General features: G+C 55.8%; 51 protein-coding genes (2 of these 51 running past the window's edge). 27 read left to right on the top strand and 24 right to left on the bottom strand.

Going from position 1 to position 57,671, the window contains the following annotated elements:
- The 7 genes in view from pcaF to AC2FFB_RS08725 are tightly spaced (at most 23 nt apart) and all read left to right on the top strand, a layout consistent with a single transcriptional unit that may run on beyond the window.
- A protein-coding gene (gene pcaF, locus AC2FFB_RS08755; protein WP_282021795.1) for a 3-oxoadipyl-CoA thiolase crosses the window boundary here: on the top strand, positions 1–669 show its 3' portion. The gene continues 534 nt to the left of window position 1, outside the view; the window shows 669 of its 1,203 coding nt (coding positions 535–1,203); the start codon falls outside the window, past its left edge; its stop codon occupies positions 667–669.
- A gap of 15 nt (positions 670–684) precedes the next feature.
- Positions 685–1,662 (top strand): 1,2-phenylacetyl-CoA epoxidase subunit PaaA, encoded by a 978-nt coding sequence (paaA, locus tag AC2FFB_RS08750; protein ID WP_496689215.1) that lies wholly within the window; start codon positions 685–687, stop codon positions 1,660–1,662.
- A 23-nt stretch (positions 1,663–1,685) separates the two neighbouring features.
- On the top strand, positions 1,686–1,970 hold the full coding sequence (gene paaB / locus AC2FFB_RS08745; RefSeq protein ID WP_142639870.1) for a 1,2-phenylacetyl-CoA epoxidase subunit PaaB: 285 nt from the start codon (positions 1,686–1,688) through the stop codon (positions 1,968–1,970).
- Complete coding sequence (gene paaC / locus AC2FFB_RS08740) at positions 1,970–2,728, top strand: 1,2-phenylacetyl-CoA epoxidase subunit PaaC (protein WP_271949058.1); 759 nt, start codon at positions 1,970–1,972, stop codon at positions 2,726–2,728. Before paaB ends, paaC begins: the two co-directional genes overlap by 1 nt.
- A 5-nt stretch (positions 2,729–2,733) precedes the next feature.
- Positions 2,734–3,195, top strand: coding sequence for a 1,2-phenylacetyl-CoA epoxidase subunit PaaD (paaD, locus tag AC2FFB_RS08735; protein WP_142639942.1), 462 nt, complete (start codon positions 2,734–2,736; stop codon positions 3,193–3,195).
- Between the two features lie 13 nt (positions 3,196–3,208).
- Positions 3,209–4,282, top strand: coding sequence for a 2Fe-2S iron-sulfur cluster-binding protein (locus AC2FFB_RS08730; RefSeq protein WP_496693794.1), 1,074 nt, complete (start codon positions 3,209–3,211; stop codon positions 4,280–4,282).
- Positions 4,283–4,295: 13 nt separating this feature from the next.
- Positions 4,296–5,057: a Phenylacetic acid catabolic protein gene (locus AC2FFB_RS08725; protein WP_271949049.1), complete on the top strand. Its 762-nt coding sequence runs from the start codon at positions 4,296–4,298 to the stop codon at positions 5,055–5,057.
- Positions 5,058–5,090: 33 nt separating this feature from the next.
- On the opposite strand, the gene AC2FFB_RS08720 is transcribed toward AC2FFB_RS08725, so the two are convergent.
- The 4 genes from AC2FFB_RS08720 to AC2FFB_RS08705 all read right to left on the bottom strand — a co-directional run bounded on the left by AC2FFB_RS08720 (position 5,091) and on the right by AC2FFB_RS08705 (position 8,724).
- Positions 5,091–5,831, bottom strand: a complete 741-nt coding sequence (locus AC2FFB_RS08720; RefSeq protein WP_142639862.1) for a maleate cis-trans isomerase family protein — start codon at positions 5,829–5,831, stop codon at positions 5,091–5,093.
- Positions 5,832–5,839: 8 nt separating this feature from the next.
- The gene (locus tag AC2FFB_RS08715; protein WP_496689223.1) at positions 5,840–7,003 is read right to left on the bottom strand and encodes a M24 family metallopeptidase; all 1,164 of its coding nucleotides are present in this window, start codon (positions 7,001–7,003) and stop codon (positions 5,840–5,842) included.
- Positions 7,000–8,154 (bottom strand): amidohydrolase, encoded by a 1,155-nt coding sequence (locus AC2FFB_RS08710; protein WP_496713577.1) that lies wholly within the window; start codon positions 8,152–8,154, stop codon positions 7,000–7,002. The genes AC2FFB_RS08715 and AC2FFB_RS08710 overlap by 4 nt, the downstream gene beginning before the upstream one ends.
- Positions 8,155–8,259: 105 nt before the next feature.
- Complete coding sequence (locus AC2FFB_RS08705) at positions 8,260–8,724, bottom strand: Lrp/AsnC family transcriptional regulator (protein ID WP_271949042.1); 465 nt, start codon at positions 8,722–8,724, stop codon at positions 8,260–8,262.
- Between the two features lie 101 nt (positions 8,725–8,825).
- Here AC2FFB_RS08705 and AC2FFB_RS08700 point away from each other — a divergent pair, with 101 nt between their 5' ends.
- The 4 genes from AC2FFB_RS08700 (at position 8,826) to AC2FFB_RS08685 (ending at position 12,949) form a co-directional block, all read left to right on the top strand.
- On the top strand, positions 8,826–9,899 hold the full coding sequence (locus AC2FFB_RS08700) for a pyridoxal-phosphate dependent enzyme (RefSeq protein WP_496874791.1): 1,074 nt from the start codon (positions 8,826–8,828) through the stop codon (positions 9,897–9,899).
- A 23-nt stretch (positions 9,900–9,922) separates the two neighbouring features.
- Positions 9,923–10,975: a TRAP transporter substrate-binding protein gene (locus AC2FFB_RS08695; RefSeq protein WP_496689229.1), complete on the top strand. Its 1,053-nt coding sequence runs from the start codon at positions 9,923–9,925 to the stop codon at positions 10,973–10,975.
- 92 nt (positions 10,976–11,067) lie between these two features.
- Positions 11,068–11,604, top strand: coding sequence for a TRAP transporter small permease (locus tag AC2FFB_RS08690; protein WP_271949035.1), 537 nt, complete (start codon positions 11,068–11,070; stop codon positions 11,602–11,604).
- 61 nt (positions 11,605–11,665) lie between these two features.
- The gene (locus AC2FFB_RS08685) at positions 11,666–12,949 is read left to right on the top strand and encodes a TRAP transporter large permease (RefSeq protein ID WP_496689479.1); all 1,284 of its coding nucleotides are present in this window, start codon (positions 11,666–11,668) and stop codon (positions 12,947–12,949) included.
- A 59-nt stretch (positions 12,950–13,008) separates the two neighbouring features.
- Here the strand turns inward: AC2FFB_RS08685 and AC2FFB_RS08680 are convergent, their stop codons facing one another.
- Entirely contained in the window at positions 13,009–14,313 is a 1,305-nt protein-coding gene (locus AC2FFB_RS08680; RefSeq protein WP_142639848.1) for a UDP-glucose dehydrogenase family protein, read from the bottom strand.
- Between the two features lie 160 nt (positions 14,314–14,473).
- Here AC2FFB_RS08680 and gmd point away from each other — a divergent pair, with 160 nt between their 5' ends.
- The gene (gene gmd / locus AC2FFB_RS08675; protein ID WP_142639846.1) at positions 14,474–15,598 is read left to right on the top strand and encodes a GDP-mannose 4,6-dehydratase; all 1,125 of its coding nucleotides are present in this window, start codon (positions 14,474–14,476) and stop codon (positions 15,596–15,598) included.
- A gap of 10 nt (positions 15,599–15,608) precedes the next feature.
- A complete protein-coding gene (gene fcl / locus AC2FFB_RS08670; RefSeq protein ID WP_496693788.1) occupies positions 15,609–16,586 on the top strand; it encodes a GDP-L-fucose synthase in 978 nt (325 codons plus the stop codon).
- 32 nt (positions 16,587–16,618) lie between these two features.
- On the opposite strand, the gene AC2FFB_RS08665 is transcribed toward fcl, so the two are convergent.
- The 8 genes from AC2FFB_RS08665 to AC2FFB_RS08630 form a co-directional block, all read right to left on the bottom strand.
- On the bottom strand, positions 16,619–17,695 hold the full coding sequence (locus tag AC2FFB_RS08665) for a DUF2793 domain-containing protein (RefSeq protein ID WP_496874790.1): 1,077 nt from the start codon (positions 17,693–17,695) through the stop codon (positions 16,619–16,621).
- Positions 17,696–17,902: 207 nt separating this feature from the next.
- Entirely contained in the window at positions 17,903–19,339 is a 1,437-nt protein-coding gene (locus AC2FFB_RS08660; protein ID WP_496693786.1) for a mannose-1-phosphate guanylyltransferase/mannose-6-phosphate isomerase, read from the bottom strand.
- A 66-nt stretch (positions 19,340–19,405) separates the two neighbouring features.
- On the bottom strand, positions 19,406–20,299 hold the full coding sequence (gene galU, locus AC2FFB_RS08655; RefSeq protein ID WP_496693785.1) for a UTP--glucose-1-phosphate uridylyltransferase GalU: 894 nt from the start codon (positions 20,297–20,299) through the stop codon (positions 19,406–19,408).
- A gap of 311 nt (positions 20,300–20,610) precedes the next feature.
- Positions 20,611–22,416, bottom strand: coding sequence for an ABC transporter ATP-binding protein (locus AC2FFB_RS08650; RefSeq protein ID WP_496693784.1), 1,806 nt, complete (start codon positions 22,414–22,416; stop codon positions 20,611–20,613).
- Between the two features lies 1 nt (position 22,417).
- Positions 22,418–23,347, bottom strand: a complete 930-nt coding sequence (locus tag AC2FFB_RS08645) for an ABC transporter permease subunit (RefSeq protein ID WP_142639834.1) — start codon at positions 23,345–23,347, stop codon at positions 22,418–22,420.
- A 10-nt stretch (positions 23,348–23,357) separates the two neighbouring features.
- Positions 23,358–24,281, bottom strand: coding sequence for an oligopeptide ABC transporter permease OppB (oppB, locus tag AC2FFB_RS08640; RefSeq protein WP_142639832.1), 924 nt, complete (start codon positions 24,279–24,281; stop codon positions 23,358–23,360).
- Between the two features lie 65 nt (positions 24,282–24,346).
- The gene (locus AC2FFB_RS08635) at positions 24,347–25,975 is read right to left on the bottom strand and encodes a peptide ABC transporter substrate-binding protein (RefSeq protein ID WP_142639830.1); all 1,629 of its coding nucleotides are present in this window, start codon (positions 25,973–25,975) and stop codon (positions 24,347–24,349) included.
- A 401-nt stretch (positions 25,976–26,376) separates the two neighbouring features.
- A complete protein-coding gene (locus AC2FFB_RS08630) occupies positions 26,377–27,612 on the bottom strand; it encodes a lytic murein transglycosylase (protein WP_496693782.1) in 1,236 nt (411 codons plus the stop codon).
- A 183-nt stretch (positions 27,613–27,795) separates the two neighbouring features.
- On the opposite strand from AC2FFB_RS08630, the gene AC2FFB_RS08625 reads away from it, so the two are divergent.
- From AC2FFB_RS08625 to AC2FFB_RS08610, 4 genes are read left to right on the top strand one after another with little or no spacing between them, the layout of a single operon-like run.
- Complete coding sequence (locus tag AC2FFB_RS08625; protein ID WP_496693781.1) at positions 27,796–28,758, top strand: cytochrome ubiquinol oxidase subunit II family protein; 963 nt, start codon at positions 27,796–27,798, stop codon at positions 28,756–28,758.
- Positions 28,755–30,845, top strand: a complete 2,091-nt coding sequence (locus tag AC2FFB_RS08620) for a cbb3-type cytochrome c oxidase subunit I (protein WP_281995131.1) — start codon at positions 28,755–28,757, stop codon at positions 30,843–30,845. The genes AC2FFB_RS08625 and AC2FFB_RS08620 overlap by 4 nt, the downstream gene beginning before the upstream one ends.
- On the top strand, positions 30,842–31,474 hold the full coding sequence (locus tag AC2FFB_RS08615) for a cytochrome c oxidase subunit 3 (RefSeq protein ID WP_142639822.1): 633 nt from the start codon (positions 30,842–30,844) through the stop codon (positions 31,472–31,474). Before AC2FFB_RS08620 ends, AC2FFB_RS08615 begins: the two co-directional genes overlap by 4 nt.
- The gene (locus tag AC2FFB_RS08610) at positions 31,467–31,793 is read left to right on the top strand and encodes a cytochrome o ubiquinol oxidase subunit IV (protein ID WP_142639820.1); all 327 of its coding nucleotides are present in this window, start codon (positions 31,467–31,469) and stop codon (positions 31,791–31,793) included. Before AC2FFB_RS08615 ends, AC2FFB_RS08610 begins: the two co-directional genes overlap by 8 nt.
- 16 nt (positions 31,794–31,809) lie before the next feature.
- Here the strand turns inward: AC2FFB_RS08610 and AC2FFB_RS08605 are convergent, their stop codons facing one another.
- Both AC2FFB_RS08605 and AC2FFB_RS08600 read right to left on the bottom strand, forming a co-directional pair.
- Complete coding sequence (locus AC2FFB_RS08605) at positions 31,810–32,172, bottom strand: fluoride efflux transporter FluC (RefSeq protein ID WP_281972876.1); 363 nt, start codon at positions 32,170–32,172, stop codon at positions 31,810–31,812.
- Entirely contained in the window at positions 32,169–32,666 is a 498-nt protein-coding gene (locus tag AC2FFB_RS08600) for a fluoride efflux transporter FluC (protein ID WP_281995129.1), read from the bottom strand. The genes AC2FFB_RS08605 and AC2FFB_RS08600 overlap by 4 nt, the downstream gene beginning before the upstream one ends.
- An 87-nt stretch (positions 32,667–32,753) precedes the next feature.
- Here AC2FFB_RS08600 and AC2FFB_RS08595 point away from each other — a divergent pair, with 87 nt between their 5' ends.
- From AC2FFB_RS08595 to AC2FFB_RS08585, 3 genes are all read left to right on the top strand, one after another.
- The gene (locus AC2FFB_RS08595) at positions 32,754–34,334 is read left to right on the top strand and encodes an FMN-binding glutamate synthase family protein (RefSeq protein WP_142639816.1); all 1,581 of its coding nucleotides are present in this window, start codon (positions 32,754–32,756) and stop codon (positions 34,332–34,334) included.
- Between the two features lie 61 nt (positions 34,335–34,395).
- The gene (locus AC2FFB_RS08590; RefSeq protein WP_142639814.1) at positions 34,396–34,935 is read left to right on the top strand and encodes an RNA polymerase sigma factor; all 540 of its coding nucleotides are present in this window, start codon (positions 34,396–34,398) and stop codon (positions 34,933–34,935) included.
- A complete protein-coding gene (locus AC2FFB_RS08585; RefSeq protein WP_496874789.1) occupies positions 34,932–36,869 on the top strand; it encodes a vWA domain-containing protein in 1,938 nt (645 codons plus the stop codon). Before AC2FFB_RS08590 ends, AC2FFB_RS08585 begins: the two co-directional genes overlap by 4 nt.
- A 19-nt stretch (positions 36,870–36,888) precedes the next feature.
- Here AC2FFB_RS08585 and AC2FFB_RS08580 read toward each other — a convergent pair whose 3' ends face one another.
- From AC2FFB_RS08580 to AC2FFB_RS08565, 4 genes are read right to left on the bottom strand one after another with little or no spacing between them, the layout of a single operon-like run.
- On the bottom strand, positions 36,889–37,539 hold the full coding sequence (locus AC2FFB_RS08580; protein WP_142636431.1) for an ABC-type transport auxiliary lipoprotein family protein: 651 nt from the start codon (positions 37,537–37,539) through the stop codon (positions 36,889–36,891).
- Positions 37,536–38,852, bottom strand: coding sequence for an MlaD family protein (locus AC2FFB_RS08575; protein ID WP_142636429.1), 1,317 nt, complete (start codon positions 38,850–38,852; stop codon positions 37,536–37,538). Before AC2FFB_RS08575 ends, AC2FFB_RS08580 begins: the two co-directional genes overlap by 4 nt.
- A gap of 5 nt (positions 38,853–38,857) precedes the next feature.
- Positions 38,858–39,673: an ABC transporter ATP-binding protein gene (locus AC2FFB_RS08570; protein ID WP_281995126.1), complete on the bottom strand. Its 816-nt coding sequence runs from the start codon at positions 39,671–39,673 to the stop codon at positions 38,858–38,860.
- Position 39,674: 1 nt separating this feature from the next.
- Positions 39,675–40,799, bottom strand: a complete 1,125-nt coding sequence (locus AC2FFB_RS08565; RefSeq protein ID WP_496693778.1) for an ABC transporter permease — start codon at positions 40,797–40,799, stop codon at positions 39,675–39,677.
- Between the two features lie 191 nt (positions 40,800–40,990).
- On the opposite strand from AC2FFB_RS08565, the gene AC2FFB_RS08560 reads away from it, so the two are divergent.
- From AC2FFB_RS08560 to AC2FFB_RS08530, 7 genes are all read left to right on the top strand, one after another.
- Positions 40,991–41,395 carry an SxtJ family membrane protein gene (locus tag AC2FFB_RS08560; protein WP_281972881.1) on the top strand — a complete coding sequence of 135 codons (405 nt, stop codon included), beginning with the start codon at positions 40,991–40,993 and terminating at the stop codon, positions 41,393–41,395.
- Positions 41,396–41,411: 16 nt separating this feature from the next.
- Entirely contained in the window at positions 41,412–41,561 is a 150-nt protein-coding gene (locus AC2FFB_RS08555) for a DUF5989 family protein (RefSeq protein ID WP_142636421.1), read from the top strand.
- 4 nt (positions 41,562–41,565) lie between these two features.
- On the top strand, positions 41,566–43,401 hold the full coding sequence (locus AC2FFB_RS08550) for a carbamoyltransferase family protein (RefSeq protein ID WP_496693777.1): 1,836 nt from the start codon (positions 41,566–41,568) through the stop codon (positions 43,399–43,401).
- Between the two features lie 72 nt (positions 43,402–43,473).
- A complete protein-coding gene (locus AC2FFB_RS08545; protein WP_281995124.1) occupies positions 43,474–45,006 on the top strand; it encodes a sulfatase-like hydrolase/transferase in 1,533 nt (510 codons plus the stop codon).
- Between the two features lie 104 nt (positions 45,007–45,110).
- Positions 45,111–46,976: a PAS-domain containing protein gene (locus tag AC2FFB_RS08540; protein WP_496713599.1), complete on the top strand. Its 1,866-nt coding sequence runs from the start codon at positions 45,111–45,113 to the stop codon at positions 46,974–46,976.
- The gene (locus AC2FFB_RS08535; protein WP_142636417.1) at positions 46,976–47,677 is read left to right on the top strand and encodes a response regulator transcription factor; all 702 of its coding nucleotides are present in this window, start codon (positions 46,976–46,978) and stop codon (positions 47,675–47,677) included. The genes AC2FFB_RS08540 and AC2FFB_RS08535 overlap by 1 nt, the downstream gene beginning before the upstream one ends.
- A 252-nt stretch (positions 47,678–47,929) precedes the next feature.
- Positions 47,930–49,696 (top strand): ABC transporter ATP-binding protein, encoded by a 1,767-nt coding sequence (locus AC2FFB_RS08530; RefSeq protein WP_496713601.1) that lies wholly within the window; start codon positions 47,930–47,932, stop codon positions 49,694–49,696.
- Positions 49,697–49,773: 77 nt separating this feature from the next.
- Here the strand turns inward: AC2FFB_RS08530 and AC2FFB_RS08525 are convergent, their stop codons facing one another.
- The 5 genes from AC2FFB_RS08525 to AC2FFB_RS08505 all read right to left on the bottom strand — a co-directional run.
- Positions 49,774–51,084: an HlyD family type I secretion periplasmic adaptor subunit gene (locus tag AC2FFB_RS08525; RefSeq protein ID WP_496693774.1), complete on the bottom strand. Its 1,311-nt coding sequence runs from the start codon at positions 51,082–51,084 to the stop codon at positions 49,774–49,776.
- Positions 51,068–53,215: a type I secretion system permease/ATPase gene (locus AC2FFB_RS08520; RefSeq protein ID WP_496689260.1), complete on the bottom strand. Its 2,148-nt coding sequence runs from the start codon at positions 53,213–53,215 to the stop codon at positions 51,068–51,070. The genes AC2FFB_RS08525 and AC2FFB_RS08520 overlap by 17 nt, the downstream gene beginning before the upstream one ends.
- Positions 53,212–54,435, bottom strand: coding sequence for a TolC family protein (locus AC2FFB_RS08515; RefSeq protein ID WP_496874788.1), 1,224 nt, complete (start codon positions 54,433–54,435; stop codon positions 53,212–53,214). Before AC2FFB_RS08515 ends, AC2FFB_RS08520 begins: the two co-directional genes overlap by 4 nt.
- Positions 54,436–54,572: 137 nt before the next feature.
- On the bottom strand, positions 54,573–55,367 hold the full coding sequence (locus AC2FFB_RS08510) for a SapC family protein (protein WP_496693773.1): 795 nt from the start codon (positions 55,365–55,367) through the stop codon (positions 54,573–54,575).
- Between the two features lie 60 nt (positions 55,368–55,427).
- Positions 55,428–57,671 carry the 3' portion of an Ig-like domain-containing protein gene (locus AC2FFB_RS08505; protein ID WP_496874787.1) on the bottom strand. It continues 1,587 nt past the right edge of the window, so the window shows 2,244 of its 3,831 coding nt (coding positions 1,588–3,831); the start codon falls outside the window, past its right edge; its stop codon occupies positions 55,428–55,430.

The following is a 57,671-nucleotide window of genomic DNA, read 5'->3' as shown; positions in this document are numbered from 1 at the left end:
GACCAAGATGCTTTTGCGGCGCGCAGTCAGGCCCGATGGGCCGCCGCGCATGAGGCAGGTCTGTTCCGGGATGAAATCACCCCGGTCACGATCCCGCAACGCAAGGGCGATCCGATCATTGTTGATACGGATGAACATCCGCGCCCAGATGTTACCGTGGACAAACTGTCTGGTCTCAAAGGTGTCAACGGGCCGGATAAGACGGTGACCGCTGGCAACGCCTCGGGCGTCAATGACGGCGCTGCGGCCATTTTGATGGCCAATGAGGCGGCAGCGTCAAAGAACGGCCTGACCCCGATGGCCCGAGTCGTGGGCATGTCTGTCGCCGGGGTTGAGCCGCGTGTCATGGGCATTGGCCCGGTTCCGGCTAGCCGCAAAGTTTTGGCCCGCGCCGGGCTGAGCATCGAGCAAATGGACGTGATAGAGTTGAATGAGGCCTTCGCGTCCCAGGGTCTGGCGACACTGCGCGAACTGGGTCTGCCAGACGACGCGCCACAGGTGAACCCGAATGGGGGCGCGATTGCCATTGGCCACCCGTTGGGCATGTCCGGCGCAAGGTTGGTTATGACCGCGGCCTATCAGTTGCGGCGCACGGGCGGGCGATACGCGCTGTGCACCATGTGTGTCGGCGTCGGTCAGGGCGCAGCGCTTATTCTTGAACGCGTATAGGGGAGATGACGGGACATGTATGCTCAGATGGTTAAGTCCGAGGCGACACAGGAAGATCCTGCAAAGCTCGCTGCCTTTCAGTCGCGCATAGACGCTGACGAAAAGATCGAACCCAAGGATTGGATGCCCGAAGGCTATCGCAAGACGCTGATCCGCCAGATCGGCCAGCACGCCCATTCCGAAATCGTTGGACAACTGCCCGAGGCGAACTGGATCACACGGGCACCCACACTGGAACGCAAGGCGATCCTGTTGGCAAAAGTTCAGGACGAGGCCGGGCATGGTCTGTACCTTTACTGCGCCGCCGAAACACTGGGTGTCAGCCGGGATGAGATCACCGAAATGCTGCTGGACGGGCGCATGAAATACTCGTCCATCTTCAACTATCCCACCCTGAACTGGGCTGATGTTGGTGCCGTTGGCTGGCTGGTGGATGGCGCCGCGATCATGAACCAGGTGCCGTTGCAGCGCACGTCTTACGGTCCCTATTCACGCGCCATGATCCGCATCTGCAAAGAAGAGAGCTTTCATCAGCGTCAGGGCTATGACGCCATCCGCAAGATGGCCGAAGGCACGCCGGACCAGAAACGAATGGCGCAGGACGCTTTGAACCGCTTTTGGTACCCATCGCTGATGATGTTTGGACCGTCCGACAAGGACTCGGTGCATTCGACGCAGTCGATGAAATGGAAGATTAAGATGAACACCAATGACGAGCTGCGTCAGAAATTCGTCGATCAGACTGTGCCACAGGCCGAGTATCTGGGCCTGACCATCCCTGACCCAAAGCTGAATTGGAACGACGATCGCGGCCATTATGATTTCTCAGAACCCGACTGGTCTGAGTTCTTCGATGTCATCAGTGGCAATGGCCCCTGCAACACCGACCGGCTGGCCGCCCGAAACCAAGCCTGGGACGACGGCAAATGGGTGCGCGACGGGCTGATGGCCCATGCCGAAAAGAAACGCTCTGGCACAGTGGCTGCCGAATAAGTCGACCCTGAGGAGGAAACCCGATGAAAAACGAATGGCCCTTGTGGGAAGTCTTTATCCGCGGTCAGCATGGTATGAGTCACCGTCACGTCGGCTCGTTGCATGCCCCTGACGCGGAGATGGCCATCAAGAACGCGCGCGATGTCTATACCCGCCGCAACGAAGGTGTGTCGATCTGGGTGGTCGAGGCGAATAATATCTCGGCCTCCTCGCCCAGCGACAAGGGCCCATTATACGAGCCCAGCGAAAGCAAGGTCTATCGTCACCCGACCTTTTTCGACATCCCCGATGAAGTGGGGGCCATGTGATGGACCGGGACACGGCATTTGTACAATTCCTTCTACGGATGGGCGACAACGACCTGGTCCTTGGCCATCGCGTCAGCGAATGGTGCGGCCATGCGCCGGTGCTGGAAGAGGATATCGCACTGGCCAACACGGCCTTGGACCTGATCGGGCAGACTCAGATGTGGTTGGGTCTGGCGGGGGAAATCCAAGGCGGCAAAACTGCTGACGATCTGGCCTTTCTGCGCGATGCCTGGGATTTCCGCAATGTGCTGCTGGTCGAGGTTCCCAATGGGGATTTTGGCCGGACCCTGATGCGCCAGTTCCTGTTCGATGCATGGCATTCCATCATGCTGGGACGCTTGCTCAACTCTACGGATGACCGTGTCGCGGCCATTGCCGCGAAAGCCAGTAAAGAGGTGGCATATCACCTGGAACGCTCGGGCGACACGGTGGTTGGTCTGGGGGACGGAACAGCGGAAAGCCACGCCCGGATGCAGTCGGCTCTGGACTACCTGTGGCCGTATGTAGGCGAGATGTTCACCAGCGACGAAGTTGACGCCGAGATGGTCGCGGCGGGCATTGCGCCGAACCCCGCGGATCTGAGCGCGGAGTTTGACGCTTTGGTGCAGCGGATCCTGTCCGAGGCGACCTTGACGATCCCGGAAGGCGCGTTTGCCCATAAAGGTGGGCGTGACGGGCGGATGCATACGGAACATCTGGGTCATCTGTTGACACAGATGCAGTGGCTGCAACGCGCCTATCCCGAAGCAAGCTGGTAACGCCGATGGATCGGGCATCGACCAAACAAATCTGGGAATGGCTGGATGCTGTTCCTGACCCTGAAATTCCGGTGATTTCGGTGGTCGATCTTGGCATTGTGCGCGATGTGCAGTGGCAGGACGAGACGTTGAAGGTGACGGTCACTCCAACCTATTCCGGCTGTCCGGCAACATCCATTATCAGCCTGGATATCGAAACCGCCTTGCACGATCGCGGGATCAGTGACGTGCAGATCGAAACCAGCATCGCCCCGGCCTGGACCACCGACTGGCTCAGCGAAAAGGGCCGCGCCCGGTTGGAAGACTATGGCATTGCCCCGCCGCAACCGGCAGGCGGCCCGGATCGCTGTCCACGCTGCGGCAGCAAAGCGGTCGAGAAGGTCAGCCAGTTCGGTTCGACGCCTTGCAAGGCGCATTGGCGATGCACCGACTGCCTGGAACCATTTGACTATTTCAAGTGCATCTGAGGAGGACCACCGGATGGCACGTTTCCACGACCTGAAAGTCACAGATATCCACAAAACCACTCGCGATGCGGTGGTGGTGACACTGGAACCTGTGAACGGCGCTGCAGATCAGTTCGATTTCACCGCCGGTCAATATCTGACATTTCGTCGCGAATTTGAGGGCGAAGAACTGCGCCGGTCCTACTCGATCTGCGCGGGCAAGGATGAAGGCGTGCTGCAGGTTGGCATCAAACGCGTTGAAGGCGGCGCCTTTTCCGGATGGGCGAATACTGAACTGAATATCGGCGACATCGTCGAGGCCATGCCGCCGATGGGCAGCTTTCATACTCCGATAGATGCGGGTGCGGAAAAGCAATATCTGGGCTTTGCAGGGGGCTCGGGGATTACGCCGGTGCTGTCGATCCTCAAAACGACCCTCGCACAGGAACCGCAATCACGCTTTACCCTTATCTATGCCAATAAGGGCATCAACACGATCATGTTCCGCGAGGATCTCGAAGACCTCAAGAACCTCTATATGGGTCGCCTCAACGTGATCCACGTTCTTGAGACGGATTCACAAGAGATCGAGCTGTTCACCGGTTTGGTGACCCAGGAAAAATGCGCGCAGCTGTTCAAACATTGGGTCGATATCGACCATGTCGACACCGCATTTATCTGCGGCCCGGAACCGATGATGCTGGGCATTGCCGCCGCATTGCGCGAACACGGACTGGATGACAGCCAGATCAAGTTTGAACTGTTCGCCAGCGCCCAGCCCGGACGGGCCAAGGCTAAGCCCGTTTCGGCAGAAACGGGTACGCAGGGCAATCAAAGCAGCGCGTCGATCACGCTGGATGGATCCACTCAGACCGTGACCATACCCAAGGACCAATCCATCCTTGAGGCGGCCCTTGCAAACGCTATGGATGCCCCGTTTGCCTGCAAGGCGGGTGTCTGTTCGACCTGCCGCTGCAAGGTGCTTGAGGGTGAGGTCGAGATGCTCGCCAATCACGCGCTGGAAGATTACGAAGTGGAAAAAGGCTATGTGCTAAGCTGCCAGGCCTACCCGGTAACAGACCGCGTGGTCGTCGATTACGACCGGTAGAAAGGGGGCAGATATGTCCGATTCAATGACACTCGACAGCTATCTGGCCGCAGGCGGTGTTCTGACCAACCCATCGAACGTGCCGCCTCGCTATCGGGCCGAGCTGATGAAGCTGATGGCGACATTTGTCGACAGCGAACTGGCTGGGGCTGCCGGGTTTGCCGACATCATCAATCAGGGGCCGGGGATCAAGGAACGGATCGCCGCCGCAAAGATCGTGCTGGAAAAGTCAGACCACGCAAATTGTGTTCTCAGCATCATGGGCGAATTTGGCGCAGATACCGAACGCTATGCCAATCACCATCCTTGGACCATGCGCTTGTCGCGGGATGCGGATATAGGGGCCACCCGGTCCGAGCATGACATGCGTCTGGCGGTGTTCAACTATCCGCTGTCCGGCTGGACAGACGCTGTGGTCATGAACCTGCTGATGAGCCGCGCGGTGGCCGAACAACTGGCCGAGTATTCCACCATCTCGTATCAGCCTCTGGCCGAAGCCTTCCGATCCATCGCCCCGGTCGAGGCACATCATGGCGAGCTGGCGTTGGAAGGGGCGGTCAAACTGATCGAGAACGGTGCGGCGGACGACATGCAGAACTCGGTCACTTACTGGTGGCCTCGGGTTGCGGTGTCCTTCGGCGGCGATGACCCGAAACGGTTCGAGCTGTTGAAATCAATGGGCCTGCGTCGCAACACAAACAGCGCATTGCAGGACCGTTGGGGCCAGACAATGGCTGCAACTCTGGCAACGCTTGGCCTCAAATCGCCTGCTTGAACGAAAGCGCCCTAGGCGGACACCCTTCTCGCTCTATCCAAAGAGCCGTCCGAACTGAGGGTTGAGGTCCTCAATGCCGGCCAATCGAAGCATATGCCAGGCAAGCGCCTGATTACTGGAAATGACTGGAATCCCGATCTTTTCTTCTGCCTGAACAATGACGTCAAGGCATCGCAGATTCGTGCAAGAGACAATGACAGCATCGCAGGGCGCTTGAGCCGCGACCTTTTCAATAGCGTCAAGGATCGACCCTTCTGTGATCCGCGCAACAACGCGATCATTTCCTTCCTCGAACGACCCGAAACCTGCGATTTCGAAACCGGCCTGTTCCAGCTTTGTGCGCATCCCAGCGGAAACTTCGGGAATATAGGGGGTGACGAAGCCCAATCGTCGGGCTCCTAAATGCTGACCGGCAGCGATGATTGCCGCCAACGGATCTGTCACACGTGCATCCGGGCAGACCGTCTTTATCACCTTGGCCACATTCTCGGACCCGATCACGGTCGAGGCCGAGGTACAGCCAAATCCGATTGCATCAAAGCTGAGCGATGGTGGCAAAAGCCGTGCCGTCGCAGGCAAGTCCTGTTCCATCCGTGCCAATGTGTCGGGTCGGATTTCGGGCACCATCGGAATCCGGCTGTGATAGAGCGCGACACCAGCTAGGCACATGATCCGAGAGAATTCGTTCTCTAACGTCTCGTCAGTCTCAAGAACAATCACACCCAGATTGGCGCGGGTGCCAATGCCTTCGTCTGTTTCGAAATCAAGCTTCATGATTGGCCTCAGATGATTGGTAGTTCAGGCGCGGCGCGTTTGGTCAAAAGCTCCGCCCCACTTGCACGTATGACGATGTTCTCTTCGTGCACCATGACCCGACCGTCGCCATAGCCAAGCGATGGTTCAAGGGTCAGTACCATATTTTCGGCGATCTCGGTTGTATCCCAACTGGTGTGCGAGGGCCATTCGGTCAGCTGCATGCCAAGCCCATGACCCAGCCTGCCGACGTCACCACCCTGATCGTCGAGCTCCGTGATCACCTTCTGCATCGCTTGAAACAATTCTCGGCAAGTCGCTCCGGGGCGAGCTGCGGCCATCCCGGCCTCAGTCGCGCGCCAAAGAACATCATATGCATGGCGTGAGGCGTCATCGGCGCGGCCAATGGCCCAATTCCGATCGAAGTCGCAAAAATACCCGTCCCAGTTGGAACCGGTGTCGAGCATCAGCACATCGCCGCGCGCCAGTGGTCGGCGGGACGGGGGCGAGATGACGTCGTGATAGCCGCCCGTATCCGCACCGCCGACCAAATACGGAACATCATCGGCACCCTGCGCCAGCCCTTCGCGCCGAAAGGAGCGGAACACATCCTCAAGCGGCTGCCCTTCGCGGGCGATTTCGGGCACCTGCTCAAATGTGCGCGACCCGATGGCGCAGATATAGGTGAGTTTTTCGATCTCGGCCTCGGATTTCACCATTCGCAAGCCCCGGACGATCTCGGTCGCGTCAGTGATCTTTAGCCCATTCAGGCCCACCAACAGCCGCTCATAATCGCCAAGCGGCATCCGTAAATGGGTTTCGTGGCCCTTCATCAGGCCGACAGTCTCGCCGCGGCTGGCAAGCGGCGCCAGCAGATCGGTCAACAGCCCGATACCGTCATCCTTTGGTGCAGGTGCGCCCCAGGTGCGGATATCTGTGACCCAGGTTCGCCGCATAAGGTCTGCGCCGATCTCAGGGATGATTGCGATGGGCTTGCCGGATGCCGGGATGAACAGGAACCATGGGCGGGTCGGGCTTTGCCAAAACAGCGTGTGGAACCCGCTGAAATAGCGCACATCCGGTTCAGTTGTCAGCAATATGCCCGCCATACCGGTTTCGGCCATCTTTGTCTGCGCCGCTGCGGTACGCGTTGCGAATTCTTGTTGGTCAAAACCACGTCGTGGGGCGTTCATGACTTTTGATCCTTTCGCAGGGGCAACCGGTCCTGAACCAATCGGACCCAGAATTCAGCTCCGATCGGCAGCAGTTCATCATTGAAATCATAGTCAGAAGCATGAAGCGGTTGGCCATGTGGCCCGGTCTCGCCATTGCCCAGCAAAAGGAAGCATCCTGGCACGGCGGTCGAAAACTGGGCGAAATCCTCTGAAAAACTCATCGGCTGCCGATCCTTGATCAGGTCACACCCAGCGGCCTCGGCGGCACGATAGACCGCTTGGGCCGGGGCAGCGGCGTTGATGGTCTCGACGAATTGCGTGTCAAAGCTGACCGAGGCCTGAATGCCATGCGCCGCCGCAATCCCCTCGGCGATCTGGCGCATGAACCCTTCGATGGCGCTGCGGTCCTCGGGCGATCTGGCGCGGAAATCTCCTTTGAGAGTGGCGTTGCCCGGTAAGACATTTCGCTGGCCGTCCGTCAGGAATTCGGTCACGGACACTACCGCGCCAGAGGCGGGCGCAAGCTTTCGTGCCACCACGGTCTGCAATGCCACCACAATCTCGGACCCTACGGTAATTGCATCAACGCCGGTTTGTGGCATCGAGGCATGACCGCCCTGGCCTTTAACCGTGATCTCGAACAGGGTTTCACTGTTACAGATAATACCGGTGCGGGTCGAAATCTGACCGGTTGGAGCCCCTGGCAAATTGTGGATTGCATAGATTTCTTCGACCGGAAATTGCTCTAGCACACCGTCGTCGATCATCGCGCGCGCGCCCAGGCCGTGCTCTTCGTTTGGCTGGAATAGAAAAACAACCGTACCGTCAAAGGTAGGTTCTTTCGCCAGACGCTCTGCCGCCCCAAGCAGCATGGTTGTATGTCCATCGTGGCCACAAGCATGCATCACACCGGGTGAGGTAGAGACATAGTCATGGGACGAGGTTTCGGTGATTGGAAGCGCATCCATGTCAGCACGCAGGCCAATGGCTTTGTTGCCACCGCCGGATCGAAGCACACCGAGAACGCCTGCGCCTTCGTGCACTTCGATCCCAAGGGCACGCAGCCGTTCAGCGACAACCGACTTGGTTCGCTTCTCTTGAAAGCCCAGTTCCGGGTGCCTGTGCAAATCCCGCCGAAGCGCGATCATACGGTTTTCTAAATCGCTCATTTCTTCATCCGCGTGTGAGTTGCATCGGTTCTACAGGATAGGGCTGCGTGTTTCGCATCAAATTTCAGGCCCTAAAGCAGAAAAAATTGCACAAAAGCGCCAAGTTCAGATCGGAAGTTCCAGACCAATCTTTGTACGGTCCATCGCGACGGATGTGCGAAATCTGCGGACGTTCGAGTTATCGAAAAACAAGCGATGGGTCAGGTCCTCGAAATCCTCCATGTCCTGCGCGACGCAGATAAGAACAAAGTCGGCATCACCGGTCACATAATAGCATTGCTGAACTTGCGGCTCGTTCCTGGCGCGTTTTCGGAACAGATCGAGTTGCTGAAGCGATTCCCGGTCAAGTTCGACCAGAACAATGAAGGTCATCTTATAGTCAAAGCGCGACGGGTTGAGCACCGCGACCTCTTTCAGGATCAGCCCGGAATCTCGCAACCGCTTGAGCCGCCGCTGCACCGAGGGAACAGAAAGACTGCATTCTTGCGCCAGCTGTTCCAGCCCGATTCGACAATCCCTTTGCAGGGTTCTGAGGATTATCGTGTCTGCATCATCAAGTTGTTGGTTCATGAAAAATCCTCGCGATGGAAGAGGCAGGTTTGAAACATATTATCGAGATTAGGGTCAAATACGATAAATAGAAATAGGTCGGTCATGCACAATCTCTGCACATGGAAAAAGCGGATGAAAAATACATGACAGCGACCGACGACCTAAGCTTCGCCCCGGATTTCGTCCGTGCGCAGGAGTTTTTTCAGGGGCAAGAGACCTACGCTGTATCGCCGCTGATTGAAATCACGGGGCCTGATGGTCAGAGCATTCTGGTCAAGAACGAGACAGAGCGTATGGGGCTTGGCGCGTTCAAAGCTTTGGGGGCGCCCTATGCGGTTGCACGCCTTCTCGAGGATGCATGGCTCGAGAATACCGGTGAAACGCTCTCCCTCACGCGGATGAAGGATGCCGCTTTTCGAGAATTCGCATCTGGCCACACATTCGTCTGCGCAAGTGCAGGCAACCACGGAATGGGCGTTGCGGCTGGGGCGCGGGCGATGGGTGCAAAGGCGCGAATTCATCTGGCGCAGACCGTACCACAAGGGTTCGGCGACCGTCTTAGAACCTTCGGTGCCGAGGTTGTCCGTTCGGGCGATGTTTATGACGAAAGCGTCGCCGCCGCTATTGCTGACGCCAAAACCACCGGTGCCACGCTTTTGGCCGACGGAACCTGGCCTGGTTACACCGAGATTCCGAAACTGGTGATGGAGGGCTATTGCGTCATCGCCGAAGAGTTGCGCGCCCGGTTCGAGGCTTCGGGGCAGTGGCCTACGCATGTCTATCTGCAGGCCGGTGTCGGTGGGTTGGCCGCCGCAATGTCGCATATGATCCGTCTGAACTGGGCGGAACAGCCTGAACTGATCGTTGTCGAACCCGGCGCTGCGTCCTGTTTGCGGGCCAGTCACTTGGCCGGACGGGCCACCCGCAGCGATGGGCCGGATTCGAATATGGGTCGGCTTGACTGCAAGGCACCGTCGATCGTGGCCTGGGATGTGCTCGAGCGCTGCGGCGTGAGCTACGAAACCCTTTCCGAAGAAGAAGGCCAGGCAGCCGCAGAAGCTGTCACAGCACTTGGAATCGCGACCACGCCGTCAGGCGCGGCCGGTTACGGCGCCCTGTGCAAGAGAACCAACCAGCAGGCGAGGACGCAGGATTTACGTCCTCTTGTCATCATCTCAGAAGGGCTCGCATGAGCGGGCAAGAAAGGACTAACAGAATGACATCCATTTTTAGCAAGCTGATAACCTCGGCGGTTTTCGCGGCAGGTCTGTCGACTGCTGCCTTTGCGGACACCTGGAAATTCGCCTCGGAAGAGGACAAAGGCGACGTACAGGATATCTTTGCACAGGCCTTCGCCGAAAGTGTCAAAGAGCAGTCTGATGGCGACATCAAAGTGCGCATCTACTACTATGGTCAGTTGGGTACCGAGAACGATATTGTCGAGCTGACATCTAAGGGTACGGTCCAGTTCGTATCGGTGGGGACCGGTCACCTGGGGTCTTATGTGCCCGAGGCGCAGGTTCTTGATCTGCCCTATGTTCTGGGCGGTGATATCGACGTGATCCGCGAAGTTCTGACCACCAGCCCGACCATCTATGAAGACCTCAGCGAGAAATTCGAGAAGGTGAACCTGAAGCTGCTCACCATGATCTCGGAAGGTGACATGGCCTGGGGTGCCAACAAGGCGATCCGCAGCCCGGCGGATTTTGAAGGCCAGAAAATCCGTACCTTCACTTCGACCATTCCGGTGGAAACCTTCAAGGCGTTTGGCGCCAACCCGACGCCTTTGTCCTGGGGCGAGGTCTATGGCGCGCTGCAGTTGAAGACCGTCGATGGCATGGTGAACCCGATCTATTTCATCTACAACGCCAAGTGGCATGAGGTTCAGGATTACCTAATCTTCCCGGGTCAGCTTCCTTACGTCGGCACTGTTTCCACCAACAGCGATTGGTTCAACGGCCTGCCTGCAGATCAGCAGGAAATGGTCAAGAACGCTATCGCCAAGGGTGAGCAGGCCGCGCATGACTATCAGATCAAGATCAACTTGGAAAACATGGAAAAGATCAAGGCAGAGCGCCCCGATCTGCAGGTCATTGTCCTGACCGAGGACGAGCGCGCTGTCTTTGAAGCCCAAAGCGCCACATTGCATGAAACATTCTTCGATGTGGTCGAAAACGCCTATGACGACGCCGAGAAACCTGCGGCGCGCGCGCAAGCCCAGAAGATCCTCGACGGCCTGCTTAACGAGGTGAGCAATGCGTCGCAATAAAAGCTGACATCACTGAAAGGCGCGGCGTCTCATTCAGACGTCGCGTCTTTCATTTACGGAACGCTGACTGGCGGACCGAGGGAGGGAAAATCATGAAAAGCGCATTGGTCGCCCTGAGTAGGGGCACCGAGTTCATCGAGAAATTCGTTATCATTCTGGCCATATTGTTGATGATGGTGAATTCGACCGCTAACGCCATTGGCCGCTACGCCTTTGGCAAAAGCCTGTTCTTCTCGGAAGAGCTGAACCAGTTTCTGATTGTCAGCGTGACCTTTTTTGGATTTGCCTATGCGGTTCGGAAAGGTCGGAACATTCGGATGACGGCGGTTTATGACACGCTGTCCCGTCGGTCCAAGAAAGTGATCCTGACGCTGATTTCGATCACGACCAGCATGCTGCTGGCCTTTTTGGCCTACAAGTCCGTGTTCTACGTGCTTGAGATCAAAGAGCTGAACCGTCTGAGCCCGGCTCTGCAGTTTCCGGTCTATATCATCTACTCTGTGATCCCGGTCGGCCTGTTTATGGCCAGCCTGCAATATCTGATCGCATTCATCATGAATGTCACTCATGTCGGCATCTGGCACTCGTACGAGGTCGAGGACAATGACGCAGTGGATGTAGGAGTCTGAGATGCCCGGATTCCTTGATTTCCTTGGCGATGTCATAGCTGGTGAGCTGGATATCTATGTCATCACCTTTGCTCTGGTCATGGTGATGGTGGTTCTGCTGTTCCTCAGCTACCCGATGGTTGTTCCGCTAGCGGTTGCCACGCTGATTGGCCTTGTTCATTTCTCGCAAAGCGATACTGGCGTCATCATCCAGCAGATGGTCACCGGCATTTCGCCAAACGCGCTGATCGCTGTGCCGATGTTCATATTCGCCGCCGATATCATGGCGAGAGGTCATACGGCCAATAATCTGCTGGGGCTGATCGAAGCCTTTGTCGGTCACCGCCGGGCCGGATTGCCGATCACGGCCTGCATCAGTTGCACATTGTTCGGCTCGGTTTCGGGTTCGACTCAGGCGACCGTGGTTTCGATTGGTCAGATCATGCGGCCAAAGCTGCTGAAGGCCGGTTACAAGGACAGTTTTGTCATGGCGTTGATCATCAATGCCAGCGACATCGCCTTCCTCATCCCTCCAAGCATCGGGATGATCCTGTACGGCACGCTGGCCAATACCAGCGTGGGCGAGCTGTTCATTGCAGGAATTGGTCCGGGCGTTGTTCTGGCGCTGATGTTTTCGGTCTATTGCTATTTCTACAGCGTCCTGCAGGGCGATCTGATCGCGCGGGTGCCAAAGAAATCAGGTGCCGAGCGGCGCGCAGCGTTTCGCAAGGCCATACTGCCGCTTGGTTTCCCGGTCCTGATCGTCGGCGGTATCTACACCGGCGCAGTGACCCCGACCGAAGCAGCCTCGTTTTCGGTGCTTTATGCGCTGATCGTCGAATGCGTGATTTATAGGGAACTGAAACTCAACGACGTTTTGGATTCCGCTCTCAGCACAGGATTGATTACGGCGGTTGTGTTCATCCTTGTCGGGATCGGTCAGGCGTTTTCTTGGTATATTTCCTTCGAACAGATTCCACAGGGCCTGTTAGAGCCGCTGAACCTGGAAGGCGCGTCGCAGGAATACATCCTGTTCATCATAGCGCTGTGCTTCTTCGTGGGATGTATGTTCGTCGACTCGCTGGTCGTGCTTGTCATCCTTACGCCAATCTTCGTTCCGATCGTGGATGCCTCGGGGATTGATCCGGTTCTTGTCGGGGTTATGGTGACGCTGCAGATGGCCATCGGATCAGCAACACCGCCGTTTGGCTGCGATATCTTCACCGCAATCGCGATTTTCAACAGACCTTATCTTGAGGTGATCCGGGGCACTTTGCCGTTCTTCGCGATCCTGGCGCTGATGACGGCTATGCTGATCTACTTCCCAGGTATCGCGCTGTTCCTCAGGGATCTGGCGGCGTTTTGACAAAATGAATGACGGATGGCCGGTTGTTTTGAATCGGCCATCCAAACTTGATCCGAAGATCAGCGCCCAATACCGACGTAACTATCGAAGCCGGATTTCTTGACGGCGGGTTCGGAATAGATATTGCGCAGATCGACCATTCGGGGGGATTTCATCGTGCCAGCTAGTTCGCTCAGATTGAGCGCACGGAACTCGTTCCATTCGGTCAACAGCACAACGACATCCGCATCAGCAGCAGCAGCATAGGGGTCTTCGCACCATTCGACGCCGGGCAGCAGGGCCTCACCTTCGGAACGCCCCTGAGGGTCGACAACCCGCACCGTTGCCCCACCACCGATCAGTGCAGGCACGATAGTTAACGAGGGCGCATCACGCATATCGTCGGTATTGGGTTTGAAGGTCACGCCCAGAACAGCGATCGTTTTTCCATTGAAACTGTCGTCGCAGACATCTCGGATTTTCTGGATCATCCGTTTCTTGACCTCGTCATTCACCCGGATGACGGTTTCGGTGATCTGCATCGGGTGGGCATGTTCCTGACCGATCCGGGCCAGAGCGGCGGTGTCTTTTGGAAAGCACGATCCGCCATATCCCGGACCTGCATGTAGGAATTTATTGCCAATGCGCCCATCCAGACCGATGCCTCGGGCGACCTCTTTCACGTCGCCGCCAACACGTTCGCACAGGCCTGCGATCTCATTTATAAAGGTGATCTTGGTCGCAAGAAACGCGTTAGCGGCGTATTTGATCATCTCTGCGCTTTCCAGATCAGTGGTCAGGATCGGGAAGTCCCGCAGGTAAAGCGGGCGGTATATTTCCGCCATTACATCGGCGGCGCGGTCTGATTCAACGCCGACAACCACACGATCCGGGCGCATGAAATCATCAATGGCGGCCCCTTCGCGCAGGAATTCAGGGTTCGAGGCGACGTCGAATTCGGCCTTCGGGTTGGCGGCAGAAATGACCTGATGCACCTTGCGATTGGTGCCAACTGGAACGGTCGATTTGGTTACCACCACAGTGTAGCCCGTAATCGCATGCGCAATTTCTTCTGCGGCGGCCATCACATAAGTCAGATCGGCGTGACCGTCCCCGCGACGTGTGGGCGTGCCCACGGCAATAAAAACAGCATCCGCACCATCCACTGCTGCGGCCAGGTCCGTGGAAAAGCTGAGCCGACCAGCGGCTACGTTTTTGGCCATCAGGACGTCAAGCCCGGGCTCATATATCGGGACTTCGCCAGCCTGCAGCATCTCAATTTTCTGTTCGGCCTTGTCGACGCAAATGACATCATGGCCGAAATCGGAAAAACATACCCCGGACACCAAACCTACATAGCCGGTTCCGATCATCGCAATACGCATACTAAAATACCCTTCTTAACAAATACCGCCTTTGGCGCGCACACATTCGAAGAAAGTTCCGCCGGTTTCAATGCCTGTCAGCGTGCTTGGGTTGCATTCCGGGGATTCTTGCTGTTTTTGGGTCGGCAATCATACACATTTGTTTTCGTAGGGCGGAACTATGACAAAAACGGCATTAATCACCGGGATTACCGGACAAGACGGATCGTATCTGGCCGAGTTTTTGTTGGAAAAAGGTTATGAAGTTCACGGCATTAAGCGCCGCGCGTCCTCATTCAACACGCAACGCATCGACCACATCTATCAAGACCCACACGTTCCCAATCCCAAACTGCACCTGCACTATGGTGATCTGAGCGATACGTCTAACCTGACGCGAATCATTCGCGAAGTGCAGCCAGACGAGGTCTATAACCTTGGCGCACAGTCCCATGTGGCCGTCAGTTTTGAATCCCCGGAATACACTGCGGATGTGGATGCCATTGGTACTTTGCGTTTGCTGGAAGCGATACGTTTTCTCGGGCTCGAGAAAAAGACACGCTTCTATCAGGCCTCGACCTCGGAACTCTACGGTCTGGTGCAAGAGACTCCGCAACGCGAAACCACCCCGTTCCACCCAAGGTCACCTTATGCGGTTGCCAAACTCTATTCTTACTGGATCACGGTTAATTACCGTGAGGCCTATGGCATGTATGCCTGTAACGGGATCCTGTTTAACCACGAAAGCCCGCGCCGGGGCGAAACTTTTGTTACCCGCAAAATCACACGCGGTTTGGCAAATATTGCGCAAGGACTGGAAAGTTGCCTGTACATGGGCAATATCGACAGTCTGCGGGATTGGGGCCACGCGAAGGACTATGTGCGGATGCAATGGCTGATGCTGCAGCAGGACAATCCTGAGGATTTCGTGATTGCGACCGGGGTTCAGTATTCGGTACGACAGTTCATTGAATGGTCGGCAGCCGAGCTTGGCGTTTCACTGGAATTCACCGGGTCAGGCGTTGACGAAACCGCGACTGTCGTTTCGATCGAGGGGGACAAAGCCCCGGGATTGAAACCCGGTGACGTCGTAATGCGGATAGACCCACAATATTTTCGCCCGGCCGAGGTCGAAACCCTTCTGGGCGATCCCTCAAACGCCAAGAACAAACTGGGTTGGGTACCAGAACTGACCGTGCAGGAAATGTGCGCTGAGATGGTGACCGAAGACCTGAAGACGGCCAAACGTCACGCGCTTTTGAAAGAGCACGGGTTTGAGCTGCCAATGAGCCTGGAAAACGGCTGAGGAGGCCCTCATGCGTAAGATCTATGTTGCCGGGCATCGTGGTATGGTTGGCGGCGCAATCCTGCGCCGTTTGCAAAACCGCAAGGACGAAGGCGAAGCGCTGGAGTTGATCACGCGCAGGCATTCCGAACTGGATCTGACCGACCAACCCACCGTGCGTGATTTTATGCAGACCGAGCGTCCGGATATGGTGATCCTAGCCGCGGCCAAGGTTGGTGGGATTCACGCAAATAACACCTACCCCGCAGATTTCATTTACGAAAACCTGATGATTGAATGCAACGTGATCCATCAGGCTTTTGCAGCGGGGGTAAAGCATTTGCTGCAACTGGGCAGCTCGTGCATTTACCCACGGGCTGTCCCTCAGCCCATGCGTGAAGACGCTTTGCTGACCGGCGTGCTGGAACCCACCAACGAACCCTATGCCGTTGCAAAGATCGCCGGGATCAAGCTGTGTGAAAGCTATAATCGCCAACATGGTGTCGATTACCGGTCGGTTATGCCAACCAATCTTTACGGACCCGGAGACAATTTTCACCCCGAAAACAGCCATGTCCTGCCGGCCCTGATCCGCAGATTCCACGAGGCACAGCGCGACGGGCTGGAAGAAGTGGTGATCTGGGGCACAGGAAAACCGCGGCGCGAGTTTTTGCATGTTGATGATATGGCCGAGGCGTCCTTGTTTGTGCTCGACTTACCGCGCGATATCTACGACGCGAATACCCAGCCGATGCTGAGCCATATCAATGTGGGATGCGGCGAAGATATCTCAATCGCTGAGCTGGCGGCCCTGGTGGCCGGAACAACCGGATTCACGGGTAAGATCACTCAGGATGTCAGCAAGCCTGACGGGACACTGCGCAAGTTGATGGATGTGTCCCGACTGGCAGATATGGGGTGGCGCGCACGCGTTGGACTCGAAGATGGTATCCGCGAGACCTATGCGTGGTTTCTGGAGCAGGCAGACACCGATTTGCGCGCCAAATGACCGCCTGGGCACAGCTCCGGACGGTCTAAAGCTCAGAACCAGCGACCGGTTGCGATTACCGTTGGGGACAGGCTGCTTGTGTCCGACGATGCCGATAGAACCTTAAAGGGCACTTGTGTTTCAGTGGCCGCGCCTAAACCTATAAACCGGCTTGTCGCGCCGCCACTGCCACCGACCGAGGGTGAGGTTCCGGACGCAAAGGCTGCGGGAAAGCTCCAGGTGGTCTCGGCGCTGGAATACAGCGATCCTTCGGCGTTCACGCAATCGGTGGCCGTCAGAACGCCCGTGCAGATTTGTGTACCATCCGCAAACCGGACGTATTCGCCATTGGCGGTTGATCCGCGTTCGACGACCGCGCCGGTTGGCACCCCGGCGGTTTCTGACACAGAGCCCAGCAGGTTTCCGGGGCAGTAGCCATAGTCGGCCCGCATCAGGCGACCTGCGGTGATGTCTTCGGCATCGTTTTGAATGGCAGAGCCTGAGGCTGTTCCGGTGGCTGGGTCAAAGCTCAGCGCCTCGGTCCAGGATCCGCCATCAGCCGAGACTTTGATGGAAAAACCGGTGTTGCCGGACAATCCCATCTCCGCATGACCGACCCAGTTTGACTGGAACAAAAGCGAGGCGGTATCCCCGGTCGCTGCCTTGTTGATCTTCAACTGGTGCCCCGCCCCGTCATGGCTGAGCAACGTCGCAGGCGACCGGACCGATAGCCGATTGGTGCTGTCATACCCGGTTGCGATGCCCAACCCGTCCAGGTTCTGGGTCGCGACCTGAGGTTCGGACCAGTCTGCGCCGTCCCAGATCTTCAACCGGTTGGCCTGTTCATCCCAGGCCCGCCAGCCGATTCCCGGGGTCACAAAATGCCAGGCGTCATCCAACCAGGCCGCAAGGGCGCCCGGCTGCGCGGCCCAATCCCCGGTAGGGTTGGCACCGAGCGCGTGAATCTCGCCCTGTTCCGGCACCGCAGGCGGCACCGAGGCGTTTGTCGACGCTACGCTCAGCTGGACAATCAGGTCCAGAGCACGCAGCGCCTCGTTATGGGTGACATGTTTCTGAGCCTGCGAAGGTTGCAGGAAAGGTAAATCCAATCTGGATGAGTTCTGTGACACGGGCGGCGTCCTCCTGTAGCTGTCGGTCCGACTATTGCATTGCGCGCTACATTGCCGTGCCCAGGATGAATCCGGTCTGATCTGACCGAACGTTCGAATAATCATTTGCTAACGTTTGGAGGATTCCATGGGGCGTAGCCAAAGGTCTGGATTCAACGAAAAAGGACAGCCGAAGCTGCCCTTAAGTTTACCAATCGCCGCTAAAGGTTAGCTGCGGGCGTACACATCCTCGTACCGGATGATGTCGTCCTCACCCAGATAAGACCCGGTCTGGACCTCGATCAGAACCATCGGCACCTTGCCCGGATTCTCCATCCGATGAACGGCGCCGAGCGGGATGTAGACAGATTGGTTTTCAGAGATCAGGCGCACATCTTCGTCGATCGTAACTTTTGCCGTGCCCTGAACAACGATCCAGTGTTCAGACCGGTGGTGATGGGATTGCAGGCTTAGTGAGGCGCCGGGGTGAACGTGAATGCGTTTGACCTGGAACCGATCCCCGATGACCAGGCTTTCGAACCAGCCCCAAGGGCGATGATCGACCGGCAGCGACTCCGCTTGTTTGGCACCTTTGGCCTTCAGGGCCGCAACCGCTTGTTTGACGTCCTGAGCCTTGTCCATGCTGGCCACCAAAACCGCATCGGGCATGGCGACCGCGATCATGTTTTCCAGACCCATCGCAACAACTTCTTGCGTGGGGGTTTCTGAACGCACCAATACGTTCCGGCAGTCAATGGTGGTAACCTGGCCCGTGGTGGCAACGCCATCGGCGTCTGGATTGCTCAGCTCTTGAACTGCCGACCAGCTGCCGACATCCGACCAGCCCGACGCATAGGGCACGACGCTCAGATTGCTGGCTTTCTCCATGACCGCATAGTCGATCGAGATATCCTCGACCGTGCCCCAGGCTTGGGGGTCGAGGCGCAGAAACCCGAGGTCGGTCTTTGCCTCACGGACGGCCTTGCCGACCGGGTCCAGCAGTGCGGGCGCATGTTCTTTGAATGCAGCTATTATGTCTTTGACCGCGAACAGAAATATCCCCGAATTCCAAAGATAGCTGCCATCGGCGATCATGGCTTGGGCATTCTGCAGATCAGGCTTTTCGACAAAACGGTCCAGCGCAATGGCGGTGTTGCCCGTATCTGGGGCATGGCTGAGCTTGAGATATCCATAGCCGGTTTCCGGCCGGTCCGGAGTGATCCCGAAAGTGACGAGATCCCCACGATCCGAAATCGCGCGCGCGCCTTCGGTAACTGCCTGATGAAAAGCAGCTTTGTCCGGGATGACATGGTCCGATGGGGCGACAAGCATGATCGCATCCGGGTTGCTGGCGGCCAGATACAACGCGGCGGCCAGAACCGCTGGTGCTGTGTTGCGCCCTTCGGGTTCGATCAGAATGGGGCCCGGATCTATGCCAATCGCGCCCAGTTGTTCCGGAACCACAAAACGGAATGCATCATTGGTAAGGATCAGCGGCTTGGCATAAGGCGCGTCCTTGGGTCCCTGCATTCGTTCAGCACAATCCTGAAGCAGGCTTGAATCACCGATCAGAGGGACGAACTGCTTGGGGTAACTTTTGCGCGACAGGGGCCACAGTCGGGTGCCGGACCCTCCGCAGAGTATGATGGGATGGATGGTGGTCATTGCGGCTTGCCTCGAAGGTTCTTGGACTTTGTCACTTTAGAAACGACATGCTGAAGGTTGCGGGCGCTATTGAGCGGCCTTCCCGGCGGCGACTATCTCGTTCAGATATTGGCTCAGGTCATCACGCAGATCGCTACGGGCCAGAGCAAAGGCAACAGTTGCCTGAAGGAACCCGGCTTTCGAGCCGCAATCAAATCGCTGACCGTCGAATTTATAGCCAAACACGGGCACACCGTTACAGATGTCTTCTGCGATAGCATCGGTCAGCTGAATTTCACCGCCACTGCCCTTTTTCTTTTGGTTGAGATTGTACAGCACTGACGGCCCCAGAATATACCGACCGATAACGGCCAGGTTCGAGGGGGCTTCTTCCGGCTTGGGCTTTTCAACCATTCCTCTGGCGCGTACCACGGAGCCGACGTTTTCGCCTACATCCAGAACGCCATAGGAACTGGTTTTTTCGTTTGGCACTTCCATCGTTGCGACCATGTTGCCGCCGGTTTCCTCATAGGCTTCGACCATCTGCTGCAGACAGGGTTTATCAGCAGCAATGACGTCATCCGGCAACATTACGGCAAATGGCTCGTCGCCGATCAGCCGGCGGGCGCACCAGACCGCATGGCCCAGACCAAGCGCCTTGTGCTGGCGGATATAGGCGATGGCGCCGCTTTCCATATTCGTTGCATTCAGCGCTTCAAGCAGGTCATCCTTGCCCTTGGCCTTGAGCTCTTGTTCCAGAACGAGGTTGTGATCAAAGTAATCTTCCAGCGCAGATTTGCCACGCGAAGTTACAAAGATGAATTCGGTAATACCTGCGGCGCGGGCTTCGTCGATTGCGTATTGAACCAAAGGACGGTCAACCAGTGTCATGATCTCTTTGGGGACGGATTTTGTCGCTGGGAGAAAACGCGTGCCCAATCCCGCAACGGGGAAAATCGCCTTGGTGACCTTGCGTACCATGTTACCTCTCAAATTCAATTCTTGCCCGACCGCGTAGGGCAGGCCGGGGTTTCCTATTAGGCTGCGCAGTCAGAACAATCAATGACATCGCGGCCGCAGTCTAAAATCTGACAGGAAGGTGCCACCGGGGGTAGGGGAAGTCAAAACGAACCGCCGTTTGATGCCTTTGAAACCCGTCATTTACCGGTGTTTTGTTGTACAATCCGGCCCTTCGTCCATTCATTGGCAAGAATACGCCAAGAATCGTCATGAAGTCGTGCAAAGCCGAACCTGTCCCCGAGGCTGTTCATGCGGCCTCGGGGACAGGGGATTTATGTGTTCGCCAGGATTGTCTCAAGCGGATCATGCTCGGCGACGAAATGGTTCGGGGCGACCTCGTTCAGCTGAGGCACATATTCGTTCTGACCGGCCGATAACCGACTGGGCAGGAACCTAAGCGCCGCCTTTGGATCCATCGGAGACGGCAGCTCGCCCGGCAGTTTCAGCCGTTGACGCTGCCGTTCCACATCCGGATCGGGGATCGGAACCGCAGAGATCAGCGATTTGGTATAGGGATGGAGCGGTTGCGAACAGACCACCTCACCATCGCCCAGTTCAACGATGCGGCCCAGATACAGCACCATGATCCGGTTCGACACCGCGCGCACAACGGACAGGTCGTGGCTGATGAAAATCATCGACAGCCCGAATTCCTGCTGCAGCTCTTTCAAAAGCTCTACGATCTGGGCCTGGATCGACACGTCCAGAGCCGAGACCGCCTCGTCACAAATGATCAGCTTGGGCTTGTTGATCATCGCCCGCGCGATCCCGACCCGCTGGTTCTGCCCACCAGACAGCTCGTGCGGATAGCGGTTGATCATGTTGGCCTGCAGGCCAACCCGCTCCATCATTTCGCCGACCATTTTCTTGCGCTCACGCTCTGTCAGATCCGGGCGATAGGTTTTCAGCGGTTCGGCGATAGAGGCCGAGATGGTCATCCGCGGATCGAGGCTGGCCAGCGGATCCTGGAACACAATCTGCAGGTCCTTGCGGTACTTGTTCAGCTCGGCCCGCTTTAGCCCGACTATCGGATGGCCCAACCAGCTGACATTGCCACCGCTGGGTTCGATCAGCTGCAGAACCGCCCGCGCCAGTGTGGATTTGCCACAGCCGGATTCACCCACAACGCCCAGCGTTTCGCCCTTACGGATGTCAAAGCTGACACCGTCCACAGCTTTCAGCGGTACCTTGCGCCCGAACAACCCGCCCGACACGTGGATCGGGAAATGCACTTTCACGTCATCGACCCTAAGCAAAGGTGCGTCAGTTTCTTCCAGCGCTTTTGGCGCGTCACCGGCATCAATGCGCGGCATCGCTTCAAGCAGGGTGCGGGTGTATTCATGCTGCGGCGCGCGGAAGATCTCGCGTGTGTCCCCGGCCTCAACAAACTGACCCAGACGCATGACCTGAATGCGGTCACACATCCGTGCCACCACGCCCATGTCATGCGTGATCAGCGCAATGGCGGTGCCTTCGTCCTTTTGCAAGCGCACCATCAGGTCCAGGATGTCGGCCTGAACCGTCACATCCAGCGCGGTGGTTGGCTCATCTGCGATCAGCAGCTTGGGGCTGCACAGCATCGACATTGCAATCATGACACGCTGACGCATGCCCCCGGACAATTCGTGCGGGTATTGATCCAGACGACGGTTTGCCTCGGGGATGCGGACCCGATCCAACCACTCCAGACAGCGCGCTCGCGCGGCCGAACCCTGCAACCCTTCGTGAACCTGCAGAACTTCACGCATTTGCTGCCCGACCCGCAGATGCGGGGTCAGGGCGGTCAGCGGATCCTGAAAGATCATGCCGACGTCATCGCCCCGGATCTGGTTCAGCTTGTTGATCGGCAGATTCAGGATTTCCTTGCCGTTCAGCGTGGCCGATCCGATTGCACGACCCGCTGAAGGCAACAGCCCCATCGCGGCCATGAAAGTCTGGCTTTTACCGGACCCGCTTTCGCCCACAATACCAAGGCATTCGCCCGGATTAATGTCAAAGCTGATGCCTTTGACGGCCTCGACCACACCATCGGGGGTGTCGAACTGGACGCTTAGGTCCTTAACAGAGAACAGGCTCATATCAGCGATCCTTTGGGTCCAGAGCGTCACGCAGCCCATCGCCGATGAAGAACATCGTGATGATAATGGCGACATAGAATGTCAGAGGGAACATCAGCTGCCAGAGGGTTCCGTACCCCATTGTGCCTGCCCCTTCAGCGATCAGACGGCCTAGCGAGGTATAGGGCTCCGAGATGCCAAGTCCGAGGAACGAGATAAAGCTTTCGGTCAGGATCATCTCGGGCACCAGAAGCGAAGCATAGACGATTACCACACCCAGCAGGTTGGGCAGGATATGGCGATACATGATGGTGAATTCGCTGACACCGGCGGCACGCGCGGCCTCGATGAATTCGCGGTTTTTCAGGGCCAGAGTCTGCCCTCTGACGATCCGTGACATGGTCAGCCAACCAACCGCGCCCAATGCGATGAACAGGGTAAAGAACGACCGACCGGCCACTACAAGCAACAGAATGATGATCAGAGTTGTCGGAATGGCCAGAAGGATATCGACGAACCGCATCATCGCGCCGTCAAGGCGCCCGCCAATATACCCGGCGGCGATGCCATAGCAGGTGCCAACAATCAACGCGGTGGCCGCCCCGACAAGCCCCACCAACAACGATGTTGTTGTGGCCTGAATGACCCGGCTGTAAAGGTCGCGCCCCAGATCGTCGACGCCAAAGAAGTGCCCGGTCTCGATCGACGGCATTCCCATGCCACGGATGTCACCCATCACGTTCCAGTCGATTTCCTCATTGCTCCAAACGGCGAAATATGGGCCGAAGATTGTGAACAGAACGATCATCAGCAATATGAATACGCTCGCCATTGCGGCTTTGTTGCGGACAAACCGCATCCGCGCATCCTGCCAGAGGGAACGCCCCTGAACGGCCGTGAAATCGGTGATGTCCTCGGCCAGATGGGCGGCTTTTTGTGATTTTCCTAGCATTTTGTGCCCCTTAGTACCGGATTTTCGGATCGAACCAGGCATATGCCAAGTCGGTCAGCAGGTTCACGATCACTGTAAGCGTGCCGTACAAGATCGTGACCCCCAGCAGCACCGCATAGTCACGCGACAGGGCCGAGCCGACATAAGCCTGCCCCAGACCACCGGTCGAGAAATAGATGTCGACAAAAACCGATCCGGTCAGAACATAGACAAAGACCGGGCCGAGATAGGACACCACCGGCAGCAGCGTGGGCTTCAACGCATGGCGCCAGATTACGGTCCTGGTAGGCAAACCCTTGGCCCGGGCCGTGCGGATGAAGTTCGAGTTCAGAACTTCCAGCATCGACGAACGGGTAATCCGCGCGATCGACCCCATATAGGACGTGGCCAATGCGATGACCGGCATGATCAGATATTGCCACTGACCGCCGTTCCAGCCACCACCCGGCAACCATCCCAGCCACAAAGTGAAGGTCAGGATCAGGATCGGGCCCATGATGAAGTTCGGCAGCGCCTGCGCAGCGATCCCCAGACCTACGGCAAAATAGTCGATCCAGCTGTTGTGTCGGATGGCCGCGGCGATCCCAAGGCCAATACCTACGACACTCGCCAGCAGGAATGACAATGACCCGTAAGTGAGCGAGATCGGGAAGCCTTGCGAAATGATATCATTGACGTCCCGGTCCTTGAACTTGAAGGACGGGCCGAAATCGAAATGCACGACAATGTTGTACAGATAGTCCCAAAGCTGTTTCCACAGCGGCTGGTCCAGACCATAGCGCGCCTCGATATTGGCCAGCACCTGCGGCGGCAATGGTCGTTCCGAGGTAAACGGCCCGCCGGGCGCGTAGTGCATCAGAAAAAAACAGGCAACGATCAGCAACAGGATCGTTGGAACGGCGATCAGCAATCGCCGGATGATATAGGCAAGCATTTCATGCCCCCATTATTGGCTTTGCCCCGGGGTGATCCTCGGGGCAAAGCGTGGTCTAAGGAAGGTTATTCGGCGATCTTGTAGAGGTTCTTGGAGTACCAGTTCTGCTCTACGTTCTTGACCGGCCAGTTGCCGACATCGCTGTCCATCATGTAGACGCCAGCATAGTGATAGATCGGGATAACCGGAGTCTCTTGTGCAATGATCCGCTCAACCTCGGTATACAGTGGTGCTGCGTCATCTGCTGTCTTGGCCTGGGTCAGCAATTCGTCAACCTTGGAGTTGTTGTACTTGCCGTCGTTATAGCCGGAATCCGACTGCAACAGGTCCAGGAAGGTCGAGGCTTCGTTATAGTCGCCACACCAGGCGCCACGGGCCAGATCGAAGTTCTGGTTGCCGCGCTCTTCCAGGAACACTTTCCATTCCATGTTGGCCAACTCGACCTGTACGCCCAGTTTCTGTTTCCACATCTGGCTCAGTGCCACTGCGACTTTCTTATGGGCCTCTGATGTGTTGTAGACCATGTCAAAGCTCAGCGGGTTGTCGGGGCCAAATCCGGCCTCGGCCAGCAGCTCCTTGGCCAGCTCGTCACGCTCGGCTTGCGTCATCGAAGCCATTTCGACCTCTGGGACGGTGAACCCAGCGGTTGCTTCGGGTGCGAACGTATATGCGGGCGGCTCACCACCGGCTTTGACGTTCTTGGTGATGATGTCGCGGTCAACTGCAAGAGACAGGGCTTGACGTACATTTGGGTTCTTGAATTCTTCCGGTCCGCTGTCAGACAGGTTGAATGTATAGTAATAGTTGCACAGGCGCGGGAAGCTGATGGCCTCTTCGGGGTGCTCTTTCTGTAGGCGCGGGAACTGACCTGCAGGTACTTCAGTGCGGTCCAGCTCGCCTGCAAGGTAACGGGTCAGGGCTACGTTTTCGTCGTTGATGACAAGGGCCACGACTTTTTCGACAATCGTATTGTCGTTGTCCCAATACATCTCGTTGCGCTCACGGACCGAGCGTTCCTGTGGCAGGTGTTCGGTCAGAACATAGGCGCCGTTCGAGACGATGTTTTCCGGCTTAGTCCAGGCGTCGCCGAACTCTTCGATCACCTTCTGCGGGGCAGGGAAGGTGGTGGAATGGGTGGTCATTTGCGCGAAATAAGGCAGTGCTGCGCTCAGCTTGACCTCAAGTGTGTGGTCGTCGATGGCGGTTACGCCCAGTTCGTCCACTGGCTTCTCACCAGCAATGATTTCGGCCGCATTTTCGATCGACATCAGCTCCATGAACCACGCATAGGGCGAGGACAGAGCGGGATCGACGGCACGTTTCCATGCAAAAACGAAATCGCCTGCCGTGACCGGATCACCATTGGACCATTTGGCGTTATCACGCAGTGTAAATGTGTAAACGTCCTTGGTATCGTTTGTGGTATAGCCGGTTGCGACGCCGGGCACCAAATTGCCGTCTTCGTCCTGGTTCATCAGGCCTTCGAACAGGTCGCGGACAATTTCCGCACCGGTAACGTCTTCAACAACCTGCGGGTCAACCGAACTGTGCTCATCCAGAACGCGATAGGTGAAGGTTTGATCATCCGCCAGCGCCTCGCCGGTTTCGGGATGGGTGCCGGCGGCAAATGCAGCGCCGGTGATCATGGTCGAGGTCAGTAGCCCCGCCAGAGATGTCCGAATGTATTTGTTCATATCTTTCTACTCCCATTTGTGTGGTGGCAAGGTACGCACATCCGTTCAGGATGGTCGCTGACCACCATGATTGTCCGACTCAGATAGACCGGGACTTGTTCGAATTTTGCTTTTTCAGATCGCAATGAACACCGCGTCGCAGTCTTTCGGTTTGCTGTCGGAAACGTAGTTGCGAAAGTCGCCTTTCACTGATGCAGAACGTGGCACTATTTCAAAAAAGGTTAAAGCCTTTGCGTGCAAAATGGCCAGGTGCGGCCGAAATCTAAAAAATTCCACGGGAGAATGGAAATATTATAATGATACGCGATGGTTTCTTGACATTTTTGTGAAGCTCTTGAGTAAGCGGTTGAGCGTTGACGCAAGGTCCGCTTTTGCGGCTTTCCAAAAATTGGCGCGAATCGCTATTGGGTAAGTGCCCGGACCATATGGGTCTGAGGAAAGCATGTGGCGGACTGATTGGTGGCCTCTTGCCAGCGCCCGATAGAGCGGCGTGTTCGAAAGCCCGGCAGGCCGTCAGCGCCGCCGACGTCATGGCCCATCTGTTCCAATGCGCGCTGCATGGCTGCTATATCCGATCGGTAAAGACCGCCGACTTTGTCCCACCGGCCGCGGAAATCCTGGACGCCATATTCTATCCTATCCCCAACATGGCCGACGAACAGGGCGTAGAGATCGCTTTTGTTGTATTCCTTCAGGACATAAAAATTGGGGGTGACAATGAAGGCCGGGCCATTGCGCCCGGCGGGCATCATCAAAAACCCTTGTCCCTGCATTTCTTGTTTTGGAAACGGCTTGCCAGATACACGGGTGATCCCCAACCCGGCCCAGTCGCGAATAGGACGGCCCTGATCCGGCCCTTCAAGGGTGCAGGAAACCGAAGACGGGACAGTTACTTCGAACCCCCAATCACGACCCGAGACCCAGCCATGTTGGTCGAGGTAGTTTCCGATCGATGAAATTGTGTCCTCGGCCGAGGTCCAGATATCCGCGCGCCCGTCGCCATTTCCATCGGCCGCATAAGTCAGGTAGTTCGATGGCATGAACTGCGGTTGCCCAAGCGCACCCGCCCAACTGCTTTTCATTTGATCCGGCGGTATGTGGCCAGCCTCTGCAATCTTGAGCGCGGCGATAAGCTCTGACGTGAAATATTCTGAGCGGGTGCTCATGAAACCTTTGGTGCCCAGAACCTGAAACGCATTATGCCGGATAGCCACCTGCCCATATCCGCTTTCGCGGCCCCAGATCGCCAGAATGACGCGCGCTGGTACTCCGGTATCGGATTCTACCTGTTTCAGTGTCGTGTTATAGCGCCGGGCCATCTTGCGTCCGACAGAAGTGGCCCCCTGAACCGAACCAGCGTTGAAATAGCGCCCGGGTGATCCGAACTCGGCCTGCTTTTGTTCCTTGGGAACCGCTGTTGCCGTACCCGGAGGAACCAGGTCTGGCAGTTTCCAGTTCAGCGTGACGCCGTTGAAGGCCCTGTTCATCGTGCGTTTTGAAACACCCTCGGATTTCGCCCGCGCCCAGACCGTGTGTTTCAGCCATGACTGAAACTGAGCCTCGGTCGCCGCACGATCCTGTGCTGTCGCACTTGTCGACAGGTAGCAAAGTCCAAGAGTAAGGATTAACCAACGCATTGTCCTATGATCTCACCTGCGATCTGCTTTAAGTCAACCTACCAGAACGGCGTTTCTGCCGCTGTGATCCGGGTGGCAAGATCAAATCTCGGGAAACAGGCAGAGCTGCGTAAAAATCCTTGTGAAAATTCAGGACTCTGCCGATAGTTGTCCCAATCAATTTTGAAATGAGGATGAACAGGCGTGACATATTCCAGACCGTCTTTTGCATCCTTGGTTGTCCTGTCTGCCGCCATAGCAGGTCTTGGCTTTGTGCCGGTTGCCGAAGCCAGCAACAATTTCTTGGACCCTCAGGGACCCGTCGCCGCCCTTCAGAAAAGCCACCTTTTACGGGCAACTGTTCTGATATTGGTCGCAGTTGTTCCGGTTCTGATCCTGGTGCCTTTGATTGCCATACGGTATCGAAGGCGAAAGGAGGGGCAGGCAGATTATCGACCGGAATGGGATTTTTCTGCCCGGTTGGAATTCCTCATGTGGGGTATCCCGGTTGTTATCGTGGCCATCCTCTCGTTTTATCTGTGGAAAGCCACCCATCGGCTGGACCCCTACGCGACTTCGTTCGGGGAAGACCCGGCGCTGAATGTACAGGTTGTTGGTCTCGACTGGAAATGGCTGTTCATCTACCCCGATCTTGGTATCGCCAGCGTGGGTGAGATGGGCCTCCCCGTTAACCAACAGGTCGCTGTCACACTGACAACGGATACGGTGATGCAGTCCTTTATGATCCCGGCGCTGGCCGGACAGATCTATGCCATGCCGGGGATGACGACCAAACTGCACCTTGTCGCCGATAGGCCCGAAACGATGCAGGGCGAGAACACGCAATATAACGGGCGTGGCTTTACCAAGCAGAAATTCAAAGCGATTGCCATGGAGCCCCAGGACTTCAACGACTGGGCCGAGAATGTCCGGGCAAACGGGGTTCCGTTGAGCGCTGAAACATACCGAACCCTCGCCATGCGAACCGATCGGGATGAGGTGCAGGCCATGTTGGGCAATGATCAGATGCCGACTGATGCGCTGTATTTCACACTAGCCGATGGTGATCTGTTTCAGTCGATCCTGCACCGCTATGACGGGGCCACACCCTTGTCTGCCGATCAGCAACCGGGCACTGCCGAGTATGGTCAGGAGAAAACACAATGACCGATGTCGAGACTGGTTTTTTCGGCCGTCTAAACTGGGATGCTTTTCCGATCACCGGGTTGATCCAGTCGCCCAACGCAAATGAGATCGTGGCAAATGCTGCCGCTGGGATCGTGATTGTGGGCGCCATTGCCGTTGTGGGGCTGCTGACATGGTTTCGTCTGTGGGGGCCGCTGTGGCGTGACTGGCTGACCAGCGCCGACCACAAGAAGATCGGCATCATGTATATCGTCTTTGCCATCGTGATGTTGGCGCGGGGGGTTCTGGAAGGTGTCGTCATGCGCGCCCAACAAGCCGCAGGGCCGGGCGAAGGCTTTCTGGAAGCCGAGCATTTCGCCGAGCTTTTCAGTACCCATGGCACGATCATGATCTTCTTCGTCGCCGTTCCGTTTGTGTTTGGCGCCGCCAATTTCCTGATCCCGCTGATGATCGGCGCCCGCGACGTGGCATTCCCGGTGATGAACCAGATCAGCCTAGGCCTGACCGTGTCCTCGGGCATGATGCTGATGGTTTCCCTGGTGGTCGGAGAGTTCTCGACCGGGGGCTGGACGGCCTACCCACCCTTTACCGGTGCGGCCTTCAATCCCGGCGTTGGGCCGGATTATTGGATTTGGGCCATCGTCGTATCGGGGATCGGAACGACTCTGACCGGGATCAACTTTGCCGTTACGATCTACAAGATGCGCGCGCCGGGGATGCAGTTCATGCGGTTGCCGATGTATTGCTGGACGATCATCTGCAGCTCGATCCTGATTGTCTTTGCCATGCCGCCGCTGGGTGTTGCGGCGCTGATGCTGGCCGCAGACCGGTACTTGGATTTCCACTTTTTCACAAATGACCTTGGCGGCAACATGATGAACTATGCCAACCTGTTCTGGCTGTTCGGACATCCCGAGGTCTATCTGTTGGTCCTTCCCGCCTATGGTATCTATTCCGAGGTTTTTGCGACCTTCTCGGCCAAGCGCCTGTACGGGTACAACTCCTTGGTGATTGCAACGATGTCGATTGCGGTGCTGTCCTTCACGGTCTGGCTGCACCACTTTTTCACCATGGGCCAAAGCGCGCTGATCAATGCGGTGTTTGGGATTGCCACCATGCTGATCGCCATACCGACTGGCGTGAAAGTCTATGATTGGATGGCCACGCTGTTTCGCGGGCGTATCCGGTTCTCGGTCCCGATGCTCTATGGGTTGTCTTTCCTGATGCTGTTCGTGATCGGAGGGTTGTCGGGCGTCATCCTGGCCAATCCGACCATCGACTATCAGGTGCATAACACCCTGTTCCTGGTCGCGCATTTTCACAATGTGCTGCTGCCTGGCGTCCTGTTTGGCCTGCTTGCGGGATACAACTATTGGTTCCCCAAAGCCTTTGGCTTCCGCCTGAGCGAAGGCTGGGGACGGATATCTGTCGCGTTGTGGACCGTTGGGTTTATGTTGACCTTCCTACCGCTTTATTTTGTCGGCCTGATGGGGATGCCACGTCGATCTTACAGTTGGGAAGATCCCAGCTTTCACCCCTATATGATCGCCGCCGTGCTTGGGTCTTTGGTCATTCTCGCAGCGCTTCTGTCGATCATTGTCCAGCTGTGGGTCAGCATTCGAGACCGGGAAAAAACCCGCGTGCCGGTTGGCGACCCTTGGGATGGGCGCACGCTGGAATGGTCAATTCCGGCACCGCCGCCTCCGTATAACTTTGCAATCATTCCGCATGTGACCGACCGGGATGATTTTGCCGCCGCAAAAGAGCGCGGCAACGCCTATCCGTCCCTTGATGCCTATGAAGATATCCTCATGCCACGCAATACGGCGATCGGGTTCGGTCTGTGCGTGCTCAGCGGTATCTGGATGTTTGCGCTGGTCTGGTGGATCTGGTGGCTGGCTATTGCGACGACAGCCGCGATGTTGGCGGCCTTCATCGCCTGGACTTTCAGAACCGACACCGAAGAGTTTATTCCGGCCGAGCAGGTCCGCAAAGAGCATGAAGCCTGGCTTGATCTTGTGCGCGCATCGGTTCCGGTCAATCGCGATCATGAATACGCGCCCGAGAACCGCGGCCTAGCCCGTCCCGATCTGGAGGCCACTACATGAAACGCGCGCCGACACACAGCTATCCGGGCCTAAACTTGGGCCGACGGCATCCGGGAGCCGACAAGGCCAGCGAAGTGGTCACCTTTGGGTTCTGGGTCTTTCTGATGAGCGATCTGGTCTATTTCGGCCTGATGTTCGCGATCTATATCACCATGATCGACGCGCAGGCGGGTGGGCCCGGTCCGCATGAGCTGTTCGACCTGACCAGCATTTTTGCCCAAACCCTGATCCTGTTGACCAGCAGCCTTACAGTGGGCCTTGCGATGCTGGCGTTGAAATACAACCTGCCACGGCCCCGTATCGTGCTTTGGTTCGCGGTAACTCTGGTTCTGGGCCTCAGCTTTCTGGTACTTGAGATACGTGACTTTCTGGCTATGGCGGAAAAGGGTGGCATTCCACAGCGCAGCGGGTTTCTGTCAGCGTTTTACGGGCTAGTGCCGCTGCACGGGCTGCATGTTGCTGCGGGGTGCCTGTGGTTGATCGTTCTGGGTATTCAGCTGCGTGTGTTTGGTCTAACCGACGTTCTGATGTCACGGGTGGTTCGTCTGGCCCTGTTCTGGCATTTTCTCGACCTCATCTGGATCGGCATAATCACGATCGTCTATTTCGGAGGGCTGACCTATGGATAGGCGCAGCGAAATGCACCGACGTGAACGCCGCCGATATGTGATTGGCTATGGCGGATCGCTGCTGCTGACACTGGCGGTCTTTACCATTGCATATACGTTCGGGATCGAGACCAAGGGCGTTTATTTGTCGATCGGTTTGTTGGGGCTTGCGCAGTTGATTGTTCAACTGGTGTATTTCCTGCATATCGACCGTCGACGCAGCAGCCGCGAGGACCTGGACCTAGTCCTGTTTTCCACGATGGTTCTATTGATCATCATTGTTGGGACGGTCTGGATAATGGGGAATCTGGCGGTGCGGATGCATACCTATCCGATGTAGGTCCGGCTGCACCGGATCAGCGCATCGCCATCAGCCCAAGCCACAGCGCGCCCCAACACAGCAAGAGGCTCAGCACGATATTGCCCGCCGCCGTAGCGATTGTACGTTCGCGCCGCAGTTCCAGGGACTGGTAGGCAAAGCTGGAGAAAGTGGTGAAGCCGCCACAAAAGCCGAACACCAAGCGCTGTTCCTCCTGGCTGACGCCCGTCGGTCCACCCAGATACCCGACCCAAAGCCCAAGCAACAGACTGCCAAAGACGTTCACGATCAGCGTTGCCACGGGCAGGTCATGGCGAATTCGAATGGCGATCCAGTGCCGCAGAACCGCGCCCAGACCGCCGCCTAAACCAAACATTGCATGCAGGTAGAGATCGCTCACTCTGACGACCTCCGCGGGGAAAAGCGACGCCCGGAGGTTTCACCCAAAATCGCCGCAAAAAGACCCGCCACAATTTCCAAACCCGCTGCGGTTAGGGCAAGCCCGAAACTGACCTCTGCCAGACGTTCCAATTCCGCAACAAATGAGGAAAACGTAGATAAACCGCCACAAAACCCAACCGCGCCCAGATGCAGGACGTGCGCATGTACCCGGTGTCGGATGGCGTATAACAAGCCAAGCACAAAGCATGCGGCTATATTGATTCCAAAAGTCTCGGTCAGGATCGGCAGGCCCGAGATCCCGAGCGACAACGCTTCTCTGACCAGTGACCCAGCCGCGCCACCCGCGAAAACGGCACAGAACATGAGAGCCGTGGCCCATGCTGTTTGCGATTTTTTCACAGCCAATGATCCTGCCCGCGTTGCCCTGCCATCCGGGATACCGATTGGCGCGGCCGGGATCAACTGCGCATGGCGGATCACAAGTTTCACCATTTACGTGATTTCGGGCGTAAAGGCTTGCGTGCAATCGCGAATTTGTACCACGGTGACTCAGCTAACAGCCACAGTAGGAGAGCACGAATGATTATACGCAGACTCTATTACGTGTTGAGCCTCGTGTGCCTGCCACTGACAATCGTGGCCGGGTTTTTCTGGCCCCCGGCCCATTGGCTGCTGCTTTTCCTGATCCCATACGCGGTGGTCGGGCTATATGATATCCTGACCACAAGGCATAACGTGCTGAACAACTATCCGGTTCTGGGGCATTTCCGGTACATGCTGGAATTTGTCAGCCCAGAGATACGGCAATATTTTGTTGAAACCAACGAAAACGGCCGTCCCTATAATCGCATCATTCGCAGCCTGGTTTATTCCCGTGCCAAAGGGCAGGTTGATACCCAGGCATTTGGTACCCAATACGACATCCAAACCGTTGGATACCACAGGGCCAATCACTCGCTTGCGCCCAAACATGTGCCCGAAAGCGAAGAACGGGTGATGCTGGGCGGGCCGCAATGTTCTCAACCCTATAGTGCCTCGCGCCTGAACGTTTCAGCGATGAGCTTTGGTGCCCTCAGCGCCAATGCAATCCGAGCATTGAATGGTGGGGCAAAGGATGGAGGTTTTGCGCATAATACGGGTGAGGGTGGTCTGTCGCCGCACCATCTGGCCGAAGGTGGCGATATCATCTGGCAGATTGGCACTGGGTATTTCGGATGCCGCGCACCGGATGGCGGGTTCGACAAAGACAAATTCACCGAAAGAGCGAGGAACGAGGTCGTCAAGGCGATTGAAATCAAGCTGTCGCAAGGGGCCAAGCCCTCGCACGGGGGGGTGTTGCCTGCGGCGAAGGTGGATGAAGAGATTGCGCAGATACGCGGAGTTCCCCTGCATCAGGACGTGATCTCTCCGCCAATACATTCCGCATTTGACGGACCTACCGGATTGATGAATTTCGTTCAGAATCTGCGCGAGATGTCCGGTGGCAAACCTATTGGGTTTAAGTTGTGCATTGGTCGTCCGTCCGAGTTCTTAGCGATATGCAAAGCCATGCTGGAAACAGGCATCCTGCCTGATTTTATCACCATTGATGGTGCCGAAGGCGGCACGGGCGCGGCCCCTGTAGAATTCACCAACCGGTTGGGCATGCCTTTGAACGAGGCGTTGATTTTCGTGAATAACTGTCTACGCGGTGTGGGTTTGCGCGATAAGATCCGCATTATTTGCTCGGGCAAAGTCGCCACAGGCTATGACATCATCGAGAAATGCGCGCTTGGGGCCGATATGTGTAATGCGGCAAGGGCAATGATGTTTGCAGTGGGATGCATTCAGGCGCTTCACTGCAACACAAACCGATGCCCGTCCGGCGTGGCCACACAGGATCCGGTCCGAGGCCGCGCTGTGAATGTTCCGCAAAAAAGACAACGGGTACATCGCTATCACGACGCGACTTTAGAGAGCTTTCGTGAGCTGCTGGGCGCCATGGGCAAGGAAAAGGTCTCCGAACTTCACCCTTCGGACATCCTTCGGCGTACTGCAGATGAAAGAGATCGCTCTTATGCTGAACTCTATTTGCATCTTGAAGAAGGCGCTTTGCTGAAGGCTCCGCTTCCGGATGAATATGCAGAGGACTGGAATCGCGCATCGGCGCATCATTTCTGATTTTTTTGTGTGCATTGCCAAGGATTGATGTTTTTGGTTCGTCTTACCCATTGTGATGCGCATGAAAACATCGGATGAGAATCTGGCAAAGGCCGCTGCTGCAGGGGACGCTGATGCGTTTGCCACGCTATTGGCACGCCACTACGACAGGGTCTTTCGGTTGGCTTTTCGACTGACAGGACGCGCGGATCAGGCCGAAGATCTGACGCAGGATATATGCGCCGCCTTGCCGTCAAAGATCGTAGGTTTTCGTGCCGAAGCCCGGTTTACGACATGGTTGTACCGTGTTGTTGTCAATGCAGCCGAGGATGCACGCCGTCGCGCGACCCGTCACACGCGGGCGGCCCACGGCTGGGGGGATGTGGAACAGATGCGCCGGGCCGAGGTGCAGGAAACGGCCGAGGCTGTCGATTGGTTGCAACGGGCCATGCGGTCCCTGCCGCAGGACTTGCAAGACACTCTGGCCCTGACCCTCGAGGATGAGATGACCCATGCAGAAGCTGCAGAGGTGCTGGGTGTTTCCGAAGGGACAGTGTCCTGGAGGATGTCAGATATCCGCAAACGGTTGCGCGCCTTGCGGCAAGAGGAACTGGCACAATGACCGATGAACTGGACAAGCTGAAGATGCTGATGGACGCCGCCACGCCGACCCCGGATGCGTCGCGACGGATTGAAAATCTGAGCCAGGCGCAAAAAAAATTCGATAATATCCAAGGATCGACCTCTGCGCGACGTCCCACTGTCAAGCGCGGCCTCATAGCCCGCCTGACAGAAGGAGCGAAAGCCATGTTGAATGCCCTCTCTTATCGCGGTGCCCTGACCGCTACCACCGCAGTTGCTGCTGTGGCTCTGATTGTGATCTTGCCGCAGACGCGCGACGAAGTTGTTGCGCCACTGCCCTGGTCCGAGGACCGCGCCGACGCACGGCAGGAGTCTGACCTATTGGTGGCGGATATGCCCGAGGCCAATCTCGAAGAACCAGTTGTTGAGGCGCCTGTTGTGATTGAAGAAACAATCGCACCTTCCGCCAAGAGGCAGGGGGCCGTTGCGCAGCTAGGGGCTGCGGACCTTTTACAGAGCGCGCCGGCATCGGCGGTCGGGAAATTTGACATTCAACATGAGACTGTTCCCGCGCCGGAACAGAATACCGAAACTTTCGCGAACGCGGACAGCAACTCGCTGAAGATCACGACGGACGAACCGGTTTCGACTTTTTCGATTGATGTAGATACCGCCTCTTACGCCATTGTTCGGTCGTCTTTGATGAATGGCTATCTGCCGCCCAAGGATGCGGCGCGGGTTGAAGAGATGGTGAACTATTTCCCCTATTCCTACCCAGCGCCTGATGGGGTGGAACCGTTCCGTTCTACGATCACCGTGACACCGACGCCTTGGAATGAGGGGACGCAGCTTGTTCATGTCGGCATCCAAGGGGTCATGCCCCAGATCGAAGACCGTCCTCCATTGAACCTGGTTTTCCTGATCGACACATCGGGCTCAATGCAGGATGCTAACAAATTGCCGCTGCTGAAACAGTCTTTCAGGTTGATGCTGTCTGAACTCAGTCCGGAAGATCAGGTTTCGATCGTCACCTATGCGGGAAGTGCCGGGCAGGTTTTGCCACCGACCGCGGCAGCCGAAAAGATGTCCATTCTCTCAGCCCTCGACAGGCTCGAAGCCGGTGGCTCGACAGCGGGGCAGGCCGGGTTGCAGCAAGCCTATCAAGTGGCAGAAGGTATGGCTGCGGACGGTGAGGTGACCCGCGTAATTCTGGCCACCGATGGCGATTTCAATGTGGGTCTGTCAGACCCTGATGCCCTGAAGGATTTTATCGCCCGCAAGCGCGACAGTGGTACATTCCTAAGCGTTCTGGGTTTTGGCCGAGGCAATCTGGACGATGCCACCATGCAGGCTCTGGCCCAGAACGGAAACGGGCAGGCGGCATATATCGATACGCTGGTTGAGGCGCAAAAAGTATTGGTCGATCAACTTACCGGGGCGCTTTTTCCCATCGCCAACGACGTCAAAATCCAGGTCGAGTTCAACCCGTCACAGATCGCTGAATACCGTCTGATCGGTTATGAAACCCGATCCCTGCAGCGCGAGGACTTTTCAAATGACAAAGTGGATGCTGGTGATATTGGAGCAGGTCACACCGTAACGGCGATCTACGAGGTCACGCCAGTTGGTTCCGATGCGATCAGAAACGGCCCGTTGCGGTATGCTGAACAATCCATATCGGATGATTCAGTGGAAATTGGTTTCTTCAAAATGCGTTACAAGCTTCCTGGTGAAGATCAAAGCAATCTGATGGAGCAGCCTATTTTACCCGGACAAGGGACAGTCACGGATGACATCCGCTTTTCCTATGCGATTGCAGGATTTGGTCAGTTGCTTCGGGGCGGAGGATATCTTGGCGGCTGGTCCTATGCGGATGCCATTGATCTGGCCACGCTGTCCCGAGGTGAGGATTCTTTCGGATATCGGGCTGAAGCTGTCACCTTGATGCGTCTGGCCCAGACGCTGGCTGAGTAAGGCCCGGGCTTGGGAGTAACTAGAATGACCTAGGGTTGTTGGCTGTATGGGTACTAATTCTACGAATGCTCCATTCGACAGCATCCCGCATGGTTTTACCCAGAGCAACGTCAAAGGCAGTAACCAGATCTTCGGTCTGGTTACTTTTGGCAATTACGTTCTCTTGGAACGAATTCGATGCGATGATTTTGTCGTCGAACTCGTCCACGATCTTGATATTCATGCGGACTTCGACGCGTACGGTCGAGCTTTCACCATCCTGGTTAACGACAATGCCCTGAAACTCGCGTAGATCGGGAACAATCACATAATCCGGACGAAGCCCCACGGTCGAACGACCCACGGCGGATACCCGTCCGCTGTTTTCATAGCTTTCGACCAAAAGCGCCTGGACGATCAGCGGCGCGCGATCCACCCATCTGGCACGCGGCAGATATTGAACCTGCAAAGGTGTCGGCTGAACTGCAATTTGATCGGTATTTACCGCGGCAGTCGCGGTTGGCTCTTGGACCACGATCTGTTTCTGGATGCGCGGCAGCGAAGAAGAAAACGTGCTTTTGGGTGTCAGCAGATAGAGATCATTGGGTTCTGAGGCCTGCCGCAGCGTTTCCAGTCCGGTACACGCCCCCAGAGACGCCAAAACTGCGGTCATTATCAAATGCCTGATCATTGACGATACTCCGATGCTTGGGTCCCAAGAAGGAAACGGGCGGGGTCGCGTTCAACTTTATCCACCAGACGATCAAGGCTGATCACCAGTCGTTGGGATTCTTCTATGAAACGCGTGAATTGTGGCAGGCCAACCCGCATGAAATCGGACAGTTGACGGCGATTGTCCTGAACGATGCCGTCGATGGTTCCCAAAAGTTCCGAGGCCGATTTGGACGCGCTGAGGATATCGGCTGAAATATCATCAAGCCTGTCTGTCACTTTCGTCACCGTGGACGCCACTTGGTTGGCGGCATTGCGGACATCATCCATGACGACGCCGATATCTTTGTTGATCACCTCATTGGCCGAGTCAAATGCGCGTTCAGCTGAGGTCAAAGTGCCCTTTGCTGTTTCCATCGTACCAGTGACGGAGCCGAGCGTTTTGTTTGCGTTCACGAAAGTCTCGGAAACCGTGGCCAGCGCGACGCGCCCATCTTCGGTCAGGACCGTAAGGTGGTCTGCCAGGGTCGAGGCCCGTTCGATGAAGGGCTGCAGATCCTGCTGCATGATGCGATCTGCTGCGTCAAAAGTATCTTTTGCGCTGTCTAGGGCCGATACAGCCGTGTCGGATGCGGTTTTCAGGCTATTTAATGTATTTGTTCCGGCTTCCAGCGTTGTTTCTGCGGTGTCTGCCAATTTTTCGAGGCGTTTTGAGAAGGCTGAAATTTCTTTAGCTGCGCCACCCAAATCTGAGGACAAGTTTTCGAAATCTGCAAGGGTTTTGTCCAGCCTTCCGGTGGCCGAAGATACGTTCTCCAGAATCTGAGATACCTGCTGGCGGTTCTTGTCATCCACCACCTTGTCGATATCCTCGATCAGCGTAATTGCCTTTTCCAACAGTTTAGGGGCACCTTCGAACAAGGACTGGATGGTGCTGCGTTTGCTTTTGATAAGGCTGTCCTGCTCTAGTCGTTTGGCCGATGCCGAACCTCCGGTCAGTTCCACATAGCTGACCCCAGTGACCCCAAGCGATTGTAACTGGGCGACGGTATCCTCGGTCACCGGGATACTTGCGTCTACTTCAATGCGGACGCGCACTTTGGATGGGTGCTCGTCATCCAAGTTAAGGGAGATTACCTGCCCGACTGGCAGTCCGTTGTAACTGACGCCACCTGCCGCAGACAGGCCCGAAACATTGTCGAACAGTACATTGTAATAGGCGTATTGCCGGGAAACCTCGAATTTGGCCAGCCATAGAAAAAAGCCAAACGCACCCAGTATTCCAGCCAGGGTGAATGCACCGATCAGGATATAATTTGCTCGGGTTTCCATGGGTGTTACCTGTCCTGACCCTTTTTTTGTGCTGCGCGCGCCCGGGGGCCGGTGAAATATTCTTGGACCCAAGGATGATCGACTTTGGTCATCTCTTCAATCGGACCATCAACCAGAACACGTTTTTCTGCAAGAACTGCGATCCTGTTGCAAATCGCATAAAGGCTATCCAGATCGTGCGTGACCATAAACACAGTCAGACCCAGCGCTTGCTGAAGCTCGCCAATCAGGTCGTCATAAGCAGCGGCGCCGATGGGATCCAAACCGGCCGTTGGCTCATCAAGAAATACGATCTCAGGGTCCAGCGCCAGCGCGCGCGCCAAAGCGGCACGTTTGCGCATCCCGCCCGACAGTTCGGACGGGAATTTGCCACAGCTCAGCTGCGGCAGTCCGACCAAGCTGATTTTCAGACCGCCAAGCGCCGACATAAGGCTTTCACTAATTCCTGTATGCTCGCGCAGTGGGGCTACGACATTCTGCAACACGGTGAGCGACGAGAAAAGCGCGCCGTCCTGAAAGGCGACGCCCCAGCGGCGTTCGATGCGCCGCCTCTCTTGTTCGGGGCCGTTCAGGACGTCGACGCCCAGAACTTCGATGCTTCCCGCGGCCGGTTTGTTCAGGCCGACGATGGTGCGGAGCAAGACGGATTTGCCCGTGCCCGAGCCGCCGACAATGCCCAGTACTTCGCCCCGCCAGACATCCAGATTCAGATCCTGGTGCACGATCTGCGGTCCGAACCGGTTGGTCAGATTGCGGACCCGTATCACCGCCTCGCGCTGGGTGTCGCCAATCGGCATCTGTTCGCGGGCTACACCGTCCATTTCAGACCCCCAGTACCGAGAAAAAGATCGAGAACATGGCATCCAGCGCGATCACCAAGAAGATCGCCTGGACCACGGACGCGGTGGTTCTTTGCCCAACACTTTGTGCCGATCCTTTGACCTGTAAGGCCTGCCAACAGGCGATGATACCGATGACCAGCGCAAAGAACGGTGCCTTGATCATACCGATGGCAAATTGCCAGATGCCGGTGTTTTCCTTGAGGCGGGTCACGAACATTCCGGGGCTGACTCCAAGGTCGATCCAGCTCATAAGACCGCCGCCAATCAAGGCGGCGATATCGGCGATGAACCCTAGGATTGGCAGCATGATCAGCAACGCCACAACGCGTGGAATGACCAGAACCTCGATCGGATCCAGGCCCAGCGTCCGCATGGCATCTATTTCTTCTTGCACCTTCATCGAGCCGATGGAAGCTGTAAAGGCAGATCCCGAGCGACCCGCAACAATGATTGCCGTCAACAAAATGCCCAGCTCACGCAGCACAGAGATCGAGATCAATTCGACCACGAATATCTCGGCCCCGAACTGCTTGAGCTGCGTGGCCCCCTGAAATGCTAGTACAACGCCGATCAGAAAACCCATAAGGGCAACGATCGGAATCGCTTTCAATCCGGTTTCTTCCATCTGCGATACCAGCGCAGCCCGCCGCAGCCGCCGCGGCATCAAGATTGTGCGGACCAGCCGGTGTAGCGTCAGGCCCAGAAACTCAAGCAACGACAAGCTGTCTTTCCAGCCACCGACTGTACGCTCGCCGACACGTGCCACCCAATCCAGAAAATCTGGCTTTCCGGGATCAGGGGCGGATTCGTCCGGCATGTTGCGGGAAACCGTTTCGATCAGCGCGGAATGCGCGGCGGTTGCACCGTGCAGCTCTACTTGCCCGCCGCTGGACTTCACCTTGCGGACAAGGCCGGCAATCAGCCAAGCCCCGCCAGTGTCGAGTGCCTTAACGCCTGTCAAATCAACTGTGACCGTTCCGCCGTTGGGATGGAAATTCGCGAATTCACGCTCAACCATATCCAGAGACTGGGTGTGAAGATCACCCGATATCTGCAGGTGAACCTGATCCGTATCCAGGTCAGTTGTGAATGTAGGCGGGGTCATGGGGGTATCTGATGTGAATCTGCATGGTGCTGCAACGGGTTTTTGTCACGCTTCAAGTATTTAGCCATCAGGCGATGCAAGATGGCATTCATCGCAAGAATGATGGTTTGAGCTTGCAAAAGGCTTGTTTCGGCAACCAGTAGTGTTATTCTTTGCGCAGGTTTTTTGTTTGGTTATTATGGTTGTGTTCAATGTCTGATCATCACGCGAAGGTAGAAGTCGAAATCGGGTCCGAACGGGGCTTTGGTTACGTCTTCACCGCTGTCTTCTTAATTATCGCTCTTTGGCCCTTGTGGGGCGGAGGGTCGGTGCGCCTGATCCCAATGGTTATCGCCGGGGTTATTCTGGCTTTGACAGTTTTTGCACCCGCCACTCTGAAGGTGCCGAACCGGCTTTGGTTCAAACTCGGCATGCTTTTGGGTGCGATTGTGGCCCCAATCGTCATGTTTTTGGTGTTTGTCACTACGTTTGTCCCGTTTGGGCTGGTTACGCGCCTGTTGGGAAAAGACCTGCTGTCACAGAAACTGGACAGTTCATCAGATAGCTACTGGATTGTTCGTGAAGAGCAGCCCGGCAGCATGAAACAGCAATTTTAACAAGGGAGTACCAGGCGTGACATTCGTATCCGAGCTCTGGTCATTTATGAAAGTCAGAAAGAAATTCTGGCTGTTGCCCATTCTGATCGTTTTGGGTGTGTTTGGTGGATTGATCGTGTTGAGCCAAGGCTCGGCGATTGCACCTTTCGTCTACACGTTGTTCTGATCACATGGCATACATTTTAGGTATTTCGGCGCTGTATCACGACAGCGCAGCGGCGTTGCTTTGCGACGGCAAGATCGTTGCGGCCGCGCAGGAAGAGCGTTTTACACGGCGCAAACACGACCCCGGATTTCCGGTAGAAGCCATCAATTACGTGCTGGCCGAATCGGGGGTTGCGCTTGAAGACGTCGACAATGTGGTTTTCTACGACAAACCGTTTCTAAAATTCGAACGGTTGATCGAGACTTACATTGCGGTGGCGCCACGTGGGTTCAATTCCTTCCGCATGGCAATGCCGGTCTGGCTGCGAGAGAAGCTGTTTCTCAAGGATCTGCTTGCAAAGCAGCTTCGCAAAATCGACCCGGAATTCAATCTCGAAAAACTGCTGTTCGCCGAGCACCACATCAGTCACGCGGCCAGTGCGTTCTATCCTTCGCCCTTCGAAGACGCGGTCGTGCTGACTGTCGATGGAGTCGGAGAATGGGCAACCACCACCGTGGGTGTTGGTCGCGGTAACGAGCTGACCATGGTGAAAGAGCTGCATTTCCCGCATTCGCTGGGTCTGCTGTATTCTGCATTCACCTATTACACCGGGTTCAAGGTGAATTCTGGTGAATACAAGGTCATGGGCTTGGCGCCCTATGGCGACCCCAAATACAAGGATCTGATCCTTGAGCATCTTGTCGACCTGAAAGAGGACGGTTCGTTCCGCCTGAACCAGAAGTATTTCAATTATACAGCTGGTCTGACCATGACGAGCAAAGCGATGGAAGAGCTGTTCGACCAACCGGTTCGAAAAGCCGAAACCGACCAGCTGACGCAGTTCCACATGGATATTGCCGCGTCGGTTCAGGCCGTGACCGAAGAGATCATGCTGCGGATCACTCGGGACCTGGCGAAAGAGCATGGTATACGCAACCTCTGCATGGCCGGAGGCGTTGCTCTGAACTGTGTCGCGAATGGCAAAATCCTTCGCGATGGCGCCTTCGACAATGTTTGGGTGCAGCCCGCAGCGGGTGATGCGGGCGGGGCGCTGGGTGCTGCCTATGCGGCCTGGCATCAAGAGCTAGCGCAGCCGCGGCAGGTGACCTCGGGTGATCAGATGCTGGGGGCCTATCTTGGTCCGCGTTATGAAGATGACGACATAGCGCAAGAACTGGCGGCGGCCGGTGCGAAGTTTTCCACCTATGAAAATGGTGAGTTGATTGACCAGACGGCGCAGGCGCTGGCTGACGGTAAGGCTGTTGGTTGGTTTCAGGGGCGGATGGAATTCGGTCCGCGTGCGTTGGGTGCCCGCTCCATTCTGGGCGATCCACGGTCAGCTTCGATGCAGAAAACGCTGAACCTGAAGGTCAAGTATCGCGAAAGTTTCCGCCCATTTGCCCCATCTGTTCTGCGCGAAGACGTAGCCGATTGGTTCGAGCTGGATGGCGATAGCCCTTACATGTTGATCGTGGCGGATGTGCAGGAAAAAATCCGGCGCAAGATGACCGAGGAAGAAGACGCTCTGTTCGGGATTGAAAAGCTGAACGTCAAACGATCTGACATCCCTGCTGTGACCCATGTTGATTATTCTGCCCGTATCCAGACAGTTCACCAAGAGACCAACCCAGCCTATCACGCGCTGATTTCAAAGTTTAAAGAACTGACCGGATGCTCTTTGGTGGTGAACACTTCATTCAATGTGCGCGGCGAACCGATTGTGTGCACGCCCACCGATGCGTTCCGCTGTTTCATGGGAACGGATATCGAGGTCCTGTCCATCGGGAACTGCCTGTTGCGTAAGGAAGATCAGGATCCCGCGCTTAGGGAGAATTACGAGACAAAATACGAGCTGGACTAATCTGTTGCGCAAGCGGCGGAACCGCGACACAGTCTGCCCCTGAGACCTATTTGGTGGAATCGGGGGCAGGGAATGCGGCAGCGCGGAAATGTCTTGTTTGTCGTGATTGACCAGCTTCGGGCAGATTGTCTGACCGGCGCGCTGGCCGAGCATGTCAATTTGCCTAATTTGCGCGCTTTTATGGACGAGGCCGTCACGTTTCAGCGCCATTTCTCGGTTACTAACCCTTGTGGCCCGTCGCGTGCGTCCATCCTGACCGGGCAATATGCGATGAATCATAGATCGGTTCGCAATGGAACGCCTTTGCGGCACGACACGCCAAACATCGCAACCGAGATTCGTAAGGCGGGATATCTGCCCTTGCTCTACGGGTATACCGACACCTCGGCTGACCCACGGGTTTACGATGCCAATGACCCGATCCTGAAATCTTACGAACGTCCCATGGAGGGGTTTGAAGAGGTCGTGGAAATGCGGCTTGAAGAATCTTATCCCTGGCGCGCTGACTTGCTGAAAAAAGGTTACAGGTTCGACTCATACTGGGATCTGCACAAACCTGTTTCAACCTCAGGTGAGCCATCCAAATTGAACGACCCGGCGGTGTACCGCGCCGAAGACAGCGACACCGCCTTTTTGACCAACGCTTTTCTGGACAGTATCGCGGCCTTCGGCGACCAAAGCTGGTTTGCGCATCTGACCTATATCCGGCCTCATCCTCCTTTGGTCGCACCCGCTCCCTATAACGATATGTACGATCCCGTCGCGTTGCCGCGGCCGGTTGGTCATGTCAGCCCAGAAGATGAACTGGCAATACACCCGTTTTTTGGACCAACGATGGCTCGGTATTCGGCTTCGGATTTCGTTTTGGGTTTTGATGAGGTGCAACCCTCCACGGCCAATATTCAGGCGCTGCGCTCTGTTTATCTGGGCCTTGCAACAGAGGTCGATTATCATATCGGCCGCGTTGTCCAGTTTCTCAAGGACAGCAATCAATATGATGAGACATTGATCGTAATCACAGCTGACCACGGTGAAATGCTGGGTGATCGACATAGCTGGGGTAAGATGACCGTCTATGACGCAGCTTATCACACGCCTTTACTGGTCCGGATGCCAGGCAATCAGGCGCAGGCCGGAGCCGTGGTGACGGCACCGACCGAGTCGATTGACATCACGCCAACCATTTTGGATTGGGTGGGCCAGAGTATCCCGAATTCTATGGATGGGCGGTCTTTAATGCCGTTTCTGCAGGGGCAGGGACCCAAGGATTGGCGAAGCTTTTCTTTCAGCGAGCTTGACTTTGCCGAGCCGGAAAATCCAACCCTTTGGCAACAGGAATTGGGAACGGGCAGTAGCGATTCATGCCTGTCCATCTTGCGTGACGAACGTTTTACGCTGGTCGAGTTTGCGGCAAACCTGCCACCGCTTTTGTTTGACCACCTGCGTCGCGGCGAAATGGAAAACGTGGCGAGCAACCCGGAATACGCAACAGACCTGGCCAGGTTGGGGCGCGAGATGCTGCGGCACCGTATGCGAAATATGGACCATACGCTTTCCCTGCATTCCATCACCAAAGAGGGGCCAAAATCCAAGCTCAGGCATTAGTCGGGAATGTTGCCCTGTCTCTGCTACACCTGCGATCAATCTGATGTTACGCATAGCTTCAGAGAGGGGGCAGATTGAACATCACAGATAACCAGATAAAGGCAATGACGACAGCTGGGCTGAATCTGATCGGTCAGGCGTTGTCGATCTACGACAGTCAGTTGCGGCTGGTGCTTTGCAACCGGCCTTTTCAGGTGATGTTCGACCTTCCGGATGATCTGGTCCGGCCGGGTGCGTTGTTCCGTGACACAATACATTTTCTGGCGAGTATCGGCGAGTATGGCCATGATGAGGATGTCGAGGACATCGTCGCACATAGGGTCAGTCAAGCCCTCACATTTGAACCGCACTATATTGAGCGCGTCAGGGCGAATGGGCAGGTGATCTCGGTCGAGGGTGCACCGCTGCCCAACGGCGGATGGGTAACGGTCTATACCGACATCACAGATACCAAACAGGCCGAAGCGCTATTGCGGGCGCGTTCCGAAGAATTGTCGGACGAATTGTTGACCCGGGCCGAGGAATTGGCAGCGACCAACAGAAAGCTAGCGTCGACCATTTCGGCTTTGGAAGAGGCAAAACGTCAGTTAACCGAAATCGAAGCCCGTACCCGGATGACAACCGAAATGATGCCAGCGCATATTGCGCATCTGGATGCCGATGGGCGGTACGATTATTCCAATCGCAAGCTCAGTTCGGTTTTGCCCGGCCGTCCCTCTGAAATTCTTGGGATGCATATTTCTGACGCTTTGGGACCGGCCGCATTTGCGCGGATCGAACAGAACCTGAACCGTGCCTACGACGGGGAAGCCACGGTATTTGAATTCACAGAGGGTCAGGATTCACGTCGAATCCGTGTTTCGTTCACGCCCGACAGCGAAGGCGGTGTCTATGTGATGTCAGTTGACATCACTGAAGAAACGCAAGCCCGTGTGGCCCTGCAACAAACACGCCGCCGGGAAATGGCGGCGCAAATGACAAGCGGTCTTGCGCATGATTTCTCAAACTTGCTGACAATTATACTGGGGATGCAGGCCAAGCTTGATAAAATGGACCTGCCGGAAGGCGCACAAAAGCTGGTGGCCGCCACGCGCCAGACTGCTAAACGCGGCGGGCAGTTGCTGAACCGCATAGCAGGCATGACCGGCAACCGAACGCCGCAACCCAAAGCCACGGATATGCGTGCTCTGCTCGAGGATTTGCGTATTCTCGCCACGCCGTCACTGCCGCGTGGCATGGGGCTTTCGGTCGTGAATACATTGCCGGATGTGGCACTTATGTTGGATCAGGGGATGATGCAGGACGCCATCCTGAATCTGGTGCTGAATGCGCGAGATGCGTGCGGAGAAACAGGTCAGATCACGATCAGCGCGCATACGATTGGTGGAACCTGGATCGAGATTTCCGTCTCGGACACAGGGCCGGGCTTTTCGGAAGAAGCGCTTGGAAAAGCACTCAATCCTTTCTTCACCACAAAGGGTGATAAGGGATCGGGTTTGGGTTTGCCCATGGTTTACGATACGGTCAAATTGACCGGCGGAAATCTGAGCCTGCGCAATACACCAAGCGGCGCCATGGTGGTTCTTCGGTTACCATACCGCGCCGCGCCGCCTGCGCTGGAAGGGCTGGTTCTGTTGGTTGAAGACAGCAGCCAACTTCGTCGGAATTTCCGTGATATGCTTGTGGAGATGGGGTTCACCGTGATTGAGGCGACCTCAACCGATGAGGCGCTTTCATTGGTGAACCAGATCGAAGACATTGCATTGATATTGTCCGACATTCGGCTGGAAGGACCAGAGACGGGGCTTGACCTTTTGCAGAAAGTGAACCCTGACTTGCCGTGTATTCTAATGACATCGCTGCCTTATTCCGACCCGCTGCATCGTCAGGCACTGGCTTTGGCACCAGTTCTGCGCAAACCGTTCACACAAGCGCAGCTTACTGCCTTAATCCGAAATGAGGCCGCATGATGAACCAACCGCTGGTAACCATCTTAGATGATGAGCCTGAGATACGTCGTATCCTGACCGACACACTGGAAGAGGCGGGGTTCCGCACTCAAAGTTTTTCCCGTGCTCGTGAATTTGAAGCATCGTTGAAAAGAGTGGTGCCCGATGTGTGTCTGGTCGACCTGTCTTTGCCGGACACAGACGGCTTGGCACTTGTTCATCGCCTGGCTTTGGAACAAGGTGCCGCAGTCATCATTATTTCGGGGCGGGCACAGGTACAGGATCGTGTCACCGGATTGGAGCTTGGTGCGGATGACTACATCACCAAACCCTTTGATCCAGCCGAAGTGGTCGCTCGTATCCGGGCGCGGCTTCGATCATCGCGGGCACCAGCTCCTCAGTCAGAGATCGCAGAATTCAACGGCTGGACCGCGTATTTCGACCGCTACGTTCTTGAAGACGGTTCCGGATCAGAAACGCCGTTCAGCCACGCCGAGGCCGAGGTGTTACGTCTGTTTCTAGATAGTCCTAAACGGTTGATCAGCCGGTCGCAGATGCAAGAAGCGCTCGGGGGAGGCGCGGGCGACAGCTTTGACCGGGCCATGGACGTGCGAATATCCCGATTGCGAACAAAACTGGGCGAGGACCCTAAGAACCCGCGATTGATTAAAACCATCTATGGGGCAGGGTACATCTTTTTGGGCGACGTCGCCTGGCGATGATGATGACGAAGCTGGGTGCATCTGGCATTCGGTGTGAAACGGGCTCATAAGCTGTCGGAACGTAGGGGTGCTAAAGTAGATATTGCGGTCGCCACCCCGTTATTGTCGGTCGCGTGTTGATAATCTTTCGGCAGGCACTGGATTCTCGGTACAGTCAGGCATAACTAACACAACCGCGCGGTTCTTTGGCTAAGGCTAACTTGGGTTGAAACGTGATCAGATATCGAATTCGAAAAGGTTTTGGAGCGTAAAATGATCAAAGAGACCTTAGCGAACTGGCGATCCAGCCATCTCGGTCGACTTTTGAGTGAAAGTCTTCGGAAGCAGGGTTGGTTGTACGGTGTTGCCATGGTGGCGATGATTGTCGTCGCAGCAACAACTGCGGGAACCGCATGGATGATGGAGAACATCGTCAATGCGATGACCACGCCTGAGATGAAGTCGCAAGTCTACCTGATTGCCGCAGCGGTCGTCGGCTTGTTTTTGAGTAAGGCTGTCGCCTCTTATATCCAGTCAATCTTTCTGGCGCGTGCGGGCAACCGGATCATCGCGGTGCAACAGGAAAGGCTTTACAATAAGCTGCTGAAACGCGGTGTTGGTTTCTTTGCTGAAACAGAATCGTCCAACCTTCTTATGCGCGTAACTCATGGCGCTCAGGCCGCGCGGCGGCTTATCGACGTCATGGTGACCAGCTTCGTTCGTGATGCCCTGACATTGGTCGGCCTCATCTTCGTGATGATTTACCAGGAACCTGTATTGTCAATTCTGTTCTTCTTTGTGGGTCCCGTTGCGCTTTTGAGTGTGCGTTACATCCTCAAAGGTGTGCGGTCGATCATGCAGTCAGAAATGAAGGCGCTGTCTGAAATCATCAAGGTTCTGCAGGAAACATCTGCGGGCATTCGGGTCATCAAGGTCTTTGCTTTGGAAGACAACATGACTGACCGTATGAATGGGGCGATCAGGTCGGTTGAAAAACGGGCGAACTCAATTTCCAGATTGCAGTCGATTGCCAGCCCGTTGATGGAGCTTCTGGCCGGTGTCGCGATTGCGGGTGTTCTGATCATCAGTACTCTTGATATTACCGGCAGCGAGCCGACTTCGGCAGGCCAACTGATGTCATTTATCACAGCGCTTCTGATGGCTTATGAACCCGCCAAACGCCTGTCAAAAATGCGGGTCGTGATTGAAACGGCCCTGGTACCAGTGGGGATGATGTTCGAGCTGCTCGATCAGGAAGACCCGATGGTCGAAAGCGTGAACCCTGAAAAGCTGAAATCCGGCCCGGGTGAAATCCGTCTAAACAACGTGACGTTCGGCTATCAGGGTGAGCAAAAAGTAATCCGAGATATGAACCTGACCTTCGAGGCAGGCAAGACGACAGCTCTGGTGGGTCAGTCCGGTGGTGGCAAGTCCACGATTTTTGGGTTGATCATGCGGTTTTATGATCCCGATCAGGGCAAGGTCGAAATCGATGGCCAAAACCTTGTCGATGTAAGTTTTGCCTCTTTGCGCCGGAAGATCTCCTATGTGGGCCAAGACACGTTCCTGTTCTCGACAACCGTGATGGAGAACCTTCGTTTTGCGCGACCTGGTGCCACCGATGAAGAGGTGATTGAGGCCGCAAAGGCTGCCCATGCTGATGTGTTCATCTCACAACTGCCAAATGGGTACGATACGCAGGTAGGCGAAAACGGCGCGTTTCTTTCTGGAGGTCAAAAACAGCGTTTGGCGATCGCGCGGGCAATTCTACGCAATGCCGAGATTTTGCTTTTGGATGAAGCCACCAGTGCTTTGGATGCGGAATCTGAGGCGCTTGTTAAGGCTGCGCTGGACAAGTTGACCGAGAATGTAACAACCATTGTAATCGCACACCGGCTTTCAACTGTGCTTCAGGCAGATACCATTATGGTTGTTCAAGACGGTGAAGTTATCGAACAAGGCAACCTTGATGCGCTAATCGAACATAACGGGACGTTCCGCCAACTGTTTGACCAGCAATTCAAGCTTCCGGGATCCTAAGCTCAGTCCGAATGGGCGGGGCCCCACATAGATTCTGAACGGCATCGAGAAGTAATGGGCGTTGGCCCGGTCAATTACTACTCACGAAGAGCCTGATCTTTGACTTTGACAATCGGCTGCAGCAGGTAGTCCAAAACGGTTTTCTTGCCCGCAAGAATATCCACCTCGGCAATCATGCCGGGAATAATTTCAACCGCTACTCCGTTCCCATCCAACATCGAGTGGTTGGTCCGGATTTCCACGACAAAAACTTCTTCATCGTCCCGCTCAGATCGCGTCACGGTATCAGCCCCGATACGGATAATTTGCCCGTCCAAGGCCCCGTATCGAGCAAAATCATAGGCAGTAATCTTGATCCGAACCAACTGTTCAGGGTGCAGAAATGCGATGTCTTCGGGGCGGACATAGGCTTCGACCAACAAAGACTCATCCAGCGGTACAATTTCGATCAGTTCCTCACCGCTCCGTGCCATACCGCCTATGGTCGTGCGGTGAATGCGATTTACGATGCCGCGTACCGGCGACCTGATTTGTGCCTGTTCCGCTCTGTTTCGTAAGGCTGGCAGTGATGGTTCCAGAGTAGCCAGTTCCGCAGTTGCCAATGCAAGTTCGGTCAAAGCCGCACTTCGAAACCTGCTTTGTGTCGCCCGAACCCGATCATCAATTTCCTCCAATCCTGTCTTCAGACGGTTGGTAGCGGCTTCAGCCCTGGTCCGGCGGCCTTGCCACTCAGCCTCGCTGCGTCGCAATGACAATAGTGTCGTGGCGGGTTCCATCTGCTGTTCTACTAGGGGGGTAATGATTGCCCGTTCCTCGGCCAGAACTTTCAAAGTCTCGGACGCGGTCACCGTATCGACAAGCCCTTCTTCGTATTCTCTTAACCGTTGTTCCCGTTGGCTCATCAGAATTGAGATTTCTGCCTGCAACTCTGATCGCCGGCCTTGAAACAGAGCTGTCTCAGACTGAACAACAGTCGGCGCACCTTGGACCAGGATCGTATCAAATGTCAGCTCGGTCTCGTCTATCTCTGCTTGCAGGCGCTGAGATCGGGCTCTCAAGCCATATGCACGCTGTTCCTCTTGGCTGAGCTTGCTGTCGATTTGGGTGGTATCGAACTCCATCAGCAACTTCCCCTTTTCAACAACCTCGCCTTCTCGGACATTCAATGACTGCAGAATGCCGGACTCCGTAGCTTCAATCATCTGAACATCCGCCGACGGCACGATGCGGCCTTCTACACGGGTGACATCATCAAGTTCAGTGAAATGGGCCCAAAACGCTGCTGTCGCCAGGAAAGTCAGGATTACCAAGAGAAGCAATGAACTCCTGACCGGTGACCCGCCTCGCATTTCCCGCGCAAGCGAGGCTAGGTCATGATGCTGCGACATTCAGATGCCTCCGTTGCTTTCCGGAATGCTGTGACAGTATGCTTTTTGGTCCATCTACCCGTACTTTGCCGCCCTCTATGACGATAACCCTATCGACAAGTTCCAATAGGCTGGTTCGATGGGTTACGATCAGCATAGTTGTGTCGGGGGTCGCCTTTTTGAGCCGCTGTATGACCTCAGCTTCGGTTTTGACGTCCATGGCACTTGTTGGCTCGTCCAGAAGAAGAACCGGAGGTTTACCAATCAAGGCTCTGGCCAAGGCGATGGCCTGCCGTTGTCCCCCTGACAATCCCTCACCGCGCTCTGCCAGATTTTGGTCATAGCCTCCGGGATGGCGAGAGACAAAATCCTCGACCCCAGCGACTTGCCCCGCCCAAATCAGGTCCTCATCCCTTGGCCTGATTGCGCCGCTTTTGATATTGTCGCGGATTGACCCGGAAAACAGCCAAATATCTTGCAGAACAGAGCCGATATTGCGCCGCAAATCACCTGGATCAATTTGTCTGATATCGACCCCATCCAATTGAACAGACCCGGCGTCTGGATCGTACAAGCCAAGCATTAGCCGCGCGACCGTGCTTTTCCCCGAGCCGATCGGACCAAGGATTGCAACCTTCTCTCCGGGCGAGATGGTGAATGAAACACCGGACAAGACGTTGTCGTGTTTTTCGGGATAAGCAAACTGGATATTTTCGAAGGTTAATCTCCCTTCAAAGCGATCGCGACTGATCCAGCTCCGCCCTTCGGGGCGTTCACTGTCGGCCTGCATTAAGGCATTAAGGTTTTGATAGGCATTTCGGGCCTGATTAACCCGTGTCAGGGTCTGTGCCAGTTGCCCAAGTGGCGCAAGAGCCCGCCCGGTCAACATGACCGAAGCAACAAGCGCGCCCATGCTTGCCTGACCATCCATCACAAGAAAAACACCGTAGAAAACGATAAGGACCTGGGCGGCCTGTTGGGTAAATCCGGTCAGATTCAAGGCAAATTGAGTCACTGCCCTGCTGCGCGCGCCATGTGATGACTGAAGCTGTATGGCAGCCTCCCACCGCGACCTCATTGGCCGGGCCGCCGCTGTCGTTTTTATGGTCTCCAACCCGGATACAGTTTCGACCAGAACCGATTGCTTGGATTGACCATCGATGAAGCTTTTCTCGGCAAGGCGAGAAAGTATAGGTTGCACGATGATGCCTGCTAGCAAAACGACAGGGACAGCCAGAGCTGGAACAAGTGCAAGTGGGCCACCGACCAAGTAAATGACAAAGACAAACAATGCTATGAAGGGTAGATCTACGACTGCCACCAAGGTGGCGGATGTGAAAAACTCACGGAGTGTTTCAAATTCACGAATGGTGCTGGCCATGGCCCCTGTCGAACCTGTGCGCGCCTTCATGCGAATGTTGAGGACCTGGTCAAAGACTCTACGGCCCATCGAAATATCTGCTTTCTGGCCAGCCCGATCTATGAATCCTGCCCGCAGGAGTTTGAGCACGAAATCAAAAAGCAGCGCGATCCCAACACCTGCTGTCAAAGCAATCAGAGATTCTGTGGCTTCGTTTGGCAAAACACGGTCATAGACGACCATGATAAAGACCGAGGTAGATAGACCAAGCAGATTTGCCAACGCCGCCGCAAGCGCAACCTGAGTGTAAGACCAACGATTTTCCGCCATAGCAGACCAAAACCAGTGGCCCGAAGCAGAACTGGGCCCCGTGGCTAAATCCTCACGGTGATTGCGCCGCAGCAGGATCGCAAACCCTGTATAGACTTCTGATAGATCGGTTTGCTGAATTTGACCTATTTCCGTGCCAACCTCCGGATCATAGATCAGAACCCGACCATTTGAGGTTCGGCCATGAAACACAACGGATCTTCCCCCTTCAAGAATCAACAACGCAGGAACCAAAGTGTTGTCAAAAGCTGACAAAGCCCTTCTTCCGTATCCCGCCTGGACCCCAACACGCCGTGCCAGTTCCAATGAATCGCGGATTGTAAGCTCTCCGTTCGAGCCTGTTTGGGCCGCGAGGATCCCGGCAAACGTGATTGGACAGTCAAGATGGGCCGCAGCGTGCATCAGGCATTTTTCAAAGCACGATAACTCGGGCGTTGCGAAGGCAGGTGTCAATTGTTTCATTGAGAACCCTCAACGGAACTGATTGAAATGCCAAGGAGATCCAGGATGTCACCAGTCAAACTAAGGATTGCGTAATCTGTCAGGAAATAGTTCTGTTCGGCTAGGATAAGTCTCTCCTGCGCATTCACATAGTCGCGCTGTGCGTCTAGGATTTCGATCAGACTGCGTCGTCCGATTGTGAATTGCGCGCGCGCCGCTACAACACTGTCAACATTCGCCTGCGCAGCTATTCGCGCCTCTCTAAGCCGTTGTGCTCCAGCAATTTGGTCAGCGCGAATTGTGTCCAGCTCTCTTTGTATTTCTCGCGTTAGGGATTGATGAACGAATTCCGCTTCGCGAACTTTGGCTTCAGCCGCGGTGATGGCGGCACGGCGCTGTCCAGTAGAGTCCAGCTCATAATTGAAGGACAGGTCGACCCCGAAATTTGCGTCATTGCTATCATCGCGATCCGCAAATGCCGAAACATTCACGCCGGGTTGACGGCGTGCCAAAGCGGCAGCACGTTCTGCCTTGGCGGCAAGCAGGGCCGCTTCCGAACGTCGAATCTGCAGGCTTCCCGTTACGATACTATGATCCGATTGTGAGATCGTCGGCGCTTTGACTGGGGGTTGCAGATCACCTGATGGGCTGCCAAAAACTTCACGAAAACGGGCATCGGCGAGGTCCACTCTGGCTTTTGCATCCGCCAGTCGCGTCCGTGCATCGGCCATCCGCGACCGCGCTGTCAATACATCGGCGTTCGAACCAGCGCCTAATGCAGCCCTCTCGGAAATTTGTTGAACGAGCTGTTGGTGGACTTCCACATTTTTCACCGAAATATCCAGGATTTTCCGTAAATCCAAGACCACTATATAGACCTCAATCGCAGCCAGAGCGGTTGCCGAAGCTGTTGATAACTGGCCGCCGCGACTTTCAAAAACCCGTGCTTTTGCAGCAGTCAAATCACCGGATGCGGCCCCCCCGTCATAAACGAGCTGTGAGATCCGCAGATAAGGGGTCACGTCGGCTGTGTCCGAGTCTACCCGCTCGGATCTGGCGTTGATTCCAAGTGAAACCTGCGGAAGAAAGGCCCCTTTTGCCGCGTCGTGATTGGCTACCGCCACATCCAGCGCGGACATAGATCGCGCGAGGTTGGGGCTGGTCTCGACAGCGTGCCGTACGCGCTTGCCAAAGGAACTGGTGGTCAGTTTCTGAGATGGTTCATGTGTGCGGAAACCCACGGCCCCGGTTGAAAAAGAAGCCTCGACACCGGCAATGTCAGGTGGTTGGGTACAGGCCGATACTATGTTGAAAGAGAGAGCAGAAATCAGAAAACTCAAAAAGCGACCGCATGTGGGCATTTGTCATTCACACTTCATTAGGGCCAGATTACGTCATCGGTTTGGGCTTGGGCGAATGCATTCATGAAACCGGTAAGTTCTGAATTTTCGGTGTATTTTACAGATGCACCGGCCTGGGAAATCTGCTTTTGCGCCTGAAAAAGCCATCTGAGATTGGATAATGAAGCCTGATGGCCATAGATCAGGCGTAAGCCTTTTGTTTCGACCAGTTCAAATTTGCGTTTTGCCGATAGCTGTTCCAGGCGTGCAGAGTTGATTTGCAACCAGTTATGTGCAGAGCCTAATTCCAAATTGCCGCTCAGGGGCTCAAACAGCCCAAATGCGTCTATCATCTTGCAAATTTCGGTTGTTCTAATCTGAGAGGTTGCGCACGCTTTCAAGAAGTTTTGAACTTCTTTCAATTCAGTGCCGAGCGTATCCGGAGTTGAAAAAAAGGGATTGTCAGAGCACTCTTCGGTCAACAGGCCTGAACCTTCATCTACCACCAGCTGAAAGGTGCTGCCGTTATCCATTCGGCGGCACGAAAAGGGGTGGCTGCGCAGTTCGGACGGAATATAGCTGGCCAGCCAACGCCCTTCTGTTGAAACAAATGGCGAGGGTTCACCAGCAAGAAGTGAATATACAGCAATCGGTTCAATTTCTGGGCCGGTCCTGCGAAACACAATCGGAAAAGTGGCTGCAATCTGGAGCACCTCTTCTTCCACGATCACGCTCTCGGTGCGTTCAGCTGCAAAGTCATAAGATGTGAAACGCTTCCAATACTGATGACTGTGACGGTTGAAATTGATTGGAACTAGGCCATTCTGTGCCATGGCAACCTCTTGAATATCGAGAATACTGCCACCCGTGCAGGGTGGCAGTGTAGTCGAGCGTCAGGCACTGGCCCCGGTTGGATCGGTATGCAGAATATTGTCAGCAGTAAGCCCGCTGAGGTCATCCAACCCGGTGAAATGGGCCACCGTTTCGACTGTCGCCGCATCGGATGCGGAATAGTCGACCTTGACTAGCACACTGTCAGTTCCATCCGTAGCCAGGACATAGATCTCGTCACCTGCTTTGGCGCCGGTAAGGCTTTCGACCGCGGTCTCGATGGTTTGAGCAGTCAGATCGCTCAGCTCTGTCGTCAAACCAACCACTCCGGTGTCCGCGCCTAGTGCATCCCCTACTGAAAGCGTTTCCACACCTGTTCCGTCGCCGCGCAGGCTGTCGACATCCAATCCACTGAACATGATCGCATCAGCGGTGTCAGTCGCGGGTCCAGTCGTGAAGCCAGTGATCGTATCAACGCCATTTGCTGTTGGGTCCGGCTCGAACACGACAATGTCCCGACCAGCACCTGAGACATCCACTGTGTCATCGCCGTCCTGGCCACGAATGACGTTGTCGATGTTGGTTGCAATCAATGTGTCGTCGCCTGATGTCCCGATCTGCAGCACCGATGGACCACCATCCGGAGTCGTCAACGTCAGAACAATCGGTTCAGAGGCATCTAGAACTGTCATCGTGAATGTGACGATGGGTTGGGACAGGTCGGAATAGGTGGTCGCCGCGCCAGCAAAACTGACGGCTGATCCACTCACCGGGTTCGTCAGGAACAAATCGAATGCCCCATTCTCGACATCTGATCCGGTGTCAAACGTCACCACTGAGGGATCGAAACCCAGTTCGGCTGTGATCGCCAGACCGCTGGACAGATCCGTATCAGGGTCTGCGTAGATTTCAAATGTGACTGTTGATCCACTTTGTCCGGCTTCAGTGATCACATAGGCTGCAGGTTCATGGGCCGTGTTTTCATCCGTAACTGGCAAAGGATCAGGGCCACCTGCCACAGATACCTCTGCGCCAAAGTCCAGATCATCCCCCGCCTCGACTGATGCAAAGGTCGCAACACTTACCAACAGTGTCCAGGTTCCGTCGGCACCGACCGTAGCGGTTCCGACTGACATGGAATTCAACGTCACATCTACAGCCTCACCTGCGGCAAGGCCTATTGACGTGCCAGAGACAACGACTCCTGAATTTTGGGCGTCATTCAATGAAACGGCACCGTTTGTTCCGGTGTCATTGATTGTCAGGACAGGCCGGAAATCCGTGGCTAACGGGGTGGCGGCGGCGGTAGAGATGTTGCCGGCGGAATCCGTAACCGTCGCTGAAACCTGGAAGGTTGTGCTGTCTGCCAACGCTCCCAAGTCACCGGACGGAACGATTGCTGACCAGGTGCCACTTGAGGCGGTGCCTGTATAGGACTGCCCGTTCAGTGTGACTGTAACCGTTTCCCCATCGGCGGCATCCGTAGTCCCGGTGATCGTCAGGTCACTATCTTTTTCGGATACATCCAGCTCTGACCCGACCGAAAGAGGGTCGATGGTGACCGCTGGTGCTGTATAGTCTGTGTCAAAACTGGTTGATGTCGCTGTTGTGTTCCCAGCCGCATCCGAAGCAGATGCCTCGACATCGTAGGTTTCGCTATCCTGAAGTCCGGCCAAATCCGCGGCTGAGGCGGTATAGGTCCAGGACCCGCCCGTTACAGTCGCCGTGCCGGTGACGTCAACTGTGCCATCCTGCCGAACGATTTCTACGGTCACAACCGTGCCATCTGCCGCATCGGAAGTTCCAGACACCGTGAGGTCGGTTCCTTGTTCTGCTGCGTTCATGACAGCCCCATCCGACAACCCGGTGATGGAAACCGCCGGTGCTGTGAAATCCGTTGTGAAACTGCCGCTGGCCTGCAGGGCCGGATTGCCAGCCGCGTCAGAGACATCTGCGGTAACATTGACGGCTGCTGCATCGGACTGGGCAGCAAGATCTACCGCCGGGACGGTCGCCGACCAGGTTCCGCCAGAGGCGGTTGCGGTGTAGTCCTGCCCATTCATGGAAACGGTTACGGTTTGACCATCCTCAGCATTCGTCGTCCCAGAGATTGTCAGATCAGTGCCCTGTTCGGCTGCATTCATGACAGCACCGTCAGAGAAGGTGTCGATGCTGACTGTTGGCGCACTGGCATCCTTAGACAGGGGCACACTTGCCTGCGGCGCTGACAGGCCGTCTGTGTCAAGCACATCCGCCGTGATCGTGAAATCGCCCCCATCTGCCAGCGATGCAAGATCGCTTGCAGG

The organism is Ruegeria sp. YTSA219, from assembly GCF_059609985.1.
Note: the sequence above shows the minus strand (reverse complement) of the source record. Positions and strands in the feature narration are given on the sequence as shown.

Excerpts from the sequence above, each read along its gene's own strand:
- AC2FFB_RS08610 (WP_142639820.1), top strand. The coding sequence starts at position 31,467 with ATGGATAGGCGCAGCGAAATGCACCGACGTGAACGCCGCCGATATGTG.
- AC2FFB_RS08705 (WP_271949042.1), bottom strand. The coding sequence starts at position 8,724 with ATGAACCAACAACTTGATGATGCAGACACGATAATCCTCAGAACCCTG.
- AC2FFB_RS08630 (WP_496693782.1), bottom strand. The coding sequence starts at position 27,612 with ATGCGTTGGTTAATCCTTACTCTTGGACTTTGCTACCTGTCGACAAGT.
- AC2FFB_RS08650 (WP_496693784.1), bottom strand. The coding sequence starts at position 22,416 with ATGAGCCTGTTCTCTGTTAAGGACCTAAGCGTCCAGTTCGACACCCCC.
- AC2FFB_RS08525 (WP_496693774.1), bottom strand. The coding sequence starts at position 51,084 with ATGTCGCAGCATCATGACCTAGCCTCGCTTGCGCGGGAAATGCGAGGC.
- AC2FFB_RS08600 (WP_281995129.1), bottom strand. The coding sequence starts at position 32,666 with ATGGTGAAACTTGTGATCCGCCATGCGCAGTTGATCCCGGCCGCGCCA.
- AC2FFB_RS08550 (WP_496693777.1), top strand. The coding sequence starts at position 41,566 with ATGGCATACATTTTAGGTATTTCGGCGCTGTATCACGACAGCGCAGCG.
- AC2FFB_RS08590 (WP_142639814.1), top strand. The coding sequence starts at position 34,396 with ATGAAAACATCGGATGAGAATCTGGCAAAGGCCGCTGCTGCAGGGGAC.
- AC2FFB_RS08715 (WP_496689223.1), bottom strand. The coding sequence starts at position 7,003 with ATGAACGCCCCACGACGTGGTTTTGACCAACAAGAATTCGCAACGCGT.
- AC2FFB_RS08535 (WP_142636417.1), top strand. The coding sequence starts at position 46,976 with ATGAACCAACCGCTGGTAACCATCTTAGATGATGAGCCTGAGATACGT.
- AC2FFB_RS08595 (WP_142639816.1), top strand. The coding sequence starts at position 32,754 with ATGATTATACGCAGACTCTATTACGTGTTGAGCCTCGTGTGCCTGCCA.
- AC2FFB_RS08660 (WP_496693786.1), bottom strand. The coding sequence starts at position 19,339 with ATGACCACCATCCATCCCATCATACTCTGCGGAGGGTCCGGCACCCGA.
- AC2FFB_RS08530 (WP_496713601.1), top strand. The coding sequence starts at position 47,930 with ATGATCAAAGAGACCTTAGCGAACTGGCGATCCAGCCATCTCGGTCGA.
- AC2FFB_RS08730 (WP_496693794.1), top strand. The coding sequence starts at position 3,209 with ATGGCACGTTTCCACGACCTGAAAGTCACAGATATCCACAAAACCACT.
- AC2FFB_RS08580 (WP_142636431.1), bottom strand. The coding sequence starts at position 37,539 with ATGATCAGGCATTTGATAATGACCGCAGTTTTGGCGTCTCTGGGGGCG.
- AC2FFB_RS08570 (WP_281995126.1), bottom strand. The coding sequence starts at position 39,673 with ATGGACGGTGTAGCCCGCGAACAGATGCCGATTGGCGACACCCAGCGC.
- galU (WP_496693785.1), bottom strand. The coding sequence starts at position 20,299 with ATGGTACGCAAGGTCACCAAGGCGATTTTCCCCGTTGCGGGATTGGGC.
- AC2FFB_RS08690 (WP_271949035.1), top strand. The coding sequence starts at position 11,068 with ATGAAAAGCGCATTGGTCGCCCTGAGTAGGGGCACCGAGTTCATCGAG.
- AC2FFB_RS08575 (WP_142636429.1), bottom strand. The coding sequence starts at position 38,852 with ATGGAAACCCGAGCAAATTATATCCTGATCGGTGCATTCACCCTGGCT.
- AC2FFB_RS08545 (WP_281995124.1), top strand. The coding sequence starts at position 43,474 with ATGCGGCAGCGCGGAAATGTCTTGTTTGTCGTGATTGACCAGCTTCGG.
- AC2FFB_RS08695 (WP_496689229.1), top strand. The coding sequence starts at position 9,923 with ATGACATCCATTTTTAGCAAGCTGATAACCTCGGCGGTTTTCGCGGCA.
- paaB (WP_142639870.1), top strand. The coding sequence starts at position 1,686 with ATGAAAAACGAATGGCCCTTGTGGGAAGTCTTTATCCGCGGTCAGCAT.
- gmd (WP_142639846.1), top strand. The coding sequence starts at position 14,474 with ATGACAAAAACGGCATTAATCACCGGGATTACCGGACAAGACGGATCG.
- paaA (WP_496689215.1), top strand. The coding sequence starts at position 685 with ATGTATGCTCAGATGGTTAAGTCCGAGGCGACACAGGAAGATCCTGCA.
- AC2FFB_RS08615 (WP_142639822.1), top strand. The coding sequence starts at position 30,842 with ATGAAACGCGCGCCGACACACAGCTATCCGGGCCTAAACTTGGGCCGA.
- AC2FFB_RS08620 (WP_281995131.1), top strand. The coding sequence starts at position 28,755 with ATGACCGATGTCGAGACTGGTTTTTTCGGCCGTCTAAACTGGGATGCT.
- AC2FFB_RS08585 (WP_496874789.1), top strand. The coding sequence starts at position 34,932 with ATGACCGATGAACTGGACAAGCTGAAGATGCTGATGGACGCCGCCACG.
- paaD (WP_142639942.1), top strand. The coding sequence starts at position 2,734 with ATGGATCGGGCATCGACCAAACAAATCTGGGAATGGCTGGATGCTGTT.
- AC2FFB_RS08725 (WP_271949049.1), top strand. The coding sequence starts at position 4,296 with ATGTCCGATTCAATGACACTCGACAGCTATCTGGCCGCAGGCGGTGTT.
- oppB (WP_142639832.1), bottom strand. The coding sequence starts at position 24,281 with ATGCTTGCCTATATCATCCGGCGATTGCTGATCGCCGTTCCAACGATC.
- paaC (WP_271949058.1), top strand. The coding sequence starts at position 1,970 with ATGGACCGGGACACGGCATTTGTACAATTCCTTCTACGGATGGGCGAC.
- AC2FFB_RS08635 (WP_142639830.1), bottom strand. The coding sequence starts at position 25,975 with ATGAACAAATACATTCGGACATCTCTGGCGGGGCTACTGACCTCGACC.
- AC2FFB_RS08540 (WP_496713599.1), top strand. The coding sequence starts at position 45,111 with ATGACGACAGCTGGGCTGAATCTGATCGGTCAGGCGTTGTCGATCTAC.
- AC2FFB_RS08560 (WP_281972881.1), top strand. The coding sequence starts at position 40,991 with ATGTCTGATCATCACGCGAAGGTAGAAGTCGAAATCGGGTCCGAACGG.
- AC2FFB_RS08720 (WP_142639862.1), bottom strand. The coding sequence starts at position 5,831 with ATGAAGCTTGATTTCGAAACAGACGAAGGCATTGGCACCCGCGCCAAT.
- AC2FFB_RS08510 (WP_496693773.1), bottom strand. The coding sequence starts at position 55,367 with ATGGCACAGAATGGCCTAGTTCCAATCAATTTCAACCGTCACAGTCAT.
- AC2FFB_RS08700 (WP_496874791.1), top strand. The coding sequence starts at position 8,826 with ATGGAAAAAGCGGATGAAAAATACATGACAGCGACCGACGACCTAAGC.
- AC2FFB_RS08565 (WP_496693778.1), bottom strand. The coding sequence starts at position 40,799 with ATGACCCCGCCTACATTCACAACTGACCTGGATACGGATCAGGTTCAC.
- fcl (WP_496693788.1), top strand. The coding sequence starts at position 15,609 with ATGCGTAAGATCTATGTTGCCGGGCATCGTGGTATGGTTGGCGGCGCA.
- AC2FFB_RS08710 (WP_496713577.1), bottom strand. The coding sequence starts at position 8,154 with ATGAGCGATTTAGAAAACCGTATGATCGCGCTTCGGCGGGATTTGCAC.
- AC2FFB_RS08520 (WP_496689260.1), bottom strand. The coding sequence starts at position 53,215 with ATGAAACAATTGACACCTGCCTTCGCAACGCCCGAGTTATCGTGCTTT.
- AC2FFB_RS08645 (WP_142639834.1), bottom strand. The coding sequence starts at position 23,347 with ATGCTAGGAAAATCACAAAAAGCCGCCCATCTGGCCGAGGACATCACC.
- AC2FFB_RS08680 (WP_142639848.1), bottom strand. The coding sequence starts at position 14,313 with ATGCGTATTGCGATGATCGGAACCGGCTATGTAGGTTTGGTGTCCGGG.